Raw genomic sequence first — 57,289 nt, 5'->3', positions numbered from 1 at the left:
GCGAGAATCTCGTTCTCAGCCATAACCAGCAGGTCTTCGCCGTCGACTTTTACAGTGTTGCTGCCGGAGTAAGGGCCGAACACAACCTTGTCACCCACTTTCACAGCCAGCGCACGTACTTCACCGTTGTCCAGAACGCGACCAGTACCAACGGCAATGATTTCACCGCTGTTGGCTTTTTCGGCAGCTGAACCCGGCAGAACGATACCGCCAGCGGTTTTCTTTTCTTCTTCGCTGCGACGGATTACGACGCGGTCATGCAGAGGACGAAGCTTCATTGTCGATCTCTCCTAATTGTGGTGTTCATCGGCCGATGTTTATACCGACGGGGTTTGCAAGTCCGGAAATGCCGGGTGCGATTCGCTTAAAGGTACCTGCTGTTGCCAGCAAAACCCTGCGGTGTCCGTTACATAAGGGCGTATCAACTGATTACAAGGGCACGCCGCCGAATTTTTTAGCCCTGTGTAACGCCAGAAAACAAACACGGCACCCTGGGTGCCGTGTGGAAAACGTTAAAACCTTACTTGTCGCGATGTTCGAACTCGCCTTCAATCACGTTCGGCTCTCGACCCAAAGGCTGATGAGTACCCGGTCGGCTGGCCGCCGCAAAATCATCGGCAAATGCACGCTGACGAATGGCCTGCTCTTCTGCCCGCTTGCGCAGACGGTTGACCAGAAAACGACGCACGGGCGGGAACAGCAGCAACAGACCCGCGATATCACTGATAAAGCCCGGAAGCACCATCAGACCGCCACCCAGGGCCAGCATCAGGCCTTCAAGCATTTGCTGAGCCGGCAGCTCGCCGCGACTCAGGCTTTCACGCGCCCGCAGAGCCGTGGCCAGGCCGGCAACACGTACCACCAGAACTCCGAGCATGGAGCCGGCAATGATCAGCAGCAACGCAGGGAAAAACCCGATAGCGGTGCTGACCTTGAAAAAGACATACAGCTCTAGCACTGGAAACAACAGAAAGAGCAATAGAAAAGCGCGCATCGAATGATTCCTCTCCGGAAGAATATCTTCCAACCCAGCTTAGATGACGGCGCGCCTTCCTGAATTCAAGGCTATGCCGTCTGTTTTTTCGGCCATTGCTGCGCGCGAGCCAGAAAAACCAGGGCTTCGCGTACTTGTGTCGAAGTATTGCAGGTCTGCGCAAAACCCAGCCAGTAAAGGCCGTCGCCTATACGCAAGTGCATGCCTTCACTGTCGATACCGACCATCCGGGCAGGCTCCGTCACGGGTAAACCGGCCAGCTCGACGTAATGCGCAATGGCGCTGGCATGATCACTGTTCATGTGCTCAATCATTCGTTGCTCGGCGTCTCCGGCAAACGGGTTGGGCAACGTGACCTGATCGAGCCAGTGAATGGCGCCAAACCCACCGATATAACGATGGCGAACCGGTTTCAGCACCCAAAAATCGAAATCATGGGCGGTGTCATAGCTGCGCGATTCGGGGAAGTAGCGGTAATAGCGCTCGGCGGCGGCGTCAATGGCCGCAGTCTCGGTCAATTGCTCGGCTTCAGCCAGGTATGTCAGGCGGCCAACCGCCTGAACATCTTCGGCACCACGCTCGCCCACCATCAGCGAGCACTTGGGGTCCTTGCGCAAGTTGTGGGTGTGCTGGGCAATCCGGCTGATCAGAATCAGTGGCCGCCCCTGCTCATCCAGGCAATAAGGAACCACTGAACCGAAGGGAAAACCCGGCATGGCTTTGGAGTGCGTGGACAAAGCTCCACGGTATTCCTTGAGCAGTAATTCTCGGGCATGCTTGGCAGCTTCAACGCTCAACTTATGACTCCTTAATAAAAAATCCGTCGAAACGGACGAGTTCAGGGCGCATTTCAAAGGCCTGCAAGGACTCTCTCTGAATTGCTGCCGAGGGCTGTTATGCAACTGAAAGACAAAGTAATCATTATCACTGGCGGTTGCCAAGGACTAGGTCGGGCCATGGCCGAGTATCTGGCGGCCAGGGGCGCCAGACTGGCACTGGTTGACCTGAATCCGGAAAAACTCGAACTAGCCGTAGCCGCTTGCCAGGCTCATGGCGTTGAGGCCCGGGCGTATCTGTGCAATGTCGCGGATGAGGAGCAGGTTACCCAGACTGTGGCCCAGATTGCAGATGATTTTGGCGCCATTAATGGCCTGATCAATAACGCCGGCATTTTGCGCGACGGGCTGCTGCTGAAGGTCAAGGACGGCGTTATGACCAAGATGAGCCTTGCGCAATGGCAAGCCGTGATCGACGTCAATCTGACCGGTGTTTTCCTGTGCACCCGTGAGGTGGCGGCAAAGATGATCGAGCTGAACCAGCAGGGCGCGATCATCAATATTTCGTCCATATCGCGCGCAGGCAACGTCGGGCAAACCAATTACTCGGCGGCCAAGGCCGGGGTAGCGGCTGCGACCGTCACCTGGGCCAAGGAACTGGCGCGTTACGGAATTCGCGTTGCCGGGATTGCTCCCGGGTTCATCGAAACAGAAATGACCCTGGGCATGAAACCCGAAGCTCTTGAAAAGATGACTGCCGGCATTCCGCTCAAGCGCATGGGCAAAGTCGAAGAAATCGCCCATTCGGCGGCGTACATTTTAGAGAATGACTACTACAGCGGGCGGATTCTGGAGCTTGATGGCGGGCTACGGATCTAACCGGCCCGCTCTCTGTATGAAGGCGCTTGCTCGCGACGGGCATCAGACCCGCGGGTTATCCAGATCGCAGGCAAGCCAGCTCCCACAGTGAAACCCGGCGACTACAAAATCACCATGACACGCCAAAACCCGCGCTGTAGCGGGTTTTGTTAAGAGCATTGTCCGTACCACTGCCGGAGCCGATCAGGTCCTTTTCCGCCTTGAGGTTAAGCGAAGCCCATTCGGTGACTTTGTAGCGCAGGCCGATTTCAGCATCGAGACTGTAATCCGATGCGCCTTCCAGAGGCTTGCCGAGCTCTCCGCTGGTGAAAATCGAAACCGTCTTGCCCATCAAGTACCGGTTGTAGTCCCACTTCATGGCAAGGGAGTAGAAGTTGTCCTTCTTGCCGTCGGAGTATTCATAGTCCGTACGGTTCAACAGTGAACCCAGCGAAAAGGCGCCCAATTCGTCATCCCAGAACTGGTAGCCCGGGCCCGTACCCACTGTGCGCTGGCGGGAAATATCCTCCACCTCGTCGCGTTTGTAGGTCAGCCGGCCTTGCCAGTACCATTTTTCGTCAATGAAATGGTCAAGGGCGTATTCGGCGCTCCAGTTATCAGTGGTCACAACGTCGTTCTGGAACTCACGGTTGTACTCACCTTCGGCGTGGTGGCGCCAGGCCCCGTGACGAGCAGTGGTCTTGAAGTCAATGTCGTAGTCATCGGTCTTTTTCTCGGCACGCTTGTAGTCCAGCGCGACATCAACGTTACCCTTCCAGACCAGGTCTTCAATCACGGGCTTGGGCTTGATGATCTGCTGGATGCTGGCCAGCTCTACCGTTTTCGGCGCTTCCCCGTTGGCCAGAGTGACCTTGCCGTCTTCGGCCGCCGTTAACGACTTGGCCTTCTCTCCGACATAGGCATCCTGCTTGACCAGCAACTCCTGGTCGCTTTCCAGGGTTTTGACTTGCTTCCAGTCAATGGGAACGGCCCCGGCGTAATCAGTCTGAATAAGCAATTTGCCACCATCAAACACTTTGATCTTGCCGCTCAGGCGGTCGCCGTTTTTCAACCACACCGTATCGGCAAGCAAAGGCGTGGACACATTCAAGACGGCAAGGCATAACAGGGTTCTGGACAACATAAGCAGGTGCGAAACTCAGATTTGCGAAAAGATGCCGGCATTATCCGGATAGAAATGCCCATGGCATAGGAAGACCGGCCGATACCCGGGTAGTTCCTTGATCAGCCCTGCTTAAAGACAGCCCGGAATATTTTTCAAGTCATGACGCCGAGAATCTCACCCGTGGAAAACGCCAATGAAGTGCCGCTGTCGGCAGCTGAAATCCGCCGCACGGCACTCTATTCGACATTAATGCAGGTGCCCGCAGGCTACGTGGTGACTTATGGGCAACTCGCCGAGCTGGCAGGCCTGGGCCGGGCAGCGCGCTGGGTCGGGCGCACGCTCAGCCAGTTGCCTGAAGGCTCTCGCCTGCCCTGGCATCGGGTACTGGCCGCGGGCGGGCGTATCAGTCTGCCTGCAGGCAGTCCGTCCGGGGATGAACAACGGGCCCGTTTACGCAGCGAAGGCTTGAGCATTGTGAATAGTCGCGTGGATTTACAACGCCATGGCTGGCGCCCGATAGAGCACTGCGGTTAGAGTGCGCCCTTTGATTCCGCAATCAGAGGCAGACTCGAGTCCATGCCCCGTAAAACCTGGCGCGAAGCGCTAGCTGCCTATTCCAGCCCCTCAACCCTTGTACTGTTGCTGCTCGGTTTTGCCGCCGGTTTACCGTACATGCTGGTGTTCTCAACGCTTTCTGTGTGGTTGCGCGAAGCCGGTGTGGCTCGAGAAACCATTGGTTATGCAAGCCTGATCGGCCTGGCGTATGCCTTTAAATGGGTGTGGTCGCCGCTGCTCGATCAATGGCGCCTGCCGCTGCTCGGAAAACTGGGTCGACGCCGCTCGTGGCTAGTGCTGTCTCAGACCCTGGTGATCCTCGGCCTGATCGGCATGGGCTTTTGCGACCCGCAAAAACATCTTTCGTGGCTGATAGCCATTGCTGTTGTTGTGTCCTTCGCCTCTGCAACGCAAGACATTGCCGTGGACGCCTATCGCCTGGAAATTGCCGACGACAGCCGCCAGGCCGCACTGGCGGCCAGTTATATGTCCGGCTATCGGGTGGCCGCGTTGCTGGCCACTGCTGGCGCCCTGTTTTTTGCCGAAGGGTTCGGCTCAACGGGCTTCAACTATAAGCACTCTGCCTGGACCGGCACTTATGTGCTGTTCGGGCTGCTGATGGTGCCGGCGCTGCTGACCACCTTTTTCATGCGCGAGCCGCCGGTGCCATTGCGCACCCAGCTCCAGGCAGGTCGCTACAGTTTTGGCCACCAGCTGGCATCGGTTTTTGTCCTGATCGTGCTGCTGGTCTCAGTGCCGGCCATGTTCACCCAGCTCTATAACACCGACTTTGCCGGGGTGTTGTTTGAAGGTGTGAGCCCGATGAACCTGGTGCTGGAAGACCGGGCCTTCCTGCGTGCGATCCTCTACACCCTGCTCACCGTGCTTTGCCTGTCGTCCATCGGACGTCGCGGGCTGGCGCCGGTACTGACACCGGTCAACGACTTTATCCTGCGTTATCGCTGGCAGGCCTTTCTGCTGCTTGGCCTGATCGCCACCTATCGCATGTCGGACACCGTCATGGGTGTCATGGCCAACGTGTTCTACATCGACCAGGGCTTTACCAAAGATCAGATCGCAGGCGTGAGCAAGATTTTCGGCCTGATCATGACTCTGGTTGGCGCCGGCATGGGCGGCCTGTTGATCGTGCGCTTCGGCATTTTGCCGATACTGCTGATTGGCGGTGCCGCTTCGGCCGGCACTAACCTGCTGTTTATGCTGCTGGCCGATATGGGCCCCAACCTGAAAATGCTGATTGTCACCATCTCTCTCGACAACTTCAGCTCCGGCCTCGCGACTTCGGCGTTTGTGGCGTATCTGTCGAGCCTGACCAACCTCAAGTTCTCTGCCACCCAGTACGCCCTGCTCAGCTCAATCATGCTGCTGCTGCCGCGCCTGATGGGCGGCTACTCAGGGGTCATGGTCGAAAAGTTCGGTTACCACAACTTCTTCATCATCACTGCCGTCATGGGTATACCCACGCTGCTGCTGATCAGTTTGCACTGGTATCAGGAGAGCCGCCGGGCACGCCTGAACCCTGTGGTCAATCTCGAAAAAAACCCGTAATAACCGGGGAGCACCCCGCTCCCCCGCCTGCCCTGTACGGCAACACATCCCGGCCGTACAATGCCCAGTCATTTCAAGTCATCAGCACGGCAACGACTAACCATGCGCACCAGTCAATATTTGCTCGCCACACAGAAAGAAACGCCTTCCGACGCGGTCGTCATCAGCCATCAGCTGATGCTGCGCGCCGGCATGATTCGTAAACTTGCTTCCGGCCTGTACACCTGGCTGCCCATGGGCCTGCGGATCATGCGCAAGGTCGAAGCCATCGTTCGCGAAGAAATGGACGCAGCTGGCGCTCTCGAAGTGCTGATGCCGAGCATCCAACCGGCTGAGTTGTGGCAGGAATCCGGCCGCTGGGAAGAGTACGGCCCCGAGCTGCTGCGCCTTAAAGATCGCCACGGTCGCGAATTCTGCGTGGGCCCGACCCATGAAGAAGTCATCACCGACTTGTGCCGCAATGAGCTGAACAGCTACAAACAGTTGCCGATCAGCCTGTACCAGATCCAGACCAAATTCCGTGATGAAATCCGCCCGCGCTTCGGTTTGATGCGCGGCCGCGAGTTCATCATGAAGGACGCCTACTCGTTCCACGCAGACAGCGCTTCGCTGCAGGTCACTTATGACCGTATGCACCAGGCTTACTGCAATGTCTTCACGCGCCTGGGCCTGAACTTCCGCCCGGTTGAAGCGGACAACGGCTCCATCGGCGGTGCCGGCTCCCACGAATTCCACGTGCTGGCCGACTCTGGCGAAGATGACATCGTGTTCAGCAACGGTTCGGACTACGCGGCCAACATCGAAAAAGCCGAAGCCATCCCGAGCGAAACCTCGCGCGCAGCAGCCACTGAAGAACTGCGCCTGGTCGATACGCCTGACGCCAAGACCATTGCTCAATTGGTAGAAGGCTACAACCTGCCGATCGAGAAAACCGTCAAAACCCTGATCGTGCATGCTGCCGAAGAAGGCAAACTGATCGCGCTGGTCATTCGTGGCGATCACGAACTGAACGAAATCAAGGCCGGCAACCATCCGCTGGTAGCAAGCCCGCTGACCATGGCTTCGGACGCAGAACTGCGTGACGCCATTGGCGCCGGCGCTGGCTCCCTGGGCCCGTTGAACCTGCCACTGCCATGCATCATTGATCGCTCGGTCGAGCTGATGAGCGATTTCGGTGTCGGTGCCAACATCGACGACAAGCACTACTTCGGCGTGAACTGGGAACGCGATCTGCCTGTACCAACCGTTGCCGACCTGCGCAACGTGGTGGCCGGCGACCCGAGCCCGGACGGCAAAGGCACACTGGAAATCAAGCGCGGCATCGAAGTCGGTCACATCTTCCAGCTGGGCACCAAGTACAGCGAAGCGATGAAGTGCCAGGTACTGGGCGAAAACGGCAAGCCTGTGACTTTGACAATGGGTTGCTACGGCATCGGCGTTTCCCGCGTGGTGGCAGCTGCCATCGAGCAGAACAATGACGAGCGCGGCATTATCTGGAGCGATGCCCTGGCACCTTTCCAGGTGGCACTGGTGCCACTGCGTTACGAAACCGAAGCTGTTCGCCAGGCAACTGACGACCTTTACGCCCAACTGACGGCCGCCGGTTATGAAGTACTGCTGGACGATCGCGACAAAAAAACCAGCCCCGGCATCAAGTTCGCCGACATGGAACTGATCGGCATCCCGCACCGGATCGTCGTCAGCGACCGCGGCCTTGCCGAAGGTAACCTGGAATACAAGAGCCGCACCGAAGCAGAGGCGCAAGCCCTGCCCGTTGCCGATGTCCTTGCATTCCTTCAGGCGCGCATCAGTCGCTGAATCCGAATAGAGACGCCATGTTCACTCGAAGTACCTTAACCCTCGGGGGCGCCGCCATGTGCGGCGCCCTGCTGTTGAGCGGCTGTGCCAATCACATGTCGCAACGCAGCGAACACGAGGAGCGCATAGAGCGCAAACTTCTGGCCCACAGCCTCCAGATAGATGTCGGCTCACCTTCGGTGCTTGAGCTGCCGCAACGCCGTGTGCGCATCCATGAACAAAAGACCTTTGAAGTCACTGAGTTCGATGTCACCCGGCATTACGACCGCTATACGCCTTATCAGCCCTGGCGCGAAATCTATGAGGTTCCGCTGGGGGCGGTGGCAATTGTCGCCGGGGTGGGTGCCAATGTGCTTAACGTCTTCATGTTTGGCCAACTGCCTGACAGCGTGACCAAAGACTGGATCAACTACGGTTTCGCAGGTGTGAACCCGGCAATGAACGTGCAATCCCACGGCCGTGCCGAGCAGAACCTGGCTGGCATCGAGGACGTTCAACGCGACAAGCGTCTTGAATATTCAAGCCTGCCGTGGGCCGAGCGCCCGGTCGTGGTCAAAGCCGGCAAGCAGACCCACGAACTCACTACTGACCGTAATGGTGTGTTGCGCCTCAACCTGCTGGACAGCCCTTTTGCCGAGCAAGACCTGAATCGCATCAGCAAGTTGACCATCACGGTTGAAGACGCTCAGGACGAAACTCACTCTGACTCGACGCTGTCGATCAGCAGTAGCCTGCGCGGAAAGTTGCTCGAAGCGCACAACCTGATCTATGACGATCTGGAGGGTGACGACGTCAACCAGTGGGTGCACAGGGTCAAGCGCCTGTCAGAACTGGGACTGGAAGAAGAAGCCAGCGAACTGGAGCAAAGCCTGATTGAACTCACGCGCAACGATCCCGAGTTACAACGTGAATTCCTTCAGTCACTGACCCAAAATGCCGGCCGGCTGGTGGCAGATCCCGGTGTCAGCTAACGCTTGAACAACTCCAACTGTTCATAACCGCTGTTCAAATCCTGTAAACGCACACCAAGCCCGAGCAATCGAACGGGCTTGGAGCCGCGTGCGAATGCCTGGCTCAATAAATCCTGGTAACTCTCAAGATCAAGCCCGGCGCCGGACTGCTCCAGCGTGGTCTGGGTGAAATCATGAAACTTCACTTTGACGAATGGCTTGCCGGGACGATAGCTGCTGTCGATGCGTGCAATGCGCCGATTCAGGGTATCGAGCAGTTCAGGGAGTTTGCTCAGGCAACTGGCCAGATCAGGCAAGTCCGTATCGTAGGTATTTTCAACACTGACCGATTGACGGCGACTGTCGCTCTGCACGAGACGCTCATCTATCCCACGTGCCAACCCCCACAATCGCTCGCCGAAACTACCGAATTCACGCACTAGCGCCAGCTTGTTCCAGTCTCGCAATTGCAGACAGGTTTCAATCCCCAAACGCCCAAGCTTGTCGGCCGTGACCTTGCCCACCCCATGCAGCTTTTTGACTGCTAGCGCCGAGACGAAGTCATCGACCTGGTCCGGGGTGATCACAAACAGCCCGTTGGGTTTCTTCCAGTCACTGGCGATCTTGGCCAGGAACTTGTTGGGTGCAACACCGGCAGACACAGTGATGTGCAACTGATTGGAAACACGGCGCCGGATATCCTGGGCGATACGGGTAGCGCTTCCGGCAAAATGCGGACTGTCAGACACGTCCAGATAGGCCTCATCCAGCGACAACGGCTCAATCAGCTCTGTGTAATCACGCAAGATGCCATGTATCTCTTTGGAGGCTTCTTTATAAGCATCCATCCTGCCGTTAACGATGACCAGGTCCGGACACAGCTTCAGCGCATGCCTGGATGCCATCGCCGAGCGCACGCCATAAGCCCGCGCTTCATAGTTGCAGGTAGAGATGACCCCGCGATGATCAGCCGACCCTCCTACTGCCATGGGCTTGTTCGCCAGGCTCGGGTCATCACGCATTTCAATAGCGGCATAGAAACAGTCACAGTCGACGTGGATGATTTTGCGCTGAGTCATGTAAGACGGTGTTCTTTATAGTGGTAGGCAATGCAGATCAGCAGTATGTCACCGAGAACTGTATATAGCACCAGTAGTGTGATTTCTCCCCGACAGGCGTAGGAAATCCCGCGCGTGAATTTGTTTTTCTAATCGAATTACTGCCCCTGATAGAGCTACACCCTATACGCCACCTGCCCTGCAGCGGTTTTTATAACTCTCCTTTTTATCTAACCAATTGAACCAGAACACTTTTTTCTAAATTAAGGTTTGACAGCCCAGCGTATCGCTGTAGAATCCACCCCACAGACGCGGGATGGAGCAGTCTGGTAGCTCGTCGGGCTCATAACCCGAAGGTCGTCGGTTCAAATCCGGCTCCCGCAACCAAACATCGAAAAAGGCTACTCGAAAGAGTGGCCTTTTTTGTGCGCGTCAGTTTTGTAACTGACTCACGCAGAAGCGATCATCCTCGCGGGCACATCGTCCCTTGTGTAGCGGAGCAATCGTGAAGCCCACATCGCGTGCCATCTCACTCCCGCAGGATTGAGATGCCTTGAATGAGGCGGCCACCGAGAAACCACCTGCCTGATCTTATTTACTGCATTTATGCATTAAAGGTTGACACTCCACCGCATCACTGTAGAGTGCGCCCCACAGACGCGGGATGGAGCAGTCTGGTAGCTCGTCGGGCTCATAACCCGAAGGTCGTCGGTTCAAATCCGGCTCCCGCAACCAAACATTAAAAGGCTACTCGAAAGAGTGGCCTTTTTTGTGCCCGGATGTTTTCTCCCCCCCTGCCCGACTGCAGAAGCAGGATTAAATCCGGGTATTTCAATTGCTTACGAGATTTAGGGGTTGACACCTCAGCGATCCGCTGTAGAATCCACCCCACAGACGCGGGATGGAGCAGTCTGGTAGCTCGTCGGGCTCATAACCCGAAGGTCGTCGGTTCAAATCCGGCTCCCGCAACCAAACATCAAAAAAGGCTACTCGAAAGAGTGGCCTTTTTTGTGCGCGCTCGAAAAGTCTGCCGCAGACGACCATCAAAAAATAAACATCATATTTCTGAAAGTCCGTTCGACTATGCTATGCGCCAGCAATTACCTTTTTTTCACATGCCAAACCTGAACATCAGACAAACGACCGGCAACATTTTGAATAATTTTGACCAAAAGGATTGGTAACTTGAGTTTATGCCTCCATCCTGTCGCGCACGATCCACGAGGTGATTGATGCCCGATAACTCGCCAGAACTTAAAGAATCCGTTACAGCAGCCCACCCGATTGCCGCAACCCGTTTGCGCTGGCTGGATTTGTTGAGCAAATACCGTCAACCCATTGGCCTTGCACTCACTTTACTGTTGTTTGCGATTGCGCTGATCGCGTGCCGTCACCTGCTCAGCGAGCTGGATCTGTACGCCCTGCAAGACTCAATTCTGGAAGTCCCCAAACCCGCCCTCCTCGGCGCACTGGCTGCGACCGCCGTCGGGTTTGTGATTCTGCTCGGGTACGAGTGGTCTGCCAGCCGCTATGCGGGAGTCAAGCTGCCACCCAAAACCCTGGCCTTGGGTGGCTTTACGGCATTTGCCATAGGCAACGCCATCGGCTTGTCGCTGCTGTCCGGCGGCTCCGTACGTTATCGCCTGTATGCACGGCATGGCGTAGGTGCGTCTGAAGTCGCGCACATGACGTTATTTGCCAGCCTGTCGCTGGGCTGCGCGCTACCGCCCCTGGCGGCGCTCGCGACCCTGAGCAACCTGCCTGCGGCCTCTGCTGCCCTGCATATCCCTGCTTATATATTAGGGGCGATTGCTTTTGCGGTTCTGGCACTGTTTGGCTTGCTGGCGCTGGGTATTTATCGACGACGCCTGCCCGAGCAGCCGATTCCCGACAACCTGCTGGTAAAGGCAGGTCGCCGCACACTGCGCTTGCCAAGCCCGCGCCTGACCCTGCTGCAACTGGTGATTACTGCGCTGGACGTCGCCGCGGCGGCTACCGTCCTGTATTTACTGCTGCCTGAAGCACCACCTTTCGGCCCATTCCTGCTGGTATATCTGCTGGCACTGGCTGCCGGCGTACTCAGCCACGTGCCTGGCGGTGTCGGGGTTTTTGAAGCCATCTTGCTGGCCGCCTTTGCCAACCAGCTGGGTGCCGCGCCACTGGCTGCCGCCCTGCTGCTGTATCGCATGATCTATGTGATTCTGCCGTTGCTGGTCGCATGCCTGATGCTGCTGCTCAACGAAGCCCAGAGACTGATTCATACCCGCCAAAGCCTGCGGGTCGCCTCAGGCCTCGCTGCACCGATCCTGGCCGTTCTGGTGTTTATGTCCGGGGTCGTCTTGCTGTTCTCGGGTGCCACACCCGAAATCGACACTCGCCTTGAACATATTGGCTTCCTGATCCCGCATCGCCTGATTGACGCATCGCACTTTGGCGCCAGCCTGATCGGCGTACTCTGCCTGCTGCTGGCCCAAGGCCTGCGTCGACGCTTGTCGGCCGCCTGGATGCTGACCACCATTTTGCTGCTAGTGGGGGCCGTGCTTTCGCTGCTCAAAGGCTTTGACTGGGAAGAAGCCTCCATCCTGGTGCTGACCGCCAGCCTGCTGGGACTGTTTCGCCGTTCGTTCTACCGCCCAAGCCGCCTGACCGAACTGCCGTTTTCGCCGCTGTACCTGGTCGCCAGCATTTGCGTGCTGGGCGCCTCCATCTGGCTGCTGCTGTTCGCTTACCAGGACGTCCCCTACAGCCATCAACTGTGGTGGCAGTTCACTCTGGACTCTGACGCCCCGCGCGGCCTGCGCTCACTGATGGGCGCGGCTGTACTGCTGGTGATTGTGTCGCTGACCTGGTTGCTGCGCACTGCACGCCCGGTCATCCACTTGCCGGATGCGGGCGAACTGGAGAGAGCCGAAAAAATCCTCCTCGCCTCCGATCAACCCGATGGTGGTCTGGCCCTGACCGGCGACAAAGCCCTGCTGTTTCACCCGGACGACAGCGCCTTCCTGATGTACGCCCGCCGCGGCCGCAGCCTGGTGGCGCTGTATGACCCGATCGGACCGAACCAGCAACGCGCCGAGCTGATCTGGCAGTTCCGTGACCTGTGCGATATCTATCATGCCCGCCCGGTGTTTTATCAGGTGCGCGCCGAGAATCTGCCGTTCTATATGGACATCGGCCTGACCGCGATCAAACTCGGTGAAGAGGCCCGGGTCGACTTGCACCGCTTTGATCTCGAAGCCAAAGGCAAGGAGATGAAGGACCTGCGTTACACCTGGAACCGCGGCACCCGTGATGGCCTGTCCCTGGAGATCCACGAGCCGGGAGAGGCTCCGATGGATGAACTCAAGGTGATTTCAGATGCCTGGCTGACCGGCAAGAACGTACGCGAAAAAGGCTTTTCGCTGGGAAGGTTCAGCCCGGAATACATCAAGCACTTTCGCGTAGCCATTATTCGCTTTGAGGGCAACCCGGTAGCATTCGCCAACCTGCTTGAGACTCACAGTCATGAACTGTCGAGCCTCGACTTGATGCGTGCCCACCCGCAAGCCCCAAAACTGACCATGGAATTCATGATGGTCGGCCTGATTCAACATTATAAAAAGCATGGATACGCACGTTTCAGCCTGGGAATGGTACCCCTGTCCGGCCTGCAACCGCGTCGCGGAGCGCCCTTGACCCAGCGTCTGGGGTCAATGTTGTTCCAGCGCGGCGAGCACCTGTACAACTTCCAGGGTTTGCGTCGCTTTAAAGACAAATTCCAGCCTGACTGGGAACCTCGTTATATGGCCGTGCCCGCGGGACTTGATCCGCTGGTGGCACTGGCTGATACCGCCGCCCTGATTGCAGGCGGCTTGACTGGATTGGTGAAACGTTAATGAAACATCGTTCCTGGCGGTTTTTATTGCTTACCTTGATAGTTCTGGTCGCGCTTGCAGCAGGCGGCTACTGGTTCTGGAATCGCCCTGCCCCGGAGCCGACGATAGAGCACCTGAGCCAAACCGATGGCTCAACCCTGACCAAAGTGATACCCGGCCAGAAAGCCAAGGCCCGGGTCGTCATAGCCACTCCGGCCGAAGAAGCACTGAGCGACACGCAGCTGATGGCCTTGAGCCGTGGCGGCAAAGCGCAACTGGTGCAGGTGATCCTGCCCAATGAAGATTGCACCCTGCAGCAACAAGCACTGCAGACCGCGCTGCAACAGCTTGACGGCCCTGCCACGCTGGTCAGTGGCATAGGTCCTGGCGCAACCTTGGCCTGGCGCTGGCTGGCCGGGCAAACCGATGACAAGGCACAAGCCGTATCAGTCGGTTTCAAGCTCGAACAACCCGACTGCACCCTGCCCCTGCCTAAATCTGCGGCACACGGCAATTGGCTGGTGGCCTGGAACGACAACCCTGACGATCCGAGCGCCGCCTTCGTACGCGATCAAGCGAATGCACAGACCAGCATCAGCGACTACGACATTCACTACCCCCAAGTACTGAGCAATGAACTGCGCAAAATACTGGTGGGCAATGAAAACGGCGGGCTCAATATGCCTGTGGTTGAAGTGCCGGCCGGCCAGCAAAACAGCACCGTGACCCTGTTTCTGTCCGGTGACGGCGGCTGGCGCGATCTGGACCGCGACGTGGCCGGCGAGATGGCGAAGATCGGCTACCCGGTCGTCGGCATCGACATGTTGCGCTACTACTGGCAGCACAAGACCCCCGAGCAAAGCGCCACCGACCTGACCGAACTGATGCAGCACTACCGCCAGAAGTGGGGCACCCAGCGCTTTGTGCTGGTCGGCTATTCGTTTGGCGCAGACGTGTTGCCTGCCACGTTCAACCGCCTGCCTGAAGCCGAGCAAAAGCGTGTCGACGCCATCATCCTGCTGGCCTTCGCTCGCAGCGGCAGCTTTGAAATCCACGTCGACGGCTGGCTTGGCAAAGCCGGTGCAGAAGCGGATACAGGCGAAGAAATGTCCAGGCTACCTGCCGCCAAAGTGGTGTGCATCTATGGCGCCGAAGAAGTCGATGAAAGCGGCTGCACCGCCAAGACTGCCGTCGGTGAAAGCATGAAGCTGCCAGGGGGGCATCACTTTGACGAGAACTACCCGGCACTGGCCCAGCGCCTGGTAGACATCATCAAAAAGCATCAGGCAACCGCGCCGTAACCCCCGCAACCTGTAGGAGCGAGCTTGCTCGCGAGCTGTTTGCAATCGCACTGAAAGGCTCGCGAGCAAGCTCGCTCCTACAGCAGCCCAATAAAAAAAGCCCCGACTCTCACGAGCCGGGGCTTTTTTGTGTCACTCGAACAGGACTACATCTCGACCTGGGTGCCCAGTTCGATCACCCGGTTAACGGGCAACCTGAAGAACCGCAGGTTGCCGTTGGCGTTCTTCAGCATGAAAGCAAACAGCGCTTCACGCCAACGGGCCATGCCCACCAGCTTGGAGGCAATCACCGTCTCCCGGCTCAGGAAGTAGGTGGTGCGCATAGGGCTGAAGTCCAGCTCATCGAGATGGCACAGTTTCAATGCTTCAGGCACATCCGGCTCGTCCATAAAACCGAAGTGCAGGATCACCCGAAAGAAGCCGTCACCATAGGAGTCCACCTCGAAACGCCGCTGTGCAGGTACCCGCGGCGAATCTTCGTTGACCACGGTAAGTAAAACGACCTGCTCATGCAGCACCTGGTTATGCAGAAGGTTATGCAACAACGCATGGGGGACTGCATCCGGGCGCGCGGTCAGAAATACCGCCGTACCTTGCACCCTGTGCGGCGGCTGTACCCGGATACTGCTGATAAACAGCGGCAGCGGTAACGCGCTTTCATCGAGGCGATCAACCAACAACTGCTTACCCCGGCGCCAGGTCGTCATCAGGATGAACAGCGCGATCCCCGCCAGAACCGGGAACGCCCCGCCCTGAACGATCTTTGGCACGTTGGCGGCGAAAAACAGGCCGTCTACCAGCAGAAACCCAATCAATACCGGAACCGCCAAAACAGGCGGCCACTTCCACAGCAGCAACATCACCGCTGATACCAGAATACTGGTGATCAGCATGGTCCCGGTCACGGCTACACCGTAGGCCGAAGCCAGAGCACCGGAGGACTCAAAGCCCAGCACCAGCAAAATCACTCCGACCATCAAGGACCAGTTCACCGCACCGATATAAATCTGCCCCTGTTCGGCACTGGAGGTGTGCTGGATATGCATACGCGGGACATAACCCAGCTGAATGGCCTGATGGGTCAAGGAGAATGCGCCGGAAATGACGGCCTGAGATGCAATCACTGTCGCCAGCGTAGCCAGGCCCACCAAAGGCACCAGCGCCCAGCTTGGGGCCAGCAGGTAGAAAGGGTTACGTGCCGCCTCCGGGTTTTCCAGCAACAAGGCACCCTGGCCGAAGTAGTTCAGCACCAGCGCAGGCAAGACCAGAATGAACCAGGCCCGGGCAATCGGCTTGCGCCCAAAGTGCCCCATATCGGCATACAGCGCTTCAGCCCCTGTCAACGCCAGCACCACAGCGCCCAAAATGGCGACCCCCATGCCCGGGTGAGAGACAAAGAAACGCACACCCCAGACAGGGTTCAACGCATTCAGCACTTCAGGGTGTTGCGAGATCCCGCTTATGCCCAGCCCGCCCAGCACCAGAAACCACAGCACCATGATCGGACCAAACAGCTTGCCCAGCATCGCGGTACCACGGCGCTGGATCAAAAACAGCGCTATCAGGACAACCAGGGCCATTGGCACCACCCAGCGATCCAGGCCGCTGAACGCCAGCTCAAGCCCTTCTACCGCCGACAATACCGAGATTGCCGGAGTGATCATGCTGTCGCCGTAAAACAGCGAAGCCCCGATCAGCCCCAGGATGACCAGCACCGAGCGCAGCTTGGGATAAGGTGCCGCGGCACGTCGCGCCAACGCGGTAAGGGCCATGATCCCGCCCTCGCCCTCGTTGTCGGCCCGCAGAATAAAAAGCACGTACTTGATCGAGACGACCCAGATCAACGACCACAGGATCAACGCCAAAATGCCGAACACGCCATCGTGATTGACCTGCACCCCGTATCCACCCGAAAACACCTCTTTAAGGGTGTACAGCGGGCTGGTACCGATATCGCCGTACACCACACCAACCGCAGCAACCAGCATCCCGATGGGTTTTACCTTTGAATGACCGTCTTCTGCTGCCTGACTACTTACCTGCCCCATCAACCACTCCTACGATCCTGGACCGTGCTTCTTAATGGTTTGCATTATTTTGATCAGCAGCATGCGCTGATTTTCCGACTCACATTGACGAAATTACGCTGATTAAAAACCCTATTTTCGCAACGGCGCGCAGCATAGCGCAGCACTCGTCGTAAATCCCCGTATAACGCTGGTCAAGTGCGTTGACCATAGCTAAAATTGCGCACTTTTTTTGATCAGAGGCGCATTAAGCGCCCGTTCGTCGTGCAGCCTTTACGGGCATGTAACGTCACTACATACCGAGGTTCGCCATGTCCACCGTTACCACGCCAGCTGCCCCAAAGGTCGGCTTTGTCTCCCTGGGTTGCCCCAAAGCCCTGGTCGACTCCGAGCGCATCCTCACGCAGTTGCGTATGGAAGGCTACGATGTCGTCTCCACCTACCAGGACGCCGATGTCGTTGTGGTCAACACCTGCGGTTTCATCGACAGCGCCAAAGCTGAATCACTGGAAGTGATTGGTGAAGCCATCAAGGAAAACGGCAAGGTCATCGTGACCGGCTGCATGGGCGTGGAAGAAAGCGCCATCCGCAATGTTCACCCAAGCGTACTGGCCGTCACCGGCCCGCAGCAGTACGAGCAAGTGGTCAATGCTGTTCACGACGCCGTACCGCCTAACCTGAACCACAACCCGCTGATCGATCTGGTGCCGCCTCAAGGCGTCAAACTGACTCCGCGCCACTATGCCTACCTGAAAATTTCCGAAGGCTGCAACCACAGCTGCAGCTTCTGCATCATCCCTTCGATGCGCGGCAAGCTGGTAAGCCGCCCGGTGGGTGACGTACTCGACGAAGCCCAGCGCCTGGTCAAGGCCGGCGTCAAAGAGCTGCTGGTGATTTCTCAGGACACCAGCGCCTATGGCGTTGATGTGAAGTACCGCACCGGCTTCTGGAACGGCGCGCCGGTCAAGACCCGCATGACCGAACTCTGCGAAGCGCTGAGCTCGCTGGGTGTCTGGGTGCGTCTGCACTACGTTTACCCGTACCCGCACGTCGATGAGCTGATCCCGCTGATGGCCGCCGGCAAAATCCTGCCGTACCTGGACATCCCGTTCCAGCACGCCAGCCCGAAAGTGCTCAAGGCCATGAAGCGTCCGGCGTTTGAAGACAAGACCCTGGCCCGTATCAAGAACTGGCGCGTCATCTGCCCGGACCTGATCATCCGCTCGACCTTTATTGTTGGCTTCCCGGGCGAGACCGAAGAAGACTTCCAGTACCTGCTCGACTGGCTGACAGAAGCGCAACTGGATCGCGTAGGTTGCTTCCAGTACTCCCCTGTGGAAGGTGCTCCGGCCAACCTGCTGGACGCGGCCATCGTGCCGGATGACGTCAAGCAAGACCGCTGGGACCGCTTCATGGCCCACCAGCAGGCCATCAGCGCTGCCCGCCTGCAGATGAAAATCGGCAAGGAGATCGAGGTCCTGATCGACGAAGTGGACGAACAGGGCGCTGTTGGCCGCTGCTTTTTCGATGCCCCGGAAATCGACGGCAACGTATTCATCGCCACCGAGAAAGATATCAAGCCCGGTGACAAGATCATGTGCCGCGTAACCGATGCCGACGAGTATGACTTGTGGGCTGAAGTGATCTAAACAGCGATCACTGCTCAAAAAGCCCTGCCGCGCTCGCGTCAGGGCTTTTTTTACGACTATCGTTAACCTGTCGCTTCCATCATCAGTGTCAGGAGACACGTACGATGCAACAGAAATGGGCTATCCATACGCCACGCCTTACGGACTTCGATGAATTGACCGACGTGTGGGAAGCCTCGGTTCGCGCCACCCATGACTTCTTGCCCGACAGTTATATTCAACTACTGCGCCAACTGGTCAGAGACCAATATCTGGACGCGGTGATGCTGATTTGTTGCAAGGATCCTGTCACCAAACGCATCAGCGGTTTTGCCGGTGTGGCGGCAGGCAAGGTTGAAATGCTCTTCATCCACCCGCACTTCCGGGGACAAGGCATTGGCAAGTGCCTGCTCAAATTCGCCATGGATGAATTGAATGCACAGGCTCTGGACGTCAACCTGCAAAACCCGCAAGCCATCGGCTTTTATTTCAAACAAGGCTTTGAGATCGTCGGGCGCAGCGAAAAAGACGGCATGGGCCAGCCTTATCCGCTGCTGCACCTGCGGTATAAGCGCCCAACACGCGCATAAGGCAAATGTTGCCGGGCTTAACCGGCGCCAGGCGGGTACAATAGCCGCCCAATTCCTTTACGGCCCCTGTCATGTCTGAACCGATACGTCTCTCCAAACGCCTCATCGAACTCGTCGGCTGCTCCCGCCGTGAGGCCGAACTGTTCATTGAAGGTGGCTGGGTCACGGTAGATGGCGAAGTCATCGACGAGCCGCAATTCAAGGTCGACAACCAGACAGTCGAGCTGGACCCGCAAGCCAAGGCTACGGCACCCGAGCCTGTGACCATTTTGCTGAACGCCCCCGCAGGCCTGGATACTGACAGCGCCATGGCCCTGATCGGGCCCGAAACCCTGAGCGAAGAACACCGCTACGGCAAACGTCCGCTCAAGGGGCACTTTCTGCGCCTCACCGTTGGCAACGAACTGCAGGCCAACGCCAGCGGCTTGCTGGTGTTTACCCAGGACTGGAAAATCGTCCGCAAGCTGACCGCCGATGCCAACAAGATCGAGCAGGAGTACGTGGTCGAAGTCTCTGGCGAAATGGCTCCCCACGGCTTGAACCGCCTCAATCACGGCATGACCTACAAAGGTCGCGAGCTGCCTGCGGTTAAAGCCAGCTGGCAGAGTGAAAACCGCCTACGCTTTGCGATGAAAAACCCTCAGCCAGGCGTTATCGCACTGTTCTGCCAGGCCGTCGGCCTTACCGTCATTTCCATCCGCCGGATTCGCATCGGCGGCGTGTCGATGGGCAAGCTGCCCGTTGGCCAATGGCGCTACATGACGACCAAAGAAAAGTTCTAAACAGCGTACTGCCCCCGAACATTTCGACACCGCAGCAACGCCTGCGGTGCTCACTGCTGAATATCAGGATTGACCACATGATTCATAACGACGTACTGCGCAGCGTGCGCTACATGCTCGACATCAGCGACAACAAAGTCGTTGAAATCATCAAGCTGGGTGGCTTGGACGTCACTAAAGAAGACGTACTGACCTACCTGAAAAAAGACGAAGAAGAAGGTTTTGTGCGCTGCCCGGACGAAGTGATGGCGCATTTCCTTGATGGCCTGGTGATTTTCAAACGTGGCAAGGATGACAGCCGTCCTGCGGTCAAAATTGAAGTGCCGGTGACCAACAACGTCATCCTGAAAAAACTGCGCGTGGCCTTTGAACTCAAAGAAGACGACATGCACGCCATCCTCAAGGCTTCGGAGTTTCCAGTCTCCAAACCTGAGCTGAGCGCTCTGTTCCGCAAGTTCGGCCACACCAACTACCGCACCTGTGGCGACCAGTTGCTGCGCAACTTCCTGAAGGGTCTGACCCTGCGTATTCGCGGCTGATACTCAGCCTTCAGGCGCCATAAATCCTGTAGGAACTGGCTTGCCTGCGATGCAGACAACCCGATTGTTCTGGATAACCGCAGTGATGCGATCGCGAGCAAGCTCGCTCCTACAGAGGCATGACTTTTGACCTACAGCGTCTCCCCGATCGGTTTTGTGCGCTCTTGCTTCAAAGAGAAATTCGCCATTCCGCGCCAGCCTCAACTGGCCCCGGCCGCCCGTGGCGTGCTGGAACTGGTCGCCCCCTTCGATCAAGGCGATGCCGTGCAAGGCCTGGAGCACGTCAGCCATATCTGGCTGCTGTTTGTGTTCCATCAGGCACTTGAAGACAAACCCCGACTCAAAGTGCGTCCGCCACGACTGGGCGGCAACAAGTCGATGGGGGTGTTTGCCACCCGCGCGACCCATCGCCCAAATGGCATTGGCCAGTCCGTGGTGAAACTGGACAGGGTTGAAGCCGGTCGGCTGTTTATCTCGGGAATTGACCTGCTGGACGGGACGCCGATTCTCGACATCAAACCGTACGTGCCTTACGCCGACATCATTGACAGTGCCAGCAACAGCATGGCCAGCGCCGCACCTGTGCTGATTCCCGTGCATTGGGCCGATACAGCCTTGCAGCAGGCACGCGCGCAGGCCCTGCGCCTCCAGGAGCCGCTGGTGGAGCTGATCGAGCAGTGCCTGGCTCAAGACCCGCGCCCGGCCTACCAGACACCTACGGCAGAGCGCGAATATGGCGCACAGTTTTGGGACCTGGACGTACGCTGGCACTACCCCGAGCCCGGCGTCATCCGCGTACTTGAGGTGATTGCAAAGCATTAGCCACAAACAAAAAGTGGGAGCCTGGCAAAGCCAGCTCCCACTTTTTTTATCGGCCGGGCTTACTTCTCGACGAAGGCGCGCTCGATCAGATAGTCACCAGGCTCGCGCATACGAGGCGAAACTTTCAGGCCGAAGCTGTTAAGCACTTCGCTGGTTTCATCGAGCATGCTCGGGCTACCGCACAACATGGCGCGGTCGTCCTGCGGATTGATCGGTGGCAGACCAATGTCGCTGAACAGCTTGCCGCTGCGCATCAGGTCAGTCAGACGGCCTTCATTTTCGAAGGGCTCGCGGGTCACGGTCGGGTAGTAGATCAACTTTTCACGCAGCGCTTCGCCGAAGAACTCGTTCTGCGGCAGGTGCTCGGTGATGAATTCACGATAGGCAACTTCGTTGACGTAACGGACACCGTGGCACAGGATCACTTTTTCGAAACGCTCATAGGTTTCGGGATCCTGGATGACACTCATAAATGGTGCCAGGCCAGTACCAGTGCTCAGCAGATACAAATGCTTGCCCGGCTTCAAATCGTCAAGCACCAGGGTGCCTGTCGGTTTTTTGCTGATGATGATCTCGTCGCCTTCCTTCAAGTGCTGCAACTGGGAAGTCAGCGGGCCATCCGGCACCTTGATGCTGAAGAACTCCAGATGCTCTTCCCAGTTAGGGCTGGCAATCGAATAGGCGCGCATAAGCGGACGGCCATTGGGCTGTTGCAGGCCGATCATCACGAACTGACCGTTCTCAAAGCGCAGACCCGGGTCGCGGGTGCACTTGAAGCTGAACAGGGTGTCGTTCCAGTGATGAACACTGAGGACACGTTCGTGGTTCATGTTGCTCATGTACGGGGCTCCTAAATTCGCCTGCGCTGACTATGGGCGCGATTGCATAACATTCTAATGGCGACGACAATATCTGTTAACTGAATTATTAAGATAAGGGTTATCGGTTATATCGATATGCGATTTACTCTCAGACAACTCCAGGTATTCGTTGCCGTCGCCCAACAAGAGAGCGTGTCTCGCGCTGCCGGCTTGTTGTCCCTTTCACAGTCCGCCGCCAGCACCTCAATCACCGAACTCGAGCGCCAGACCAGCTGCCAGTTGTTCGATCGCGCAGGCAAACGTTTAAGCCTCAACGCGCTGGGCCGCCAACTCCTGCCACAAGCGGTTGCCCTGCTGGATCAAGCCAAGGAAATCGAGGACCTGCTCAACGGCAAGTCCGGGTTTGGCTCATTGACCGTGGGCGCGACCCTGACCATTGGCAATTATCTGGCCACCTTGCTGATCGGCAGCTTCATGCAGGCTCACCCGGAAAGCCAGGTGAAACTGATTGTGCAAAACACTGCGCATATCGTGCAGCAAGTTGCCCACTATGAAATTGATCTGGGTCTGATTGAAGGCGACTGCAGCCACCCCGACATCGAAGTCCAGAGTTGGGTTGAAGATGAACTGGTAGTATTTTGCGCTCCGCAACACCCACTCGCCGCACGCGGCCACGCCACTCTGCAGGAATTGACCCATGAAGCATGGATCTTGCGTGAACAAGGCTCCGGTACCCGCCTGACATTTGATCAGGCCATGCGCCATCACCAAAGCACGCTCAATATCCGTCTCGAACTGGAACATACCGAAGCGATCAAACGCGCCGTGGAGTCAGGCCTGGGGATTGGCTGCATTTCTCGCCTGGCATTGCGCGACGCCTTTCGACGCGGCAGCCTGGTGGCTGTAGAGACCCCCGACCTGGATCTGGCCCGACAGTTCTTCTTTATCTGGCACAAGAAAAAGTATCAGACCTCCGCCATGCGCGAATTTCTGGAACTGTGCCGCGCTTTCACCGCAGGGGTTCAGCGCAGCGACGAGATCGTATTGCCGACAATCGCTTAAAGCAGAATCACTGCCCACACCACAGCAATCATGGTCAGCACCACAAACTGGGCAGCGCTGCCCATATCCTTGGCATTTTTGGACAGTGGATGCAGATCAAGCGAGATGCGGTCGATGGCCGCTTCAATCGCCGAATTCAGCAATTCAACGATCAGTGCCAACAGGCATACCGCGATCAACAATGCGCGCTCAACCCGGCTGACATTCAGAAAGAAGCTCAGCGGGATCAGCACAACATTAAGCAGCACCAACTGCCGAAAAGCCGCTTCGCCGGTGAAGGCTGCGCGCAAACCGTCCAGCGAGTAACCGCCAGCATTCAAAATCCGTTTAAATCCGGTTTTACCTTTAAAAGGCGACATAAAGAGGCTACTGCGCAAAAAATGAGAGGGGCACGCTAGTTCACGCTTTGTAAAAAAAACGTGAAGACTGGCAGGTTAGTGGCTCGAAATTGATTCAAGTTGCTGCAAGAGTAACGCAGCCTGCGTCCGGGTACGAACACCCAGCTTGCGGAAAATAGCCGTTACATGAGCCTTGATGGTCGCTTCGGAAACACTCAACTCATAAGCGATCTGCTTGTTCAGCAGCCCCTCGCAGACCATGGTCAACACCCGGAACTGCTGGGGCGTGAGACTGGCCAGGCCCTCGCTGGCAGCTTTGGCTTCGTCTGATACCTGTACATCTTCAAACGCCTGCGGCGGCCAGCAAACATCGCCATCCAGCACAGCACGTACCGATTTCTGAATGTCTTCCAGCGAGCTGGATTTAGGGATAAAGCCACTGGCTCCGAATTCACGGGAGCGCACCATGATCGAGGCTTCTTCCTGGGCCGAAACCATCACTACAGGGATTTGCGGGTATTGGCCTCGCAGTAATACCAGGCCCGAGAAACCATATGCGCCGGGCATGTTCAGATCGAGCAGTACCAGATCCCAATCAGCCTTTGCTGCCAGCTGTGTTTCTAGCTCAGCAATACTGGCAACCTCAACCAGACGAACATCAGAACCCAGCCCCAGACTCACGGCTTGATGCAAGGCACTGCGAAACAGTGGATGGTCGTCGGCTATCAGGATTTCGTATGTGGCCATTTTTTAAATGATCCTGTTTTTCAGGCGAGCCCTGATGTATTCCAGCACTCGCTAAGGCAATTCGAGCAACAGTGAAAGACTGTGCATCAAAGGTCGCGATTTACGCTAAACGTCGGAAAATATAAGCGCTTTAGCAGCAACTGCAGCCGAATCGGCGCCAAGCATGCCCAGCACGACGAGGGTGGTCAAGTTGAAAACTTGACGCCGCGGTCCAAGTACAGGCCATTACAGCGCCATCACCCAAACCAGGGTGGATGCTCGCCTGTACTTGCGCGAAAATTGTAGCGCTACTTCTTTAGTCTATTGAGCCCGATTCCTGGGAAGGTCTTTTACAGAAAACACCCAGCTCCTGATGCGCCACACTCGATTCATTCATCGGCAGTTGATTTCTGGCATCCAGATAATGCTGGCTGAATACATCGAAGTACGCGTCCAGAGCAGTTGATGCCTGGCTATCGCCTGCAAGGTCAAGGCACAGACTGGCCACTTCGGCGGTACACAAATGTTCACTGCGAGTAGATCTGCGCAAACGGTAGCGTGAGAGTTTTTCCGGTAACAGGCTCAAAATAGGCAAGGCATCGAAGTACGGACTCTTGCGAAATATCTTGCGCGCTTCAGTCCAGGTCGCGTCGAGCAAGATAAACAGCGGGCGCTTGCTACTGTCGATATCTACCGTGTGGGTCACACGTCCTGGCTCGACATATTCTCCGGGGAATACCAGATAGGGCTGCCACTGCGGATCAGACAACAAAGCGAGCAACGCCTCATCGGTCTCGGTTCGCGACCAGATAAAGGCGAAGTTGTCACTCACTACATCAGCGATCAGCCAGCCTGTATTGCTGGGCTTGAACACTTCCTTTTTGGTCATGATCAGGCACACACCCGAGCGCGAGTTGACCCTGGGCCGCCAACTGCACAGGCAATGGCTTTCAATTACACGACAGGTATGGCAGCGCGGTGCTCGTGAGCCCCGCGACAAATAGGGCTTGGTGCTCTCCTCTTCACGCTCGTCTCGCAAACGGGCCACAGCATTAGGGGAGAAGGTCATCTGGGTCATGGTTTTTTACTTAGAGCGCCGACCGCTCATTCGCCATGAACTGGCGCAAAAGCGGATAAACAATAGAAAGGCGCGAAGTCTAACAGAGGCAGAGCGCCGCTACTCGAACCCATGACCTTGAGCATTTCCTGTCTGCTAATGCTGGCCTTATACTTCTGCGCCACTGAACGCACAGATCTATGACGGGTCAAAGCCTGCGTCATGTAAATCAGGAGAGATTCATGTTGCGCACTATCATTCCAGCCGTCGCTCTATTGCTTGCACTGCCACTGGGCGCACAAGCGGCCTCTCTTGCAGAATTTAATTTGAATAAAACCCTGCAGCAGGTTGCTGAAAAAAGTAATGAAGGAAAACCCCGCGCTATCAATGCAGACCTTTTGGACAAAGGCTTTACCGTCGATGGCACCGTACTGATCAACAATCTGGAAGCCAGCCCCACCCTGGCCGCGCAAATGCGCTCTGCCCCTGAAGCCGCAGTGCCGCAATTGGGCCGCAGCGTCTGTAGCAACCCGAACTTCCGGAAACTGATGGCCAAGGGCGCAATCATGCGCTTCGACATCAGAGAATATAAAACCAACAAACCGGTAATGGTCCAGGACATCGGCGCTGACAACTGCCAGCGGAAAAACTGATTCCCTCCTTCATTTGCGTCATCACGCCGTAATCCCATACGGCGTGTGAATCACTCCCTGCTCCTGCCTCTGCGGTTCTCTCCCTGCAACCAATCTTCATGCACATCAGGCAATTAGCTATTGCCAGCCTAGACGTGGCAAGACCATGATCAAGCCATCAAGACAGACACATGGTGTCTGCGTTTTCGGCGCCATTCTGGATGTTGTACACAAGGAGAAGTACATGCCTGATCAATCCAATGACCACCTAGCGCTTCTCGAAAGCCAGGGCCTGGAACTTGCGCGGCAGATCGATGAGCAACTGCAACAGGTTGCTCCCGATAGCTCGAACCGCCCCCTTTATCGCGAGATGATGCTGACCATTTTGCGCATGGCCCACGACGACTTCGATCGCTGGAATGCCAAGATCACGCTGCAAGCCATTCGCGAACTCGAAAAAACCTTCCGGGTTCTGCAGCAGTTCAAGGACCAGCGCAAAGTGACTGTCTTCGGCTCGGCGCGCACCCCGATAGAACATCCACTTTATGCACTGGCCCGGCAGGTGGGGGCAACACTGGCAAAATCTGACTTCATGGTAATTACCGGCGGCGGTGCGGGCATCATGGCTGCAGCCCATGAAGGTGCCGGGCTGGAGCACAGTCTGGGTTTTAATATCACCCTGCCCTTCGAGCAGCGGGCCAACCCGACCATCCACGATTCAAGCCACCTGCTGGCGTTTCACTTCTTCTTTACCCGCAAACTGTTTTTTATCAAAGAAGCCGAAGCGCTGGTCATGTGCCCTGGCGGCTTTGGCACTCTGGATGAAGTGCTGGAAGTACTGACACTGATGCAAACCGGCAAGACCCCTCTGGTACCCGTAGTGTTACTGGACATCCCCGGCGGAACATTCTGGCAAAGCGCACTGGACTTTATTCGCAATCAGCTTGAGGCCCACCAATACATTCTGCCCAATGACCTGAAATTGATGCGCCTGGTCCACACTGCCGAAGAGGCAGTAGCTGAAATCAATCAGTTCTACAGCAACTTCCATTCAAGCCGCTGGTTGACCAAGACTTTTGTGATTCGCATGAAGCGGCCTGTCAGCATCTCGGCACTGCAGCACATACAGCAAACATTTGCCGATATTTGCCTGACCGGCAGCTTCCACCAGCAGGGGTATGAGGGTTTTGAACACGATGACCCCAAGCTCAATCACCTCACGTGCTTGAGCTTTGCGTTTAGTGGTCGCAATCAAGGGCGGTTACGCGAGTTGGTAGACTTTATCAACCTGCCGCAGAACTGGGCTGAAGTCGATGGTACGCGCCGACCAGCACTGAGTGAGCCGGTGACGTAGTGATAGCCGTGAGCGTGTAAACACCACAACCGCGCTGCGGGATCCAAGCTTGCTGGCGATCAGGTCTGAGTATTGGAACTCAAGATCATCGCAAGCAAGCTCGCTCGCTCGCTCCTACTAGCCTGAGTGGGCTGTGATAGAGCAAAACTGATACTGATCAGTCATCAAACTCTCGACCACTAAGCAAGCGCCCGATCATTTCAAGCGGATACCCCCGATAACTCAAGAAACGCCCTTGACGGGCACGCTCTTTAGCATCGAATGGCATCTGGCCGGAAAACTTGCGGCGCCATGTATCTTCCAACTTTTCTTGCCAGTTGAAACCACATTCGCGCAACGCGTCCTCGACATCTCCACGCGGCAAACCGCGCTGGTTTAGCTCTTCGCGAATACGCAAAGGTCCATAACCAGAGCCGGCACGGTAGGAAATATAACTCTCAAGATAGCGCGACTCCGACAACAGCCCCTCTTCCGTTAAACGGTCAAGGGCGATATCGATCATATCGGGGCAAGCACCCCGCTGACGCAGTTTACGCGTCAGCTCGACTCGACCATGCTCACGTCGCGCGAGCAGGTCCATTGCAGTTCGTCGTACAGCGACGAGGTTATCCAGAACAGCCGTCATGGTGTCTATCAGTTATCGCCGTCAGTAGCGTTTTCCATTTCTTCAGCTTCAGCCAGTGCCGCAGCTTCTTTGGCGGCCTTGCTCAGCTTGGGCATGGTCTTCATTTCTGCCAGCTCACTGTCGGTCTTTGGACCCAGCAGTTTTTCACGCAACTGCTTCTCAAGGGCATCCTTGATATCAGGGTTGTCGTCCAGGAACTTGGCGGAGTTGGCCTTGCCCTGACCGATCTTGCTGCCGTTGTAGCTGTACCAGGCGCCAGCTTTTTCGACGAAACCGTGCAGCACGCCCAGGTCGATCATCTCACCATTGAGGTAGATGCCCTTACCGTAAAGAATCTGGAATTCTGCCTGACGGAATGGAGGTGCGACCTTGTTCTTGACCACTTTGACACGGGTTTCGCTACCAACAACCACGTCGCCTTCTTTCACCGCGCCGGTACGGCGGATATCCAGACGAACCGAAGCGTAGAATTTCAGCGCGTTACCACCAGTGGTGGTTTCCGGGCTACCGAACATCACGCCGATTTTCATGCGGATCTGGTTAATGAAGATCACCAGGCAGTTGGCGTTCTTGATGTTACCGGTGATTTTACGCAGCGCTTGGGACATCAGGCGGGCTTGCAGGCCGACGTGCATGTCGCCCATGTCGCCTTCAATTTCAGCTTTTGGTGTCAGTGCAGCAACGGAGTCGATGATGATCACGTCAACCGCATTGGAACGCACCAGCATGTCGGTGATTTCCAGGGCCTGTTCGCCAGTGTCCGGCTGGGATACCAGCAGATCATCGACGTTTACACCCAGTTTGGCGGCGTATTCAGGGTCAAGCGCGTGTTCGGCATCGACGAAGGCGCAAGTTGCACCGGCTTTTTGCGCCTGGGCAATCACGGACAGCGTGAGAGTGGTTTTACCCGAAGACTCCGGACCGTAGATTTCAACAATACGGCCTTTTGGCAAACCGCCAATGCCCAGCGCGATGTCCAGACCCAGCGAGCCGGTAGAGATCGCCGGAACTGCCTGGCGCTCTTGATCGCCCATCAGCATCACGGCGCCCTTGCCGAATTGACGTTCGATCTGACCCAGGGCCGCAGCCAAGGCTTTCTTCTTGTTGTCGTCCATTAAAGTCCTCTCGTAATCAATAAGGCCTGACGGCCGATAACTGTATAAGTAGCCAGTATTATTCCACAGCGATAAACGATCGCCTACCCCTGATTTTTTATTTCTCGTACCGTTCGGCGTATTAGGCCTTCCAGAGCCGCGATCACTGTTTGCCGACGGACTTCATCACGATCACCGGGAAAGTGCCTGCGCTCGGTCGATACCTCGCTGCCAACCCCCCAGGCCAGCCACACGGTGCCAACCGGCTTGTCGACAGAACCGCCCCCCGGCCCGGCCACACCACTTACCGCTACGGCAAACCGGGCAGAACTTTGCGCTTGCGCCCCACGCACCATAGCCTCGACTACCTCGCGGCTGACAGCACCTACCTGGGTAAACAAAGCTGGCGGAACATTTAGCTGTCTGGTTTTTTGCTGATTGGAATACGTGACAAAACCCGCCTCAAACCAGGCGGAACTGCCGGCGATTCGGGTGATGGCTTCGGCAATACCACCGCCGGTACAGGATTCAGCAGTCGTTACTTGAGCGTTCAGAGTCTGTAACTGGTGCCCAAGTTCAGCCGCGAGTTGAGATATTGGGTCCATGGTTCTCTCCCGTTGGAGTCTGTGAGCGCCATAACCTACACGAGCAGACAGGTGTTGCAAGACGACCGATCAGTCGCGACTAACATCCCGCACAAGAAAAGACTTTTCTTACGGCTCTATCCGAGAGTCAGCAGCAGAACCATCGACTCCAAGCCGCTTTGCAGCCCAGCGCTGGTACAGACTGATGGCCGCATCCGCTCCGGCCAAAGCCGTCAGGCAACCAAAAGCCCCCGCCGCCAGAATGGACATGCCTGCCGCGTACAGCAGCATAAAAGTCGAGACCCCGCACACCATGCACGCCCCCGAGCGCAGTGCCAGCCGCCGGACCAGCAACCACCCGCTGGCGCCGTCTTTGTCGGCTCGCCACATTTCACCAAAGACGCCGCCCACCAAGGCGAGAAGGATGACCAGAAAAACCGGCATCTCCAGCAACACTTGCGGTTCATTCATCATGTCATCACTCCTGAATCCTTATTGATAAGCGCCCATTTTTGGCCTGGGCTGTAAAGCGGGCGCTATCGGTAACGTCGCCTCCCTGCGCTTGAGGACCGCCATAAAGCAAAGACTATGCATGTATGGATATACAGTCAATGCATCAATGCATATATTTTTCAGTACTTCTTCACAAGCCTGCGTTCAGGACAAAAGCTGTAGGAACAGTCTGATAAAAAGCAAAAAAAAACCCACTGTTACGTGGGCTGTTTCTGATAATCAGCACTACCGGGCGTACATCCCCCACCAGAACACATGGCCGAGAATCACCAGTTGCTCGTCCTCCAGCTCACTGTAGCCGTAGTCCTCATCCGGGTACTCATCACGATTAAAGCTGCGCAAGCGAATTCCGCCCGCCAAACGATAGAGCTGCTTTACCCGCAGTTGCCCGTTGTGATTGATCGCATATAGGTCACCGTCGATGACCTCCTCGATCGTGCGCTTGCCCGCATTGACGCCAACGGTTGCACCATCGCGCAACACCGGCAGCATACTGTCCCCGCGCACTGTCACGCACTTCGCCTGGTCGAACTCCACACCGTTGTGGCGCAGGCTGCGCTTGCCAAAACGCAGCCTGGCACGCTCGCTCTCCTCAATGGAAAATCGCCCCGTGCCTGCCGCCAGTTCAACCTGACGCAAGAACGCAATGGATACCTCGTCCTCCGCCACAGGGGTGTCGTCATCCCACAGGCAGATATCGTGCAACTCGGGGTGCAGCTGCTCGGGTTCGGTCGGTGAAAGCAGATGGCTATCGTCCCGACCGCGCAACCGGTCTGTGCTGATGTGAAAGTATTCAGCAATTCTGGAGATGTGCCGATCAGAGGGATCGACAATCTTGCCGCTCAAAATTCGCGACAGCGTGGACTGCGGCACACCGGTGCTGCGGTGCAGCGCCATGGCGCTGATCCGGTGATGAACAAGCAGTTCTTTGAGGACAGTTGAAACAGTTCGTTTAGGCATGGCGGGAATAGTGCTGGTGCAGTTTAGAGATGGCAAACGCAATTTCTTCTATTAATAGCAGGCCGGAGCGCCCCTGTAGATACGGGCGGCTGACATGTTAACCTTGCGCCCATTATGAAACCTCAGGCTGCGCGCCTGCCTTTCCCAACTTTTAAAACGAATCCGCCAAAGCCCCTCATGAGTAAAAACACCTCGGACCTCTCCAGCCACACGCCGATGATGCAGCAGTACTGGCGCCTGAAAAACCAGCACCCTGATCAGTTGATGTTCTATCGCATGGGCGACTTCTACGAGATCTTCTATGAAGACGCGAAGAAAGCCGCCAAGTTGCTGGATATCACGCTCACGGCGCGAGGGCAGTCTGCCGGGCAGGCGATCCCGATGTGCGGGATTCCCTATCATGCGGCCGAAGGGTACCTGGCCAAGCTGGTTAAGCTCGGCGAGTCGGTGGTGATTTGCGAGCAGGTTGGCGACCCGGCAACCAGCAAAGGCCCGGTTGACCGTCAGGTAGTGCGCATCATCACACCAGGTACGGTCAGCGATGAGGCGCTGCTGGATGAGCGTCGTGACAATCTGATTGCAGCAGTGCTGGGCGACGAGCGCTTGTTTGGCCTGGCGGTGCTGGACATCACCAGCGGCAATTTCTCGGTGCTGGAAATCAAAGGCTGGGAAAACCTGCTGGCCGAGCTTGAGCGTATAAACCCGGTTGAATTGATGATCCCGGACGACTGGCCACAAGGCCTGCCGGCCGAAAAACGCCGTGGCGTTCGGCGCCGCGCTCCGTGGGACTTTGAACGCGACTCGGCCCTGAAAAGCCTGTGCCAACAGTTCTCGACCCAGGACCTTAAAGGCTTTGGTTGCGAGAACCTGACCCTGGCCATCGGTGCCGCCGGTTGCTTGCTCAGCTACGCCAAGGAAACCCAGCGTACCGCCCTGCCCCATTTACGCAGCCTGCGCCATGAACGCCTAGACGATACCGTGGTGCTTGACGGTGCCAGTCGACGCAACCTGGAGCTGGACACCAACCTGGCCGGTGGCCGCGACAATACGTTGCAGTCGGTAGTAGACCGCTGCCAGACATCAATGGGCAGCCGCTTGCTGACCCGCTGGCTGAACCGTCCGCTGCGCGACTTGCCTGTGCTGCTGGCCCGCCAGTCGTCGATTACCTGCGTACTGGATGGCTACCGGTTCGAAAAACTGCAGCCGCAGCTTAAAGAAATTGGCGATCTGGAACGCATCCTGGCCCGTATCGGCCTGCGCAATGCACGCCCGCGAGATCTGGCGCGATTGCGCGATGCCTTGAGCGCCCTGCCCGAACTGCAAGACGCAATGCTCGGGCTCGAAGCGCCGCATTTGCAGCAACTGGCCATCAGCACCGGTACTTATCCCGAGCTGGCCGCCTTGCTGGAAAAAGCGATTAACGACAACCCGCCTGCGGTGATCCGCGACGGTGGAGTGTTGAAAACCGGTTACGACGCAGAGCTGGACGAGCTGCAATCACTGAGCGAGAACGCCGGACAATTTCTGATTGATCTGGAAGCCCGTGAAAAAGCCCGGACCGGCCTGGCCAATTTGAAGGTCGGTTACAACCGGGTGCATGGCTACTTTATCGAGCTGCCAAGCAAGCAGGCCGAGCAAGCCCCGGCTGATTACATCCGCCGCCAGACATTAAAAGGTGCCGAGCGCTTTATTACCCCGGAACTTAAAGCCTTCGAAGATAAAGCCCTGTCTGCGAAAAGCCGTGCACTGGCCCGCGAGAAAATGCTCTACGAAGCACTGCTCGAAACCCTGATCGGCGAGCTGCCGCCGCTGCAAGACACCGCCGCGGCGCTGGCCGAACTGGATGTACTGAGCAACCTGGCCGAACGCGCGCTGAACCTCGACCTGAACTGCCCGCGCTTTGTCGATGAGCCGTGCATGCGCATCAGCCAGGGGCGTCATCCGGTGGTCGAGCAAGTGTTGACTACACCGTTTGTAGCCAACGACCTGGCACTGGATGACAACACCCGCATGCTGGTTATTACCGGTCCTAACATGGGCGGTAAATCTACTTACATGCGCCAGACCGCACTGATCGTCTTACTGGCACACATCGGCAGTTTCGTACCTGCTGCCAGTTGCGAGCTGTCGCTGGTGGACCGGATCTTCACCCGGATCGGCTCCAGCGATGACCTGGCGGGCGGGCGTTCGACCTTCATGGTTGAAATGAGTGAAACCGCCAACATCTTGCATAACGCCACCGAACGCAGCCTGGTGCTGATGGATGAAGTGGGACGCGGCACCAGTACTTTCGACGGTCTTTCTCTGGCCTGGGCTGCGGCAGAACGTCTCGCCCAGTTGCGCGCGTACACCTTGTTTGCCACTCACTATTTCGAGCTGACCGTATTGCCCGAAAATGAGCCGCTGGTGGCTAACGTGCACTTGAGCGCAACCGAGCACAATGAGCGAATCGTGTTCCTGCATCACGTCCTGCCAGGTCCGGCGAGCCAGAGCTATGGCCTGGCGGTAGCCCAGCTGGCCGGCGTGCCCCCTCAGGTAATCACACGTGCCCGCGAGCACTTGAGCCGTCTGGAGACAACCAGCCTGCCCCATGAAGCGCCCCGTCCGACGCCCGGTAAAAAATCGCCGCCACAGCAAAGCGACATGTTTGCCAGCCTGCCTCATCCGGTGCTGGACGACCTATCCAAACTCGATCTGGACAACATGACGCCGCGTAAAGCACTTGATTTGCTCTACACATTAAAAACACGCATCTAACGCTGATGCTTTCAAGCTGATAGAATCGCGCGCGGTTCGGGATGCTACTGGCCTTTTAGCCTGGTCTGTAGATATCACTCCCGAACCCGGCGAACCCGTCCTGGAAGGGCTTCGCTGCCGCCGCCTGAGGAGAAAATTAGAAATGACCTTCGTCGTCACCGACAACTGCATCAAGTGCAAGTACACCGACTGCGTAGAAGTCTGTCCGGTGGACTGCTTTTACGAAGGCCCGAACTTCCTGGTGATTCACCCGGATGAGTGCATCGACTGCGCGCTTTGTGAGCCTGAATGCCCGGCGCAAGCCATCTTCTCTGAAGATGAAGTGCCAGCGGACATGCAAGAGTTCATTCAGTTGAATGTTGAGCTGGCTGAAATCTGGCCAAACATCACTGAGAAGAAAGACGCTCTGCCGGACGCGGAAGAGTTTGATGGTGTGAAAGGCAAGATCAAAGATCTGGAACGCTGATTCACGCTGCAGCAAAAAGCCCCGTCTCCTGCGAGCCGGGGCTTTTTTGTGTTTTGGGCGACAGGCCTGATCCATCGCGTCGCCTGTATCGCTGGCAAGCCGGCCCCCACAGGGAATGAGTGAGGTATCAGTGCGTATGTGCAGGACAGCTACAGTGTGGGAGCAGGCTTGCTGGCGATACGGCCGCAACCCACCCTCAGATAGCTGGTTAGCCGTTAATTGCGCAGCCGGTCGCCTCTTTGAGTTGTTCCAGCGTGACGCCTGAAGCCAGTTCAACCAGCTTTAGCCCTTGATCGGTGACATCGAGCACGGCCAGATCGGTAATGATCCGGTCAACCACGCCCACGCCTGTGAGCGGCAGATCGCACTGTTTGAGCAACTTGTGAGTCCCGCCCTTGGCGGTGTGCTCCATCAGCACCACCACACGTTTGACTCCAGCGACCAGGTCCATGGCACCGCCCATGCCTTTCACCATCTTGCCCGGGATCATCCAGTTAGCCAGATCGCCCTTCTCGGAGACCTGCATCGCTCCCAGAATCGACAAGTTGATGTGCCCGCCGCGGATCATCGCGAACGAGTCGGCGCTATTGAAAAAACTGCTGCCGGGCAAGGTGGTAATGGTTTGTTTGCCAGCGTTGATCAGGTCCGCATCCACTTCGTCTTCGCCAGGAAAAGGGCCAATACCCAACAGGCCGTTTTCACTTTGCAGCCAGACGTCCATACCTTCGGGGATATAGTTGGCTACCAAAGTCGGCAAACCGATACCAAGATTGACGTAAAAACCGTCCTGCAATTCTTGGGCGGCGCGATGCGCCATTTCTTCACGAGTCCAGGCCATGTTCAGGCGCTCCGCACAGTGCGTTGTTCGATGCGTTTTTCCGGGGTGGCGTTAAGTACCAGACGCTGTACGTAAATCCCGGGCAAATGAACCTGATCAGGTTCGATCTCGCCTATTTCGACGATTTCTTCTACTTCAACCACGCAGACCTTGGCCGCCATTGCTGCCAGTGGGTTGAAATTGCGCGCGGTTTTATTGAATAACAGATTGCCGGACTTATCGGCCTTCCAGGCTTTAACCAGGGCTACGTCGGCGCGTAATGAACGCTCCATCACATACCATTCGCCATCGAACTCACGTGTTTCCTTGCCTTCTGCCACCAGGGTGCCGTAACCGGTCTTGGTGTAAAACGCTGGAATCCCCGCGCCGCCTGCACGCAGTTTTTCTGCCAGCGTCCCCTGGGGCGTAAACTCCAGCTCAAGCTCGCCGGCCAGGTACTGGCGTTCAAACTCTTTGTTCTCGCCAACATAAGAAGAAATCATTTTTCGGATCTGACGAGTCGTCAATAGTTGACCAAGCCCGAACCCGTCCACGCCTGCATTGTTGCTGATCACCGTCAGCTCGCGTTTGCCCGTGTCACGCAAGGCCGCGATCAGGGCCTCGGGGATACCGCACAACCCAAAACCACCCACGGCCAGGGTCATGCCGTCTTCGACCAGCCCCTGCAAAGCGGATTCAGCACTCGAGTAAATCTTGTTCACATTTTGCTCCTCGAATTTGCCACGACGTACACAGCCCGGTCGCAGCGGGTTTGCTTGAGTCAGAGCGCGCAAACATGCTGACAGACGCCCGCTCTGCGATGTTGGCTGCTCAAGCCTGAAGCCTGAGCGTTGCCCGAGTGTAGGGGATGCTGGAACGCGAACTCTAGGGATGAGTGATACATCCGCAGAAATAATTACAGGCAGCACCTGCCTTGAAATAAATGACAGGCAGCTTATTAGCCGACATAAAGCAGTATCGCCAGCGTGCTTAACAATTGGCCTACAAAATACTTAGCTCGCTACCTTTAAAGCCTCGCCCTAGACGTATATAAAGGCTTCTCGAAGGCCCACGCACAGCTGAGGTGAATCTTCCCTCGCCTTATCGTTCGATGCGACTAGACTCATCACGAATTTGCCCTTAGTTGCGTAAACCCGGGCTCAGACTCAGCATCTCGATACCGATGTCGACCCAGGACTCAGCCTCCTTGTGAAGCTCGAAACTGTCGGGAACCAGCAGCCATTGACCGAGAATACCGTCGATATAGGCATGCAGACAGATAGCTGCACGGCGGGCATCAAGGTTTTTCGGGAGTTGCTCGCGATGAATGGCATTACTCAGGGCGAGCTCGATTCGACTGTTACAATCGACGCTCGCCACCTGGCGTTGACGACGCAAATCACACATCTCGTCAGTGAACTCGCATTTATGAAACAAAATCTCATTGATACGCCGGGTTTTTGGATCGATGGCAACTTGGCGAAACAAATGAATCAACAGCTTGCGCGTGCACCCGAGCGGATCAAGTTCGTCCTGGCTTTCACTGGCTTTGGCCAGCTCCTCCAGAGGTTCATGCAAGCTGTCCAGCATGGCCTGTACCAGCTCGGCCTTGTTGCTGAAATGCCAGTAAATCGCGCCCCGGGTCACGCCCGCCAGCGCTGCAATATCAGCCAGCGTAGTGCGCGCAACGCCCCGTTCATAAAAGGCCTGCTCGGCAGCTTCAAGGATATTGCTCCGGGTTTCCTGAGCTTCTTCTTTGGTACGACGCACCATGGCAATACAAACCTCAATCAGGAGGGTCCGGACAATTGCGGTCACTCGTCCAAACCGATATCGGGTGGCGTTTGTTCTGCCTTATCCCGGACTACTTCATACGTAGAAAAGGGCTTTGCGACGCCTGTTGCGACACGCCCCTGCTATTTACAAACATACACGAATGTAAGTATATTCCTTAGCAAGCTACTTATCCACCCGGAACAGCTTTCTTTACCCTTCCACTATTCTTGTGCGCTTTCGCGTGCCTGACCCGAGGATTTTCATGCAATTCAAGCCAGCTGTTACCGCTCTGGTTGCTGCCATCGCCCTAGCTTCGCTGCTCAGCGGATGTAAAAAGGAAGAGGCGGCACCTGCCCCGCAAATCCCTCAGGTCGGCGTCGTGACGCTGAAAACCCAACCCTTTACCTTAACCACTGACCTGCCAGGCCGCACCACGTCCTATCGCTCGGCAGAAGTTCGCCCACAGGTGAACGGAATCATTCTCAAGCGCCTGTTCAAAGAAGGCAGCGACGTTAAAGTCGGCCAGCAGTTGTATCAGATCGACCCTTCGATCTACGAAAGCAACGTACTGAGCGCCAAGGCCACGTTGCAGTCAGCAAAATCACTGGCTGACCGCTACAAGCAACTGGTCGCAGAGCAAGCCGTAAGCCGTCAGGAATACGACAACGCCGAGTCCGCCCGCCTCGAAGCTGAAGCAACCTTGAATACCGCTCAGGTCAACCTGCGCTACACCAAGGTCCTGGCGCCTCTGACCGGCCGAATCGGTCGCTCGCTGTTTACTGAAGGAGCACTGGTAACCAGTGGCCAGGCTGACGCTTTGGCCGTAATCACCCAACTGGACCCGATCTATGTTGACGTGACTCAGTCCTCGGTCGAAATGCTCGAGCTGCGCCGTGATCTGGCCAGTGGCCGCTTGAAGAAGGCCGGTGAAAATGCCGCCAAGGTCAAGCTGACACTTCCGGACGGCAGTGAATACCAGCAAGAAGGTCGTCTTGAATTCACCGAAGTATCGGTCGATGAGACCACCGGTTCCGTGACCCTGCGCGCCGTGTTCCCGAACCCTGATGACACTCTGTTGCCGGGCATGTTTGTGCACGCGCAACTGGAAGCCGGTATCAACAGCGATGCAATTCTGGCCCCTCAAATCGGCGTGACCCACAACCTCAAGGGTCAACCGACGGCTTTGATCGTTGGACCGGACAACAAAGTGGAACTGCGAGTGCTGCAAGCTTCCCGCACCGTGGGCAGTGACTGGCTGGTAGAAAAAGGCCTGAACGCAGGTGATCGCCTGATCGTCGACGGGCTGCAATTCATCAAGCCTGGTGCTGAAGTGAAAATCATGGAAAAACCACAAGGCGAAACCCCGGCATCTGCCCCGGCAACAGAAAAAGCTGCAGGCAGTAAAGGGGAGTAAACCATGTCGAAATTTTTTATCGACCGTCCGATTTTCGCTTGGGTAATTGCCTTGGTGATCATGCTGGTCGGGGCTCTATCGATCCTCAAACTACCGATCAACCAATACCCGAGCATCGCGCCTCCGGCCATTTCGATCTCTGTGACCTACCCGGGCGCTTCGGCGCAAACCGTGCAGGACACCGTGGTTCAGGTGATCGAGCAGCAACTCAACGGGATTGACCACCTGCGTTATGTAGCTTCGGAAAGTAACTCCGACGGCAGCATGACCATCACGGCCACGTTCGAGCAAGGCACCGACCCTGACACCGCTCAGGTTCAGGTACAGAACAAGCTCAACCTGGCAACGCCACTGCTGCCTCAAGAAGTACAGCAGCAAGGCATCCGTGTAACCAAGGCAGTGAAAAACTTCCTGATGGTAATCGGCGTGGTGTCTGAAGACGGCAGCATGAACAAGGACGATTTGTCGAACTACATCGTCTCCAACATGCAGGACCCGATCTCCCGTACCGAAGGTGTGGGCGACTTCCAGGTGTTCGGTGCCCAGTACGCCATGCGTATCTGGCTGGACCCGGCCAAGCTGAACAAATACAACCTGACTCCGGTGGACGTTAAAGCGGCCATCAGCGCGCAGAACGTACAGGTGTCCTCCGGGCAACTGGGCGGCCTGCCTGCCGTCAAGGGTCAGGAGCTGAACGCTACCATCATCGGTAAAACCCGTCTGCAGAACGCCGAGCAGTTCAAAAAGATCTTGCTCAAGGTCAACACCGACGGCTCTCAGGTACGCCTGAGCGATGTAGCCGAAGTCGCCCTGGGTGGCGAGAACTACAGCATCAGCGCCCAGTACAACGGCAAACCGTCCTCGGGTCTGGCGATCAAGCTGGCACCGGGCTCAAACGCTCTGGATACAGCCAAGGCTCTGCACGCCACCATCAGCGACCTGGAGCCCTTCTTTCCGCCGGGCATGAAAGTCGTTTACCCGTATGACACCACTCCGGTGGTTTCCGCATCGATCGAAGGGGTTCTCGAAACTCTGGTCGAAGCTGTCGTACTGGTGTTCCTGGTGATGTTCCTGTTCCTGCAAAACTTCCGCGCCACCATCATCACCACGATGACCGTGCCGGTGGTATTGCTCGGTACTTTCGGGATTCTGGCCGCTGCAGGCTTCAGCATTAACACCCTGACCATGTTCGGCATGGTGCTGGCCATCGGGTTGCTGGTGGACGATGCGATTGTGGTGGTGGAAAACGTCGAGAGGGTCATGACCGAAGAAGGTCTGCCCCCCAAGGAAGCCACCAAAAAGTCCATGGAGCAGATCCAGGGTGCTCTGGTCGGTATCGCCCTGGTGCTGTCGGCGGTACTGCTGCCAATGGCTTTCTTCAGCGGTTCTACCGGCGTGATTTACAAACAGTTCTCGATCACCATTGTTTCGGCGATGGCCCTGTCGGTACTGGTTGCCTTGATCTTCACCCCGGCCTTGTGCGCCACCATGCTCAAGCCAGTGAAAAAGGGTGATCACGGCGAGAACAAGCGCGGGTTCTTCGGCTGGTTCAACCGCACGTTCGACAGTGGCGTCAAACGCTATGAAAAAGGTGTCGGCAGCATCCTGCGCCACAAAGCGCCGTACCTGCTGGCCTACGTACTGATCGTAGTCGGGATGGTGTTCCTGTTTACCCGTATTCCTACCTCCTTCCTCCCGGAAGAAGATCAGGGCGTACTGTTTGCACAGGTACAAACCCCGGCAGGCACCACCGCTGAACGCACTCAGCAAGTGATCGACAGGATGCGCGAGTACCTGTTGACCGATGAGTCGGCGGCCGTGTCTTCGGTGTTTACCGTAAACGGCTTTAACTTCGCCGGTCGTGGTCAGAGTTCCGGTCTGGCGTTCATCATGCTTAAGCCCTGGGGCGAGCGTGATGCCGACAACAGCGTATTTGCGCTGGCAGCACGGGCTCAAAAGCACTTCTCGACCTTCCGCGATGCCATGGTTTTTGCTTTCGCTCCGCCGGCAGTAATGGAGCTGGGTAACGCCACCGGTTTTGACGTTTACCTGCAAGACCGCTCCGGTATCGGTCACGACAAGCTGATGGAGGCCCGTAACCAGTTCCTGGGCATGGCTTCGCAAAGCAAGATACTGGCAGGCGTGCGTCCAAACGGCTTGAACGATGAGCCGCAGTATCAGCTGGAAATTGACGATGAAGCAGTTCGCACGCTCGGCGTAGACCTGTCGGACGTCAACAACACCCTGTCCATCGGACTGGGCGCAAGCTACGTCAACGACTTCATCGACCACGGTCGGGTGAAGAAGGTTTATCTGCAAGGTGAGGCTGACTCGCGGATGAACCCTGAAGACTTGAAGAAGTGGTACGTACGCAACGCCCAGGGAACCATGGTGCCGTTCTCGGCATTCGCCAAAGGCAAATGGATCTATGGTCCGCCCAAGCTGTCGCGTTACAACGGCGTAGAAGCGATGGAAATACTCGGTGCTCCGGCCCCTGGCTACAGTAGCGGTCAAGCCATGGCCGAAGTCGAAGCCCTGGCCAAGAAGCTGCCGCCCGGTGTAGGTATTTCCTGGACGGGTCTGTCTTACGAGGAACGTCTGTCGGGTTCGCAAGCACCTGCCTTGTACGCAATTTCCTTGCTGATGGTATTCCTGTGCCTTGCAGCCCTGTATGAAAGCTGGTCGATCCCGATTGCGGTCATGCTGGTTGTTCCGTTGGGGATTATCGGTGCGCTTATGGCTACCAGTCTGCGGGGGTTGTCCAACGACGTGTACTTCCAGGTAGGCTTGCTAACGACCATCGGTCTGGCATCGAAAAACGCCATTCTGATCGTCGAGTTTGCCAAGGAACTGCATGAACAGGGACGAACGCTGACCGAGGCCGCCATTGAGGCCTGCCGCATGCGTCTGCGTCCGATCATCATGACCTCGCTGGCGTTTGTCCTGGGTGTGATTCCGCTGGCCATCTCCACGGGCGCAGGCTCGGGCAGTCAGCACGCTATTGGTACAGGCGTAATCGGTGGCATGATCACCGCCACGGTACTGGCCGTGTTCTGGGTGCCGCTGTTCTTTGTCGCCGTATCGTCCTTTGGCAACAAGAAAGATTCCGAGAAGAAAGTGGACCTGACTAAAACTCCAAACAACGAGGCTGGCCAATGAGCAAGTCCCTTCTAGCCCTCGCTGTCGCTGCATTTACCCTGGGCGGGTGCTCGCTGATCCCGGACTACCAGCGCCCTGAGGCGCCGGTAGCAGCGCAATACCCGCAGGGCCCGGCCTACTCGCCAAACGAGGCGGCCAATCAGGCCGCTGCAGAACAAGGCTGGCGTCAGTTTTTCCATGACCCGGCCCTGCAGCAACTGATTCAAACGGCGTTGATCAACAACCGCGACCTTCGGGTCGCTGCGCTGAACATCGACGCGTATGCCGCGCAGTACCGTATCCAGCGTGCCGACCTGTTCCCGGCGGTGACCGCCAATGGCAGCGGCAGCCGTCAACGTACCCCGGCGCGCATGTCGCAAACCGGTGAATCGGGCATCACCAGCCAATACTCGGCGACCCTTGGGGTCAGCGCGTACGAACTGGACCTGTTTGGCCGGGTGCGCAGCCTGAGCGATCAGGCACTGCAGAACTACTTTGCAACCGAAGAAGCCCGACGCACTACCCAGATCAGTCTGGTGGCCAGTGTCGCCAATGCCTACTTGACCTGGCAGGCTGACAAAGAGCTGCTGAAGCTGACCGAAGACACCCTCAAAGCGTTCGATCAGAGCTACAAGCTCACCTTGCGCAGCAATGAAGTCGGGGTCGCCTCGGCACTGGATGTCAGTCAGTCGCGCACCTCGGTCGAGAATGCCCGGGTGCAACTGGCGCGCTACACCCGCCAGGTCGCTCAGGATCAGAACAGCCTCGCACTGCTGCTCGGCACTACCATCCCGGACAACTTGCCAGCCAGCCAGCCACTGGCAGCTGATCTGTTGACCGAAGTGCCGGCCGGCCTGCCATCCGACCTGCTGCAGCGTCGTCCGGACATCCTCGAAGCCGAACACAAGCTGTTGGCCGCCAACGCCAACATCGGCGCGGCGCGGGCAGCGTTCTTCCCGAGCATCAGCCTCACGGCCAATGCCGGGACCTTGAGCCCTGACCTGTCGGGTCTGTTCAAAGGCGGTTCGGGTACTTGGCTGTTCTCGCCGCAAATCAACCTGCCGATCTTTAACGCAGGGTCTTTGCGCGCCAGCCTGGACTACTCGAAAATCCAGAAAGAAATTACCGTTTCCCAGTACGAAAAAACTATCCAGACAGCATTCCAGGAAGTCTCTGACGGCCTGGCAGCGCGTCAGACCTACAACCAGCAGTTGCAGGCACAAACCGACTTCGTGAACGCCAACCAGGATTACTACCGGTTAGCAGAACGCCGTTATCGGATTGGCATCGACAGCAACCTGACCTTCCTCGATGCCCAGCGCTCATTGTTCAGCGCGCAGCAATCGTTGATCACCGACCGCCTGTCACAGCTGACCAGTGAAGTCACGCTGTACAAGGCGCTGGGTGGCGGCTGGTTTGAACAGACCGGGCAAAACCGGCCTGTTTCGGATCAGCCACCAAAGGCCTGATGCACCCTGGTTAAACAACAAACCCGCCTTTTGGCGGGTTTGTTGTTTCAGAGCAGCGCTGACCCTGTAGGAGCGAGCTTGCTCGCGAGCTGTTAAAAGCTCGCTCCTGCAGAAATGCAGGAAGGCGGCGTTATTGCCGCGACTCAACCCCCAACTCGTCCCATACCGACTCCGCCAGATGGAACGTGGCATTGGCTGCCGGGATGCCGCAATAAATCGCGCTCTGCATCAGCACTTCCTTGATCTCGGCACGGGTCACGCCGTTACTGGCGGCCGCACGCAAATGCAATTTGAGCTCTTCACTGCGGTTCATGCCGATCAACATCGCAATGGTGATCAGACTGCGGGTATGCCGCGACAGGCCGGGGCGGGTCCAGATATCACCCCAGGCGTGGCGGGTAATCATTTCCTGAAATTCGCTATTGAACTCGGTCAGGGCATTGAGGCTGCGATCGACATGGGCATCTCCCAGCACTTCACGGCGCACGCTCAAGCCTTCGGCATAACGTTGTTTCTCGTCCACAAAACAGCTCCTTAATCGTTTAACAGGAAGGCCAGCACCCTTTGGCTAAAGGCATCACCCGCCTGCACGCTGGACAGGTGCGCGGCATAGAACTCGGCGTACTGGGCGCCCGGTACGTGCTCCTGAATATAGTGGCTGCCGGAAGGCGGCGTTACGGCGTCCTCAGTTCCGGCAATGATCAGCAACGGCACCTTGATAGCACCCAACTGATCACGAAAATCAGCATCGCGTACCGCCGCGCAGTTGGCGGCGTAGCCCTGGGGTGAGGTCGCGGCCAGCATATCGGTGATGCGCTTGACCTGCTCGGGATGTGCCTGGGCGTAATCCTCGGTGAACCAGCGGGCAATCGAGGCATCGCGCAGCCCGGCCATCGCCGCGGGGCCGTCGCGCAGTACCATTTCGATGCGCGGGTTCCACATCGCCGCTTCGCCAATTTTGGCCGCGGTGTTGCACACCACCAGCTTGTTCAGCCGCCCGCCGGCATGGATGCCCAGCCACTGCCCGATCAACCCGCCCATCGACAACCCGCAAAAGTGAGCACGCTCGATATTCAGCGTATCCAGCAGCGCCAGTACGTCATGCCCCAGTTGCTCAATACTGTAAGGGGCCTCGCTCACCAGTGATTGGCCATGACCACGGGTGTCATAACGCAGCACCTGAAAATGCTCGGTAAACGCTGGTATTTGCGCGTCCCACATCCCCAGGTCGGTGCCCAGCGAGTTAGATAGAACCAGCACCGGCGCGCCTTGCGGGCCGTCAAGCCGGTAGTTCAGTTCACCTTCTTGTATACGTCCCACGAACTTCTCCTTTTATGGCGTCAATGCAAAATGTTCAGCCCGGGCACGCTCCACCCATGTCACCGCCTGGCCGAGGTAATTAGCCGGATCGAGCAAGCGATCCAGCTCTTGTGCGCTCAACTGCGCGCTTATTTGAGGCTCATCGTCCAGCACTGAGCGCAGATGACGCTGCTCGGCCACCGCACGCTTGCAGCATTGCTCCAGCAGATGGTGCGCGGTTTCACGCCCTACCCTCTGTGCCAGCACGATACTGACCGCTTCGGCCAGCACCAGCCCATGGGTCAGGTCAAGGTTGTGCAGCATGCGCTCGGCATCCACTTCCAGTCCCTGGGCAATATTCAACGCCTGCACCAGTGCCCCCGAGACCAAACAGCAAATCTCGGGCAGGGTTTCCCACTCGGCGTGCCACAAGCCCAGGCTGCGTTCGTGCTCCTGGGGCATGGCGCTGAACAGGGTGCTCAGCAAGCCCGGAACCCGTGTAGCAGCACTGATCAACACTGCAGCCCCCACCGGGTTGCGCTTGTGCGGCATGGTCGAAGAGCCACCCTTGCCCGGTGCCGCGGGCTCAAACACCTCCCCGGCTTCGGTCTGCATCAGCAAGCTGAGATCACGCCCCACCTTACCGAGGCTGCCTGCGATCAAACCCAGCACCGCAGCAAACTCCACCAGACGATCACGTTGGGTGTGCCACGGTTGATCGGGCAGGCTCAGCCCCAGCTCATGGGCCAAGGCTTGCGCCACCGGCATGGCCTGATCGCCCAGGGCCGCCAACGTTCCAGAAGCGCCGCCAAATTGCAGGCACAGCAAGCGTGGCTTTAATTCCTTAAGGCGCTGACGGCTGCGAGTAACCGCCCCCAGCCAGCCAGCGATTTTCATGCCGAGGGTGACCGGAGTCGCCTGCTGCAACCAGGTTCGTCCCGCCAGAGGCGTAGTCGCATACCGCAAAGCCTGTTGCGCGAGCACTGACCCCAATTGCGCCAGATCCTGCTCAATCAAGTCCAGGGCTGAGCGCAATTGCAGCACCAGGCCACTGTCCATCACATCCTGGCTGGTTGCCCCCAAATGCACATAGCGCTCAGCCTCGGGAGCCGCCTGTGCAATCTGTTTGCCCAGTGCCTTGACCAATGGAATCGCCGAGTTGCCGGCGCTGGCAATCGCCTGGCCCAACGCCTCAAAGTCATACAGCTCAGCGCGACACGCCCCGTCAATCGGCGCAACGGCTGCCTGAGGGATCAGGCCGACCCGCGCCTGCGCCCGGGCCAGCGCCGCTTCAAAGTCGAGCATGGCCTGCACCCGGCCATGATCAGAAAACACCTCACCCATGGACTTGGCCGTGAAGTAGGCATCGAACAGTTGATTGCTCCCTCGGTCACTCATAAGCCTTCCTTTGAAGGCGCGCGCCGGTTATGGGCGCGCGCGGCACATCACAGATCGTGGTGCAGGTACTTGGGCTGTTTGGGCAGGCGGAAACTGAACAGGAAGGCGATCGCCATCATGACCGTCACATACCAGTAAAAGGTGTTTTCCATACCCATGGACTTGAGCCCCAATGCCACGTACTCCGCCGATCCACCAAAAATTGCATTGGCCACGGCATACGCCAGCCCGACACCCAGCGCCCGAACCTGCGGCGGGAACATCTCGGCTTTAACCAGCCCGCTGATCGAGGTGTAAAAACTGACAATTGCCAGCGCCAGGGTAATCAGCACAAAGGCCAAAAACGGGCTGGTGACTGTTTTCAGGGTCAACAGAATCGGCACAGTGCACAGCGTACCCAAGGCACCGAACCAGAGCATTGACTGGCGGCGGCCAATCCTGTCAGCCAGCATGCCGAATACCGGCTGCATGCACATATAGAGGAAGAGTGCGCCGGTCATGATGTAACTGGCGGTTTTGGCATGCATACCTGCCGTGTTCACCAGGTACTTCTGCATATAAGTGGTAAAGGTATAGAAAATCAGCGAGCCACCGGCGGTGTAACCCAGCACGGTTATAAACGCCCCTGTGTGATTGCGGAACAACGCCGTGATGCTGCCTGCATCCTTGTCTTCACGGGTTTCGGCACTGGTGGTTTCTTTGAGGGTGCGACGCAACAACAACGAAATCACCGCAGCAATCGCACCGATAACAAAAGGCACGCGCCAGCCCCAGGCACGCAGTTCGTCTTCTGACAGGAACTGCTGAAGAATCACCACCACCAGTACTGCCAGCAGCTGCCCGCCGATCAAGGTCACGTACTGGAACGAAGCAAAGAAACCGCGCTGGCCCTTGAGTGCTACCTCACTCATATAGGTCGCGGTGGTGCCGTATTCACCCCCCACCGAAAGCCCCTGGAACAGTCGCGCGACCAATAGCAGCGCCGGAGCCCATGCACCAATCGAGGCGTAGGTCGGCAGGAAGGCGATGACCAATGAACCGGCGCACATCATCATCACCGATATCATCATCGAGTTCTTGCGCCCGTGCTTGTCGGCGACCCGGCCAAACAGCCAGCCACCGATAGGACGCATCAAAAAGCCTGCCGCAAACACACCGGCAGTGTTGAGCAACTGCACGGTCGGGTCATCGGAAGGGAAAAAAGCCGGGGCAAAGTAGATTGCACAAAAAGCGTACACGTAGAAGTCGAACCATTCGACCAGGTTGCCGGAAGAGGCACCGACAATCGCAAAAATCCTTTTTCTACGCTCTTCTCCCGTGTAGTGAGTTTCTGTTGTCATGTTTTATATACTCATCAGGTTTAGTTGCAGTTAGACATACCTTGCAACACCTAGCGCCGCAACCACAATAAGCCGAACGACTAAGGCAGTCGTGCGGCTCATGGCTTTATGCCTGATATCAAACCCGCTCGATGGCCAGTGCGAGGCCTTGTCCGACCCCTACACACATGGTGGCGAGGCCTTTTTTGCCACCGGTTTTTTCCAGCTGATGCAAAGCGGTCAGCACAATCCGCGCACCGCTCATGCCCAACGGATGGCCCAGGGCAATCGCTCCGCCATTGGGATTGACCTGGGGCGCATCGTCCGCCAGCCCTAGCTCACGCAGTACCGCCAGGCCTTGGCTGGCGAAGGCTTCATTGAGCTCAATCACGTCAAAATCGCTGACCGCCAGGCCCAGACGTTCCACCAGCTTGCGCACTGCAGGCACCGGACCGATACCCATCACCCGCGGTGCCACTGCGGCGCTGGCCATGCCCAACACCCGGGCACGGGCGGTCAGCCCGTGACGTTTGACGGCATCAGCCGAGGCCAGAATCAGTGCCGCGGCGCCATCGTTCACCCCTGAAGCATTACCGGCAGTCACGGTTTTGTCCGGACCATTGACCGGCTTGAGCTTGCTCAAGGTTTCAAGGGTGGTATCGGCGCGTGGATGCTCATCGTGCTCAACGATGGTTTCACCCTTTTTATGCGCAACACGCACCGGCACGATCTCTTCAGCAAAGTAGCCGGCAGCCTGGGCCGCAGCTGTGCGTTGCTGGCTACGCAGGGCGAAAGCGTCCTGATCGGCACGCGAGATCTGGTAGTCATCAGCGACGTTATCAGCGGTTTGCGGCATCGCGTCGACACCGTACTGAGCTTTCATCAGCGGGTTGATAAAGCGCCAGCCGATGGTGGTGTCTTCAAGTTTCATAGTGCGCGAGAAGGCAGCGTCGGCCTTGCCCATTACAAATGGCGCACGGGACATCGACTCAACACCGCCAGCGATCGCCAGCTCCATCTCGCCACTGGCAATTGCCCGAAAAGCCGTACCGATGGCATCCATGCCCGAGGCACATAGCCGGTTGAGGGTCACGCCCGGAATGGTTTCCGGCAGCCCGGCCAGCAGAGCGGCCATTCGTGCCACGTTGCGGTTGTCTTCGCCGGCCTGGTTGGCGCAACCGAAAAACACCTCGTCAACTTCATTCCAGTTCACCCCGGGGTTACGTTCGATCAGGGCCCGAATCGGGGCTGCCGCCAGGTCATCGGCACGAACGGTTGCCAGGCCTCCACCAAAACGGCCGATAGGGGTACGAATGGCATCGCAGATAAAAACTTCACGCATCAGGCTTCTCCCGGAACTTGGCCATGGGCCCGTGCTGTACGGGCTTCCAGATCACGCAACGCACCAAGTTCAACCTCGGTCGGTGCAGGTGTAAGTACTACGTTATCGGCAAAGCGAATGGCCCAGCCGGTGGCGGCAATCACTTGTTCACGGGTAATACCCGGGTGCAAGGCCGCAAGCCCCAGCCACATCGGCATTGGCCAGGTCTTTCTTGCCCTGGCCAATACTGTCTGCCATGAGGAGTCGCTCCCGTTTTTTGTTGGCCACTTGAATAAAGAACAGGCGCACTGGAACAACACCGAATACCCGCAGATTAAGCTGCCGGGTCTGGCCAAACAATCCGATAATCGACTATGTGTTCGCTAATCGAACACATAGTTAGCTTGCTGGCTAATCCGTTGGAGATCAGGTCGCGTCGGCATGACTGACCATGCCTTTGATCAGCACGGCGGTGGTTGCCAGTGCTGCCGGAATCACCAGCGCCGTCAGTACTTGTTCAAAGTTCCAGCCCAGCCCCAGCAGGGTTGCGCCCATCCAGGCCCCCAGAATGGCGCCAAACCGACCGATGCCCAGCATCCACGAAACCCCCGTAGCCCGGCCTTGAGTCGGGTAGAAGCGGGCCGCCAGCGATGGCATCGCCGATTGCGCACCGTTTACGCACATGCCGGCTACCAGTACCAGGGTGGCCAGAATCGTGATGTTGCCCAGGCTCTGCCCTACGGCGTAGGCAAACACCCCGGCCAGCAGGTAAAAAGTACCGATCACCTTGTGCGGATTGAATCGGTCCATCGTCCAGCCCACACCTACAGCACTCAACACCCCGCCGAACTGGAACAGTGCGCCAATAAAAGCGGCTTGCTCCATGCTGGCCCCGCTGTCACGCATCAGGGTCGGCAACCAACTGGTCAGCAGATAAACGATCACCAGGCCCATAAAATAGGTGAGCCACAGCAACAGGGTGCCGGTGCTGTAAGTCCCGGAAAAGATGACGGCGAACACGTTGCGCGCCTTGACGGTCTTCTGCTCGGGGACGCTGAAGCTGGAGGCCCGGGCGACCAGCCCCGGCGCAATGGGTGCCAGGGTTTTACGGATCAGCTCGACACTTCGATTGCGGACCACCAGAAAGCGCGCAGATTCCGGTAGCCACACCACCAGGATCAGTGTCAGCAGCAAGGGCAAGACCCCGCCGATCAACAGCAGGCTGTGCCAGCCATACATAGGGATCAATTTGGCGGAGATAAAGCCGCCACCGGCCATGCCCAGGTTGAAACCGCAGAACATACTGGTCACCAGCAACGACTTGTGGCGTTCCGGCGTGTACTCGGACAGCAAGGTCGTGGCGTTCGGCATCCCGGCGCCCAAACCCAGACCGGTTAAAAAGCGCAAGACCAACAGTTGATCGACGCTCGTGCTCCAGGCCGAGGCCAGGCTGAACCCGCCAAAAACCAGCACCGCGGACACCAGCACCACTTTGCGCCCGAAACGGTCAGCCAACGGCCCTGAACCCAGGGCTCCAAACACCATACCTATCAGCGCGGCACTCATGACCGGGCCCAGACTGGCGCGGTCGATTCCCCAGTCCTGTGACAAGGCCGGGGCAATAAAGCCCATGGCTGCAGTGTCCAGCCCATCGAGGAAGACGATCAGAAAACACAGGATGACTACCCGCCATTGGTAGCGGGAGAGCGGCTGGGCATTGATAAAGGACTGCACATCAAGGCAGTTTCCTACAGCAGACTGCGGCGAATTCATTATTTTTATTCCGGGTAAAACGCAGGCGAACGAAAGCCGGCCAAGGACCGGTGGCTCACAAAAAAAACGTAAAAAGGAATCTCAAACAGGTCTTGTGCAGACTGGGGCTGGCCGCTTCCAGGGCACACAGGCAGGGATATGCATGGCGTTGAGTCTCTTCATTATTATATTGGGCGGGGTCCTGCATGCGCTTGCGAGCAGACGCCAGGACGCTCACGGGACAGTAATCAGGCCACCGCTGACACGCAATTCGATAAACGCTTAACTGGGCGTTTATCGAACACTTAGTGCTACCGCGCTCGCATCAGCTGAATAATTGAGCACTCAATTCGCGGCTGGAGCTGAGCATAATCGGCAGAAAACGCTGCTCCAGCTCGGTGCGTGTCACTCTTGCGGCATGGGTACTGACGTTTAAGGCTGCCAGTACCTGCCCGGAAGCGTCATAGACCGGCACGGCTATTGAACGCAGGCCTTGCTCCAGCTCTTGATCAACCACGCACCAGCCTTGTTCGCGCACCTTCTGCAAACACTCAAGCAACGCTTCGGGCGTGTGCACGGTGCGGCTGGTCTTGGCCTGAAACTCACCATGGGCCAGGTATTCGTGCAGCGTCACATCATCCAGTGCCGCCAGCAGGATGCGGCCCATGGAAGTGCAGTACGCCGGCAAACGTCCGCCCACGGAAAGATCAACCGAGATCAAACGCTGAGTGGTTGCCGAACGGGCGATGTACAGGATGTCGTCGCCCTCCAGGGTCGCCATGTTGCACGCCTCATGCAACTGCTCGCTCATACGGTCCAGATATGGCTGGGCCGATACCGCCAGCGGGGTCGATGAGAGGTAGGCATGACCGAGTGTCAGTACTTTGGGCAACAACGAATAAGTGCGGCCGTCAGTGGTGGCATAGCCAAGCTTGATAAGCGTGTATAAGCAACGGCGAACTGCGGCTCGCGGAATCTCGGTGCGATGGCTGATCTGTGCAATGGTCAGGTGCCGCTTGCGCTCCTGAAACGCCTGGACCACCGCCAGCCCCCGGGCCAATGACGCCATAAAGTCGGGATCACCGGTAAACGCCTGAATGCGCTTGGCGGGCGACGCCACGATCGGCGGCGCGATACAGGTAGCGGCATTGCGCAATAGATCATTCATCCTCTATCCCCTGCTTCAACTATTTATTGTTATTAAACGGCCGGCCCGGGCTGTTGAACACGCCTGGCGCACGTACAAGGGGCGATTATCGAACTGCCGGCCGATAATCGCAATCGCTCCGCCACGCCTCTGACATGACCGCGTCGCAAGCAACTGCTCATTTACATACAAATGATAATCCCCAATCAGCGTAGTTAATCCACACGAACCGCCCGCCGCCCATTCAAAGACCGCCCCTTCCAGGATCTGCGGGCTAACCGCTCGACACTGATAGAAATTGTCTGTTTTAAAAGCCTGCTGATTTAACCCGCCCCCGCAATTGAATAACTTGATGTGACAACTGCGCGGTTCTCCACACTAATAGACAGGGCCAGCAACTCGTCTAATTAATCCTTTAGTCTCTGTAACACGCCGGTCATCTGGAAGTTGACGTGCCAGAAGTTATTGGGCGATAGTAGTGACCTTACTTGGACCAATGTGATCCGTAAGTAATTGAGTGCACAGGATCAAGCGTCTTTGAGTATTGGATCCAACCTTCAGGTTGAATTTAATAAGTACCTGCGGGCTAACATTTAAGTGCACCGCGTGTTGTCCTCATCAGGGGGTGAACACTTAACCGTGCGACGTACATTTTTAGTTGATGACGTGGCGGCGTGCAAAGAGCGGCTTGTTTAGCCTGAGCCTTGCTTACAAGGCATTACCGCAGGCGAACTCATACGTTAAATTAATCGCCCTCTCATGCACGATGGTTCACCAGACTTAATCTCTACTAATTAGGTAATACTGTGACGAAAGATGAACTGCGCGCAGAACTTGAGCGTCAGGAGCAACGTTACAAGGAAGTTTACGGCGGCGAAGTGACTACTTACGCGGCTCAGCCAGAGCCTGAACGTAAACCCTGGCGCAAACGTGCCAGCTTGCTTGATCAGGCGTTCACTCAAGAAATCCAGAAAATTGAACAAGAACTCAAGCCTGAGGAGCCGTGAACCTGTGCGCTGAAATCGGCTAACAGCGCTCCACTGCCCCCCTCTGCTGATTCGCCATTTGCGCGAACGGAAGCGGTCGTTTGTGACGCTAAAGCTGGAACTGCCCTCGTTGGCGAGCTTGATTCAAGAAATTTCATCCTTCGGGCGGGAACCTTTCTGAGGCCGGGCATGAGCTTGCAAGAAGACCCATAGCCTTTGATATCAGCGGCTTGGGAAGGCATACAGACTCTGCACAATGAATACGGCCTGCAGGTTTTTTCGTTTTTAGATGTTACCAGCGGACAGCTAGTGCATCGATTACCGGGGTTTTCTGGCATAATCCGGCCCCCTTTATGACCGTGTCAGAAAACCTTCATGATCGATCTATTAAGCGGATTGGACGCCTGGGTTCTTATCAGCCTCTTCTTCGCCCTAGCCTTTGTTCTCGCGTTTGAGTTCATAAACGGCTTTCATGACACCGCGAATGCGGTAGCAACAGTCATCTACACCAAAGCCATGCCGCCTCATCTGGCGGTGTTCTTTTCCGGTGTGTTCAATTTTCTCGGCGTTCTGCTGGGCGGGGTCGGTGTGGCATATGCCATCGTCCACCTGCTACCGGTAGAGCTTCTGGTCAATGTAAACACCGGACATGGCCTGGCCATGGTGTTCTCGCTGCTTGCTGCTGCCATCACCTGGAACCTGGGTACTTGGTATTTCGGGATTCCCGCGTCGAGCTCCCACACCCTGATCGGCTCTATCCTCGGTGTCGGACTGGCCAATGCCCTGATCAACGGAATTCCGGTGAGCGACGGCGTTAACTGGCAGAAGGCCATTGATATTGGCGCCTCGCTGATATTCTCGCCTATTGCCGGCTTCGTGATTGCGGGGCTGTTGCTGGTTGGCCTGAAGTGGTGGCGTCCTGACTCCAAGATGCACAAGACGCCGGAGCAACGCCGCAAACTGGACGACAAAAAACACCCGCCGTTCTGGAACCGTCTGGTTCTGGTGATCTCGGCCATGACCGTGAGTTTCGTTCACGGCTCCAACGATGGCCAGAAAGGCATCGGCCTGATCATGCTGGTTCTGATCGGCATCGTGCCAAGTGCGTTCGTTCTGGACCTCAACAGCACCACTTACCAGATCGAACGGACTCGTGATGCAACCCTGCACCTGAGCCAGTTCTATCAGCGTAACAACGCCTCCCTGAGCGAGTTCCTGGCGCTGGGCAAAAGCGTAAAAGATGACTTGCCGGATCAGTTCAGCTGCAACCCGCAGCAAACCGAGCCGACCATCGCGGCACTGCTCAGCTCGCTTAAAGGTGTAGCGGACTACCACTCGATCCCGGCTGAAAAGCGCATCGAGATCCGTCGCTACCTGCTTTGCCTGGACGACACGGCGAAGAAAGTCAGCAAATTGCCAGCACTTGATGCCCGAGAAAAAGCGGACCTCGAAAAACTGCGCAAAGACCTGACCGCCACCACTGAATACGCGCCGTTCTGGGTGATTCTGGCGGTTGCCCTGGCTCTGGGGCTGGGCACCATGGTTGGCTGGAAACGCGTGGTAAAAACCATCGGCGAGAAGATCGGCAAGCAAGGCATGACCTATGCACAAGGCATGGCAGCCCAGATCACAACGACCTTTGCCATTGGTCTGGCCAACATCTTCGCCCTGCCCGTATCGACGACACACATCCTGTCGTCGGGTGTTGCAGGCACCATGGTCGCCAACAAGAGCGGCCTGCAAAGCAGTACGATCAAAACGATCCTGATGGCGTGGGTGCTGACCTTACCGGCCACCATCGCACTGTCTGCGGGGCTGTTCTGGCTGGCTTCCAAAGCTCTCGCCTGATTTAGCCTCGATTAAAAAAGGTACGCCCCTCACGGGTCGTACCTTTTTTTGTGCCTGTGGCATGCGCAAAAAACACGGACAAAAAAATAGGCGACCGAAGTCGCCCAAAATGCCTTGCGTGCTCGTACCCCGGAAAGACCCGCGCTATTTGCGCTTTTGGGAGTCTTTCCAGATAAAAATGCCCAGACCCGCGAAAAACAGCACCATGAGACCGACGGTAAATACTCCGGCGATAACCACATTATCGAGAAACATGACGGCCTCCTGCGTGTCTGTGTGTGTTGAAGCTAGGTTAACCAGACGCGCAGGCGCATAACTTGACCGGGATCAATAGTGATCCACGGGCGTAGCGACTTGGAGGGGATATTTGACTCAGATCATCTAAAACGCCGCTGTTCAGCGCTTTTTAGGTTTGTTCTTCGGCTTTTTTTTACTTTTTGCCAATGGCATTGCTTGCTCGAAGGCCTGTCGTACTTCGTTCAGCTTCTTTTCTTTGAGGTCGTGTGCCCGCTTGGCGCGCTCGGCACCCAGGTCCACCAGTTTGTTGTCTTGGCTCATAGCGCAATCAGGTCACTGTCTGTGTTTAATTCGGTGCGCTGCAGACCGCAGAGGTCTCAGGCAATAGGCCAATAGTGCGACGCGATGCCTCCCTTTTACCAGAGAAAATCGACTTAAACCTTTATATCAATCCACACACCCTGACGCTGGGTTCCATCGACCGGGGGCAAGTCCGGTTCCGGGCTTTGAGGGTCCTGTTCATTGACACCCGCCCGCTCCAAAGCCTCTCTACGACGCTTGTCGTGCTGTCGCTGTTGCTCTTCGCGCAACAACAGCGTGGCCTGCTCGCTGTCTTGATGACCAGGATTGATCGTACTGTCACCAGCGCTTGGCTGCGCAGGGGCTACCGGCGGAATGTCCGGGCGTGGCCTCGGCGGATCTTGTTGAGAGGTCACGGGCACAACACTCAAAGGCAGGATGGGCGGCAACATGGCGATTGTTCTCCTGTTCCTGATGTTTGATCGACGCGAGCCACTCATCGAAAACAACTGCCGGTCCAAGTAAAGCCGGACAGCTTTTTATGAGAGTCCTTTGGACTGAGGCCAGTGTTCCGTTAATATACTCGGCTTTTTCGAAGCGGGAGTCAGGCAGCATGGCGCAGCAGTATCAACCGGGGCAACGCTGGATTAGTGACAGCGAAGCAGAGCTAGGTTTAGGCACCGTTCTGGCACAGGACGGTCGCTTGTTAACCGTGCTCTATCCGGCCACTGGCGAAACCCGCCAATATTCGCTGCGCAACGCACCGCTCACGCGCGTACGGTTCTCGCCGGGTGACACCATCATCCACTTCGAAGGCTGGAAGATGACGGTTCGCGAAGTCGACGATGCCGACGGCCTGATGGTTTACCACGGGCTTAACGAGCAAAACGAGCCTGTAACCCTGCCAGAAACCCAGCTGTCGAACTTCATCCAGTTCCGCCTGGCCAGTGACCGTCTGTTCGCAGGTCAGATCGACCCGCTGTCCTGGTTCTCGTTGCGTTATCACACCCTCGAACACACCAGCCGCCAGCTGCAATCGCCACTATGGGGTTTGGGCGGCGTTCGGGCGCAACCCATTGCCCACCAATTGCACATTGCCCGCGAAGTGGCCGACCGTATCGCGCCACGGGTCTTGCTGGCTGACGAAGTAGGTTTGGGTAAAACCATCGAAGCCGGCCTGGTGATTCACCGCCAATTGCTCAGCGGCCGCGCCAGTCGCGTACTGATCGTGGTGCCGGAGAACCTGCAGCACCAATGGCTGGTAGAGATGCGCCGGCGTTTCAACCTTGAAGTCGCACTATTTGACGAAGAGCGCTTCATCGAAAGCGATGCCAGCAACCCGTTTGAAGATACCCAACTGGCGCTGGTTGCGCTGGAATGGCTGGTAGACGACACCAAGGCTCAAGACGCGCTGTTTGCAGCAGATTGGGACTTGCTGGTGGTCGACGAAGCGCATCACCTGGTGTGGCACGAAGATCAGGTCAGCCCTGAGTACGCCTTGATTGAGCAGCTTGCAGAAGTGATCCCGGGCGTACTGCTGCTGACTGCAACTCCGGAGCAACTAGGCCAGGACAGCCACTTCGCCCGTTTGCGCCTGCTCGACCCCAACCGCTTCCACGATCTGGCCGCTTTCCGTGCCGAGAGCGAGAACTATCGTCCGGTTGCTCAGGCTGTACAGGAACTGCTGGATAAAGGCCGCCTGTCACCTGAAGCACACAAAACCATTCACGGCTTCCTCGGCGCCGAGGGTGATACCTTGCTGGCCGCCGTTAACGACGGTGATGCTCAAGCCAGCGCACGTCTGGTACGCGAACTGCTCGACCGCCATGGCACCGGCCGCGTCCTGTTCCGTAACACCCGCGCAGCCATTCAGGGCTTCCCGGAGCGCAAGCTGCATGCCTACCCGCTGCCGTGCCCGGACGAATACCTTGAGTTGCCACTGGGCGAACATGCCGAGCTCTACCCCGAAGTCAGCTTCCAGGCCCAGCCGGACGCCAGCGAAGAAGAACGCTGGTGGCGCTTTGACCCCCGGGTCGAGTGGCTTACCGACACACTGAAGATGCTCAAACGCACGAAAGTGCTGGTGATCTGTGCCCACGCTGAGACCGCTATGGATCTGGAAGACGCCCTGCGCGTACGTTCCGGCATTCCTGCAACGGTCTTCCACGAAGGCATGAATATTCTCGAGCGCGATCGTGCAGCAGCCTACTTCGCTGATGAAGAGTTCGGTGCCCAGGTGCTGATCTGCTCGGAAATCGGCAGTGAAGGTCGCAACTTCCAGTTTGCTCATCATTTGGTACTGTTCGATCTGCCGTCCCACCCGGACTTGCTCGAACAGCGGATCGGCCGTCTGGACCGGATCGGCCAGAAGCACGTTATCGAAGTCCATGTGCCGTACCTTGAGACCAGCCCGCAACAGCGCCTGTTCCAGTGGTACCACGAAGCGCTGAACGCCTTCCTCAATACCTGCCCGACCGGCAACGCACTGCAACACAAGTTTGGTCCACGCCTGCTGCCGTTGCTTGAAGCAGCGGACGATGAAGAGTGGCAAGCATTGATCGACGAGGCCCGTGCCGAGCGTGAACGTCTCGAGCAGGAACTGCACACTGGCCGCGACCGTTTGCTGGAGCTGAACTCCGGTGGTTCGGGCGAAGGCGAAGCACTGGTCGAAGCGATCCTTGAACAAGATGATCAATTCACCTTGCCGATCTACATGGAAACCCTGTTCAACGCCTTTGGCATCGACAGCGAAGACCATTCGGAAAACGCCCTGATCCTCAAACCGAGCGAGAAAATGCTCGACGCCAGCTTCCCGCTTGGCGACGACGAAGGCGT

The 57,289-nt window shown here is 57.1% G+C and carries 51 protein-coding genes, 3 tRNA genes and 1 pseudogene (2 of these 55 cut by a window edge); 26 read left to right on the top strand and 29 right to left on the bottom strand.

Features of this window, described 5'->3' with window-relative positions:
* The 3 genes from ACP7BO_RS03275 to ACP7BO_RS03265 form a co-directional block, all read right to left on the bottom strand.
* On the bottom strand, positions 1–278 hold the 5' portion of the coding sequence (locus tag ACP7BO_RS03275) for a co-chaperone GroES (protein WP_003442977.1). Its footprint begins 16 nt before the window's first position; the window shows 278 of its 294 coding nt (coding positions 1–278); the start codon lies at positions 276–278; its stop codon lies beyond the left edge, outside the window.
* A gap of 242 nt (positions 279–520) precedes the next feature.
* Positions 521–994: an FxsA family protein gene (locus ACP7BO_RS03270; RefSeq protein ID WP_060690975.1), complete on the bottom strand. Its 474-nt coding sequence runs from the start codon at positions 992–994 to the stop codon at positions 521–523.
* Between the two features lie 71 nt (positions 995–1,065).
* Positions 1,066–1,791 carry a HugZ family protein gene (locus ACP7BO_RS03265; RefSeq protein WP_426208580.1) on the bottom strand — a complete coding sequence of 242 codons (726 nt, stop codon included), beginning with the start codon at positions 1,789–1,791 and terminating at the stop codon, positions 1,066–1,068.
* 99 nt (positions 1,792–1,890) lie between these two features.
* Between ACP7BO_RS03265 and ACP7BO_RS03260 the strand changes: the two genes are divergently transcribed.
* Complete coding sequence (locus tag ACP7BO_RS03260) at positions 1,891–2,649, top strand: SDR family oxidoreductase (RefSeq protein WP_397455916.1); 759 nt, start codon at positions 1,891–1,893, stop codon at positions 2,647–2,649.
* A 109-nt stretch (positions 2,650–2,758) separates the two neighbouring features.
* Here the strand turns inward: ACP7BO_RS03260 and ACP7BO_RS03255 are convergent, their stop codons facing one another.
* Complete coding sequence (locus tag ACP7BO_RS03255; RefSeq protein WP_060690972.1) at positions 2,759–3,772, bottom strand: DUF481 domain-containing protein; 1,014 nt, start codon at positions 3,770–3,772, stop codon at positions 2,759–2,761.
* Positions 3,773–3,913: 141 nt separating this feature from the next.
* Between ACP7BO_RS03255 and ACP7BO_RS03250 the strand changes: the two genes are divergently transcribed.
* The 4 genes from ACP7BO_RS03250 to ACP7BO_RS03235 all read left to right on the top strand — a co-directional run bounded on the left by ACP7BO_RS03250 (position 3,914) and on the right by ACP7BO_RS03235 (position 8,664).
* On the top strand, positions 3,914–4,288 hold the full coding sequence (locus tag ACP7BO_RS03250) for an MGMT family protein (protein WP_397455914.1): 375 nt from the start codon (positions 3,914–3,916) through the stop codon (positions 4,286–4,288).
* Between the two features lie 42 nt (positions 4,289–4,330).
* A complete protein-coding gene (locus ACP7BO_RS03245) occupies positions 4,331–5,875 on the top strand; it encodes an AmpG family muropeptide MFS transporter (RefSeq protein ID WP_060690970.1) in 1,545 nt (514 codons plus the stop codon).
* 102 nt (positions 5,876–5,977) lie between these two features.
* Positions 5,978–7,693: a proline--tRNA ligase gene (locus ACP7BO_RS03240; RefSeq protein WP_426208577.1), complete on the top strand. Its 1,716-nt coding sequence runs from the start codon at positions 5,978–5,980 to the stop codon at positions 7,691–7,693.
* Positions 7,694–7,710: 17 nt separating this feature from the next.
* Positions 7,711–8,664 (top strand): hypothetical protein, encoded by a 954-nt coding sequence (locus ACP7BO_RS03235; RefSeq protein WP_060690968.1) that lies wholly within the window; start codon positions 7,711–7,713, stop codon positions 8,662–8,664.
* Here the strand turns inward: ACP7BO_RS03235 and dinB are convergent.
* Positions 8,661–9,722 (bottom strand): DNA polymerase IV, encoded by a 1,062-nt coding sequence (gene dinB, locus ACP7BO_RS03230; protein ID WP_397455912.1) that lies wholly within the window; start codon positions 9,720–9,722, stop codon positions 8,661–8,663. The genes ACP7BO_RS03235 and dinB overlap by 4 nt on opposite strands.
* A gap of 289 nt (positions 9,723–10,011) precedes the next feature.
* Here dinB and ACP7BO_RS03225 point away from each other — a divergent pair.
* The 5 genes from ACP7BO_RS03225 to ACP7BO_RS03205 all read left to right on the top strand — a co-directional run bounded on the left by ACP7BO_RS03225 (position 10,012) and on the right by ACP7BO_RS03205 (position 14,856).
* Positions 10,012–10,088, top strand: a tRNA-Met gene (locus ACP7BO_RS03225).
* A gap of 271 nt (positions 10,089–10,359) precedes the next feature.
* Positions 10,360–10,436: transfer RNA gene (locus ACP7BO_RS03220), tRNA-Met, on the top strand.
* A gap of 160 nt (positions 10,437–10,596) precedes the next feature.
* A tRNA-Met gene (locus tag ACP7BO_RS03215) sits at positions 10,597–10,673 on the top strand.
* Between the two features lie 260 nt (positions 10,674–10,933).
* Entirely contained in the window at positions 10,934–13,576 is a 2,643-nt protein-coding gene (gene mprF, locus ACP7BO_RS03210; RefSeq protein WP_397455911.1) for a bifunctional lysylphosphatidylglycerol flippase/synthetase MprF, read from the top strand.
* Positions 13,576–14,856, top strand: coding sequence for a virulence factor family protein (locus ACP7BO_RS03205; protein WP_426208574.1), 1,281 nt, complete (start codon positions 13,576–13,578; stop codon positions 14,854–14,856). Before mprF ends, ACP7BO_RS03205 begins: the two co-directional genes overlap by 1 nt.
* Positions 14,857–15,002: 146 nt before the next feature.
* Here the strand turns inward: ACP7BO_RS03205 and ACP7BO_RS03200 are convergent, their stop codons facing one another.
* Positions 15,003–16,904, bottom strand: coding sequence for a potassium transporter Kup (locus ACP7BO_RS03200; RefSeq protein ID WP_073508876.1), 1,902 nt, complete (start codon positions 16,902–16,904; stop codon positions 15,003–15,005).
* Between the two features lie 290 nt (positions 16,905–17,194).
* On the opposite strand from ACP7BO_RS03200, the gene rimO reads away from it, so the two are divergent.
* From rimO to tsaA, 5 genes are all read left to right on the top strand, one after another.
* The gene (rimO, locus tag ACP7BO_RS03195; protein WP_060690963.1) at positions 17,195–18,532 is read left to right on the top strand and encodes a 30S ribosomal protein S12 methylthiotransferase RimO; all 1,338 of its coding nucleotides are present in this window, start codon (positions 17,195–17,197) and stop codon (positions 18,530–18,532) included.
* A 104-nt stretch (positions 18,533–18,636) separates the two neighbouring features.
* The gene (locus ACP7BO_RS03190) at positions 18,637–19,101 is read left to right on the top strand and encodes a GNAT family N-acetyltransferase (protein ID WP_060690962.1); all 465 of its coding nucleotides are present in this window, start codon (positions 18,637–18,639) and stop codon (positions 19,099–19,101) included.
* A gap of 71 nt (positions 19,102–19,172) precedes the next feature.
* Positions 19,173–19,883, top strand: coding sequence for an rRNA pseudouridine synthase (locus tag ACP7BO_RS03185; RefSeq protein WP_397455909.1), 711 nt, complete (start codon positions 19,173–19,175; stop codon positions 19,881–19,883).
* A gap of 77 nt (positions 19,884–19,960) precedes the next feature.
* Positions 19,961–20,422 (top strand): DUF1456 family protein, encoded by a 462-nt coding sequence (locus ACP7BO_RS03180; protein ID WP_003443012.1) that lies wholly within the window; start codon positions 19,961–19,963, stop codon positions 20,420–20,422.
* Between the two features lie 126 nt (positions 20,423–20,548).
* Positions 20,549–21,244 (top strand): tRNA (N6-threonylcarbamoyladenosine(37)-N6)-methyltransferase TrmO, encoded by a 696-nt coding sequence (tsaA, locus tag ACP7BO_RS03175; RefSeq protein WP_073508878.1) that lies wholly within the window; start codon positions 20,549–20,551, stop codon positions 21,242–21,244.
* Between the two features lie 59 nt (positions 21,245–21,303).
* Here the strand turns inward: tsaA and fpr are convergent, their stop codons facing one another.
* Complete coding sequence (gene fpr / locus ACP7BO_RS03170; RefSeq protein ID WP_019827846.1) at positions 21,304–22,083, bottom strand: ferredoxin-NADP reductase; 780 nt, start codon at positions 22,081–22,083, stop codon at positions 21,304–21,306.
* A 117-nt stretch (positions 22,084–22,200) separates the two neighbouring features.
* On the opposite strand from fpr, the gene ACP7BO_RS03165 reads away from it, so the two are divergent.
* Positions 22,201–23,127, top strand: a complete 927-nt coding sequence (locus ACP7BO_RS03165) for a LysR family transcriptional regulator (protein WP_060690959.1) — start codon at positions 22,201–22,203, stop codon at positions 23,125–23,127.
* On the opposite strand, the gene ACP7BO_RS03160 is transcribed toward ACP7BO_RS03165, so the two are convergent.
* From ACP7BO_RS03160 to ACP7BO_RS03150, 3 genes are all read right to left on the bottom strand, one after another.
* Positions 23,124–23,486: a diacylglycerol kinase gene (locus ACP7BO_RS03160; RefSeq protein ID WP_003443016.1), complete on the bottom strand. Its 363-nt coding sequence runs from the start codon at positions 23,484–23,486 to the stop codon at positions 23,124–23,126. The two genes, ACP7BO_RS03165 and ACP7BO_RS03160, sit on opposite strands and share 4 nt — an antisense overlap.
* A gap of 75 nt (positions 23,487–23,561) precedes the next feature.
* The gene (erdR, locus tag ACP7BO_RS03155; protein ID WP_060690958.1) at positions 23,562–24,212 is read right to left on the bottom strand and encodes a response regulator transcription factor ErdR; all 651 of its coding nucleotides are present in this window, start codon (positions 24,210–24,212) and stop codon (positions 23,562–23,564) included.
* 295 nt (positions 24,213–24,507) lie between these two features.
* On the bottom strand, positions 24,508–25,260 hold the full coding sequence (locus ACP7BO_RS03150; RefSeq protein WP_426208915.1) for a tRNA-uridine aminocarboxypropyltransferase: 753 nt from the start codon (positions 25,258–25,260) through the stop codon (positions 24,508–24,510).
* Between the two features lie 230 nt (positions 25,261–25,490).
* On the opposite strand from ACP7BO_RS03150, the gene ACP7BO_RS03145 reads away from it, so the two are divergent.
* A complete protein-coding gene (locus ACP7BO_RS03145) occupies positions 25,491–25,901 on the top strand; it encodes a PA3611 family quorum-sensing-regulated virulence factor (protein ID WP_060690956.1) in 411 nt (136 codons plus the stop codon).
* Positions 25,902–26,124: 223 nt separating this feature from the next.
* Complete coding sequence (locus tag ACP7BO_RS03140; protein WP_426208569.1) at positions 26,125–27,234, top strand: TIGR00730 family Rossman fold protein; 1,110 nt, start codon at positions 26,125–26,127, stop codon at positions 27,232–27,234.
* A 157-nt stretch (positions 27,235–27,391) separates the two neighbouring features.
* Here ACP7BO_RS03140 and recX read toward each other — a convergent pair whose 3' ends face one another.
* From recX to ACP7BO_RS03115, 5 genes are all read right to left on the bottom strand, one after another.
* Positions 27,392–27,859 (bottom strand): recombination regulator RecX, encoded by a 468-nt coding sequence (gene recX / locus ACP7BO_RS03135; RefSeq protein WP_397455907.1) that lies wholly within the window; start codon positions 27,857–27,859, stop codon positions 27,392–27,394.
* An 8-nt stretch (positions 27,860–27,867) separates the two neighbouring features.
* Complete coding sequence (gene recA / locus ACP7BO_RS03130; protein ID WP_060690953.1) at positions 27,868–28,974, bottom strand: recombinase RecA; 1,107 nt, start codon at positions 28,972–28,974, stop codon at positions 27,868–27,870.
* Positions 28,975–29,057: 83 nt separating this feature from the next.
* Positions 29,058–29,558 carry a CinA family protein gene (locus ACP7BO_RS03125; protein WP_397455906.1) on the bottom strand — a complete coding sequence of 167 codons (501 nt, stop codon included), beginning with the start codon at positions 29,556–29,558 and terminating at the stop codon, positions 29,058–29,060.
* Positions 29,559–29,666: 108 nt separating this feature from the next.
* Positions 29,667–30,011 (bottom strand): phage holin family protein, encoded by a 345-nt coding sequence (locus ACP7BO_RS03120; protein ID WP_397455905.1) that lies wholly within the window; start codon positions 30,009–30,011, stop codon positions 29,667–29,669.
* Between the two features lie 264 nt (positions 30,012–30,275).
* Positions 30,276–31,010 carry a LexA family transcriptional regulator gene (locus ACP7BO_RS03115; protein ID WP_426208566.1) on the bottom strand — a complete coding sequence of 245 codons (735 nt, stop codon included), beginning with the start codon at positions 31,008–31,010 and terminating at the stop codon, positions 30,276–30,278.
* Between the two features lie 177 nt (positions 31,011–31,187).
* Here ACP7BO_RS03115 and mutS point away from each other — a divergent pair, with 177 nt between their 5' ends.
* The gene (gene mutS, locus ACP7BO_RS03110) at positions 31,188–33,767 is read left to right on the top strand and encodes a DNA mismatch repair protein MutS (protein WP_426208564.1); all 2,580 of its coding nucleotides are present in this window, start codon (positions 31,188–31,190) and stop codon (positions 33,765–33,767) included.
* A gap of 142 nt (positions 33,768–33,909) precedes the next feature.
* Positions 33,910–34,233 carry a ferredoxin FdxA gene (gene fdxA, locus ACP7BO_RS03105; RefSeq protein WP_003443045.1) on the top strand — a complete coding sequence of 108 codons (324 nt, stop codon included), beginning with the start codon at positions 33,910–33,912 and terminating at the stop codon, positions 34,231–34,233.
* Positions 34,234–34,441: 208 nt separating this feature from the next.
* On the opposite strand, the gene ACP7BO_RS03100 is transcribed toward fdxA, so the two are convergent.
* The 3 genes from ACP7BO_RS03100 to ACP7BO_RS03090 form a co-directional block, all read right to left on the bottom strand.
* A complete protein-coding gene (locus ACP7BO_RS03100; protein WP_003443048.1) occupies positions 34,442–35,071 on the bottom strand; it encodes a CoA transferase subunit B in 630 nt (209 codons plus the stop codon).
* Positions 35,072–35,073: 2 nt separating this feature from the next.
* On the bottom strand, positions 35,074–35,772 hold the full coding sequence (locus ACP7BO_RS03095; protein WP_060696848.1) for a CoA transferase subunit A: 699 nt from the start codon (positions 35,770–35,772) through the stop codon (positions 35,074–35,076).
* A 418-nt stretch (positions 35,773–36,190) separates the two neighbouring features.
* The gene (locus ACP7BO_RS03090; RefSeq protein WP_060690947.1) at positions 36,191–36,823 is read right to left on the bottom strand and encodes a TetR family transcriptional regulator; all 633 of its coding nucleotides are present in this window, start codon (positions 36,821–36,823) and stop codon (positions 36,191–36,193) included.
* A gap of 265 nt (positions 36,824–37,088) precedes the next feature.
* Between ACP7BO_RS03090 and ACP7BO_RS03085 the strand changes: the two genes are divergently transcribed.
* The 3 genes from ACP7BO_RS03085 to ACP7BO_RS03075 are packed head-to-tail and all read left to right on the top strand — an operon-like array spanning position 37,089 to position 42,847.
* On the top strand, positions 37,089–38,240 hold the full coding sequence (locus tag ACP7BO_RS03085) for an efflux RND transporter periplasmic adaptor subunit (RefSeq protein ID WP_060690946.1): 1,152 nt from the start codon (positions 37,089–37,091) through the stop codon (positions 38,238–38,240).
* A 3-nt stretch (positions 38,241–38,243) separates the two neighbouring features.
* A complete protein-coding gene (locus ACP7BO_RS03080) occupies positions 38,244–41,399 on the top strand; it encodes an efflux RND transporter permease subunit (RefSeq protein WP_060690945.1) in 3,156 nt (1,051 codons plus the stop codon).
* Complete coding sequence (locus ACP7BO_RS03075) at positions 41,396–42,847, top strand: AdeC/AdeK/OprM family multidrug efflux complex outer membrane factor (RefSeq protein ID WP_426208560.1); 1,452 nt, start codon at positions 41,396–41,398, stop codon at positions 42,845–42,847. Before ACP7BO_RS03080 ends, ACP7BO_RS03075 begins: the two co-directional genes overlap by 4 nt.
* A 130-nt stretch (positions 42,848–42,977) precedes the next feature.
* On the opposite strand, the gene pcaC is transcribed toward ACP7BO_RS03075, so the two are convergent.
* From pcaC to pcaR, 8 genes and pseudogenes are all read right to left on the bottom strand, one after another.
* A complete protein-coding gene (gene pcaC, locus ACP7BO_RS03070) occupies positions 42,978–43,370 on the bottom strand; it encodes a 4-carboxymuconolactone decarboxylase (RefSeq protein WP_397455899.1) in 393 nt (130 codons plus the stop codon).
* Between the two features lie 11 nt (positions 43,371–43,381).
* Complete coding sequence (pcaD, locus tag ACP7BO_RS03065) at positions 43,382–44,167, bottom strand: 3-oxoadipate enol-lactonase (protein WP_426208557.1); 786 nt, start codon at positions 44,165–44,167, stop codon at positions 43,382–43,384.
* Between the two features lie 12 nt (positions 44,168–44,179).
* Positions 44,180–45,544, bottom strand: a complete 1,365-nt coding sequence (locus tag ACP7BO_RS03060) for a 3-carboxy-cis,cis-muconate cycloisomerase (protein WP_426208555.1) — start codon at positions 45,542–45,544, stop codon at positions 44,180–44,182.
* A gap of 47 nt (positions 45,545–45,591) precedes the next feature.
* Positions 45,592–46,884 carry an MFS family transporter gene (locus tag ACP7BO_RS03055; protein ID WP_426208554.1) on the bottom strand — a complete coding sequence of 431 codons (1,293 nt, stop codon included), beginning with the start codon at positions 46,882–46,884 and terminating at the stop codon, positions 45,592–45,594.
* Positions 46,885–47,002: 118 nt separating this feature from the next.
* Complete coding sequence (gene pcaF / locus ACP7BO_RS03050; protein WP_426208913.1) at positions 47,003–48,208, bottom strand: 3-oxoadipyl-CoA thiolase; 1,206 nt, start codon at positions 48,206–48,208, stop codon at positions 47,003–47,005.
* A pseudogene (locus ACP7BO_RS03045) lies at positions 48,205–48,384 on the bottom strand (CoA-transferase subunit beta); the annotation flags it as partial. The gene pcaF and the pseudogene ACP7BO_RS03045, both read right to left, overlap by 4 nt.
* Positions 48,385–48,610: 226 nt before the next feature.
* Positions 48,611–49,957 (bottom strand): MFS transporter, encoded by a 1,347-nt coding sequence (locus ACP7BO_RS03040; RefSeq protein ID WP_426208552.1) that lies wholly within the window; start codon positions 49,955–49,957, stop codon positions 48,611–48,613.
* 304 nt (positions 49,958–50,261) lie between these two features.
* Entirely contained in the window at positions 50,262–51,104 is an 843-nt protein-coding gene (pcaR, locus tag ACP7BO_RS03035) for a pca regulon transcriptional regulator PcaR (RefSeq protein ID WP_073508884.1), read from the bottom strand.
* A 785-nt stretch (positions 51,105–51,889) separates the two neighbouring features.
* Between pcaR and ACP7BO_RS03030 the strand changes: the two genes are divergently transcribed.
* Both ACP7BO_RS03030 and ACP7BO_RS03025 read left to right on the top strand, forming a co-directional pair.
* Positions 51,890–52,090, top strand: coding sequence for a hypothetical protein (locus ACP7BO_RS03030; RefSeq protein WP_426208550.1), 201 nt, complete (start codon positions 51,890–51,892; stop codon positions 52,088–52,090).
* Between the two features lie 354 nt (positions 52,091–52,444).
* On the top strand, positions 52,445–53,917 hold the full coding sequence (locus ACP7BO_RS03025) for an inorganic phosphate transporter (RefSeq protein WP_060690934.1): 1,473 nt from the start codon (positions 52,445–52,447) through the stop codon (positions 53,915–53,917).
* Positions 53,918–54,061: 144 nt separating this feature from the next.
* Here the strand turns inward: ACP7BO_RS03025 and ccoM are convergent, their stop codons facing one another.
* From ccoM to ACP7BO_RS03010, 3 genes are all read right to left on the bottom strand, one after another.
* Positions 54,062–54,172 carry a cytochrome c oxidase subunit CcoM gene (ccoM, locus tag ACP7BO_RS03020; protein ID WP_060690933.1) on the bottom strand — a complete coding sequence of 37 codons (111 nt, stop codon included), beginning with the start codon at positions 54,170–54,172 and terminating at the stop codon, positions 54,062–54,064.
* Between the two features lie 141 nt (positions 54,173–54,313).
* The gene (locus ACP7BO_RS03015; protein ID WP_397455890.1) at positions 54,314–54,475 is read right to left on the bottom strand and encodes a hypothetical protein; all 162 of its coding nucleotides are present in this window, start codon (positions 54,473–54,475) and stop codon (positions 54,314–54,316) included.
* Between the two features lie 113 nt (positions 54,476–54,588).
* Positions 54,589–54,906 carry an aspartate-semialdehyde dehydrogenase gene (locus ACP7BO_RS03010; protein WP_426208547.1) on the bottom strand — a complete coding sequence of 106 codons (318 nt, stop codon included), beginning with the start codon at positions 54,904–54,906 and terminating at the stop codon, positions 54,589–54,591.
* 161 nt (positions 54,907–55,067) lie between these two features.
* Between ACP7BO_RS03010 and rapA the strand changes: the two genes are divergently transcribed.
* Positions 55,068–57,289: the 5' portion of an RNA polymerase-associated protein RapA gene (rapA, locus tag ACP7BO_RS03005; RefSeq protein ID WP_397455888.1), read on the top strand. The gene runs 625 nt beyond the window's last position; 2,222 of the gene's 2,847 nt are visible here — the first part of the coding sequence; its start codon is at positions 55,068–55,070; its stop codon lies off the right edge, out of view.

Source organism: Pseudomonas sp. TWR2-1-1 (assembly GCF_049897045.1).
Classification (GTDB): domain Bacteria; phylum Pseudomonadota; class Gammaproteobacteria; order Pseudomonadales; family Pseudomonadaceae; genus Aquipseudomonas; species Aquipseudomonas versuta.
This window is presented reverse-complemented; position numbering and strand designations above follow the sequence as displayed.

Excerpts from the sequence above, each read along its gene's own strand:
- ACP7BO_RS03120 (WP_397455905.1), bottom strand. The coding sequence starts at position 30,011 with ATGATGAATGAACCGCAAGTGTTGCTGGAGATGCCGGTTTTTCTGGTC.
- rimO (WP_060690963.1), top strand. The coding sequence starts at position 17,195 with ATGTCCACCGTTACCACGCCAGCTGCCCCAAAGGTCGGCTTTGTCTCC.
- erdR (WP_060690958.1), bottom strand. The coding sequence starts at position 24,212 with ATGGCCACATACGAAATCCTGATAGCCGACGACCATCCACTGTTTCGC.
- ACP7BO_RS03125 (WP_397455906.1), bottom strand. The coding sequence starts at position 29,558 with ATGGACCCAATATCTCAACTCGCGGCTGAACTTGGGCACCAGTTACAG.
- ACP7BO_RS03200 (WP_073508876.1), bottom strand. The coding sequence starts at position 16,904 with ATGGGGCAGGTAAGTAGTCAGGCAGCAGAAGACGGTCATTCAAAGGTA.
- ACP7BO_RS03270 (WP_060690975.1), bottom strand. The coding sequence starts at position 994 with ATGCGCGCTTTTCTATTGCTCTTTCTGTTGTTTCCAGTGCTAGAGCTG.
- ACP7BO_RS03180 (WP_003443012.1), top strand. The coding sequence starts at position 19,961 with ATGATTCATAACGACGTACTGCGCAGCGTGCGCTACATGCTCGACATC.
- ACP7BO_RS03205 (WP_426208574.1), top strand. The coding sequence starts at position 13,576 with ATGAAACATCGTTCCTGGCGGTTTTTATTGCTTACCTTGATAGTTCTG.
- ACP7BO_RS03250 (WP_397455914.1), top strand. The coding sequence starts at position 3,914 with ATGACGCCGAGAATCTCACCCGTGGAAAACGCCAATGAAGTGCCGCTG.
- ACP7BO_RS03090 (WP_060690947.1), bottom strand. The coding sequence starts at position 36,823 with ATGGTGCGTCGTACCAAAGAAGAAGCTCAGGAAACCCGGAGCAATATC.
- ACP7BO_RS03240 (WP_426208577.1), top strand. The coding sequence starts at position 5,978 with ATGCGCACCAGTCAATATTTGCTCGCCACACAGAAAGAAACGCCTTCC.
- ACP7BO_RS03185 (WP_397455909.1), top strand. The coding sequence starts at position 19,173 with ATGTCTGAACCGATACGTCTCTCCAAACGCCTCATCGAACTCGTCGGC.
- ACP7BO_RS03080 (WP_060690945.1), top strand. The coding sequence starts at position 38,244 with ATGTCGAAATTTTTTATCGACCGTCCGATTTTCGCTTGGGTAATTGCC.
- fdxA (WP_003443045.1), top strand. The coding sequence starts at position 33,910 with ATGACCTTCGTCGTCACCGACAACTGCATCAAGTGCAAGTACACCGAC.
- ACP7BO_RS03015 (WP_397455890.1), bottom strand. The coding sequence starts at position 54,475 with ATGAGCCAAGACAACAAACTGGTGGACCTGGGTGCCGAGCGCGCCAAG.
- ACP7BO_RS03055 (WP_426208554.1), bottom strand. The coding sequence starts at position 46,884 with ATGACAACAGAAACTCACTACACGGGAGAAGAGCGTAGAAAAAGGATT.
- ACP7BO_RS03140 (WP_426208569.1), top strand. The coding sequence starts at position 26,125 with ATGCCTGATCAATCCAATGACCACCTAGCGCTTCTCGAAAGCCAGGGC.
- ACP7BO_RS03260 (WP_397455916.1), top strand. The coding sequence starts at position 1,891 with ATGCAACTGAAAGACAAAGTAATCATTATCACTGGCGGTTGCCAAGGA.
- ACP7BO_RS03075 (WP_426208560.1), top strand. The coding sequence starts at position 41,396 with ATGAGCAAGTCCCTTCTAGCCCTCGCTGTCGCTGCATTTACCCTGGGC.
- dinB (WP_397455912.1), bottom strand. The coding sequence starts at position 9,722 with ATGACTCAGCGCAAAATCATCCACGTCGACTGTGACTGTTTCTATGCC.
- ACP7BO_RS03235 (WP_060690968.1), top strand. The coding sequence starts at position 7,711 with ATGTTCACTCGAAGTACCTTAACCCTCGGGGGCGCCGCCATGTGCGGC.
- pcaR (WP_073508884.1), bottom strand. The coding sequence starts at position 51,104 with ATGAATGATCTATTGCGCAATGCCGCTACCTGTATCGCGCCGCCGATC.
- ACP7BO_RS03060 (WP_426208555.1), bottom strand. The coding sequence starts at position 45,544 with ATGAGTGACCGAGGGAGCAATCAACTGTTCGATGCCTACTTCACGGCC.
- ACP7BO_RS03040 (WP_426208552.1), bottom strand. The coding sequence starts at position 49,957 with ATGAATTCGCCGCAGTCTGCTGTAGGAAACTGCCTTGATGTGCAGTCC.
- ACP7BO_RS03115 (WP_426208566.1), bottom strand. The coding sequence starts at position 31,010 with ATGCCTAAACGAACTGTTTCAACTGTCCTCAAAGAACTGCTTGTTCAT.
- ACP7BO_RS03160 (WP_003443016.1), bottom strand. The coding sequence starts at position 23,486 with ATGTCGCCTTTTAAAGGTAAAACCGGATTTAAACGGATTTTGAATGCT.
- ACP7BO_RS03025 (WP_060690934.1), top strand. The coding sequence starts at position 52,445 with ATGATCGATCTATTAAGCGGATTGGACGCCTGGGTTCTTATCAGCCTC.
- ACP7BO_RS03010 (WP_426208547.1), bottom strand. The coding sequence starts at position 54,906 with ATGTTGCCGCCCATCCTGCCTTTGAGTGTTGTGCCCGTGACCTCTCAA.
- ACP7BO_RS03100 (WP_003443048.1), bottom strand. The coding sequence starts at position 35,071 with ATGGCCTGGACTCGTGAAGAAATGGCGCATCGCGCCGCCCAAGAATTG.
- ACP7BO_RS03150 (WP_426208915.1), bottom strand. The coding sequence starts at position 25,260 with ATGACCTTCTCCCCTAATGCTGTGGCCCGTTTGCGAGACGAGCGTGAA.
- mutS (WP_426208564.1), top strand. The coding sequence starts at position 31,188 with ATGAGTAAAAACACCTCGGACCTCTCCAGCCACACGCCGATGATGCAG.
- mprF (WP_397455911.1), top strand. The coding sequence starts at position 10,934 with ATGCCCGATAACTCGCCAGAACTTAAAGAATCCGTTACAGCAGCCCAC.
- fpr (WP_019827846.1), bottom strand. The coding sequence starts at position 22,083 with ATGAGCAACATGAACCACGAACGTGTCCTCAGTGTTCATCACTGGAAC.
- ACP7BO_RS03190 (WP_060690962.1), top strand. The coding sequence starts at position 18,637 with ATGCAACAGAAATGGGCTATCCATACGCCACGCCTTACGGACTTCGAT.
- ACP7BO_RS03245 (WP_060690970.1), top strand. The coding sequence starts at position 4,331 with ATGCCCCGTAAAACCTGGCGCGAAGCGCTAGCTGCCTATTCCAGCCCC.
- ACP7BO_RS03145 (WP_060690956.1), top strand. The coding sequence starts at position 25,491 with ATGTTGCGCACTATCATTCCAGCCGTCGCTCTATTGCTTGCACTGCCA.
- recX (WP_397455907.1), bottom strand. The coding sequence starts at position 27,859 with ATGACGGCTGTTCTGGATAACCTCGTCGCTGTACGACGAACTGCAATG.
- ACP7BO_RS03255 (WP_060690972.1), bottom strand. The coding sequence starts at position 3,772 with ATGTTGTCCAGAACCCTGTTATGCCTTGCCGTCTTGAATGTGTCCACG.
- recA (WP_060690953.1), bottom strand. The coding sequence starts at position 28,974 with ATGGACGACAACAAGAAGAAAGCCTTGGCTGCGGCCCTGGGTCAGATC.
- ccoM (WP_060690933.1), bottom strand. The coding sequence starts at position 54,172 with ATGTTTCTCGATAATGTGGTTATCGCCGGAGTATTTACCGTCGGTCTC.
- ACP7BO_RS03165 (WP_060690959.1), top strand. The coding sequence starts at position 22,201 with ATGCGATTTACTCTCAGACAACTCCAGGTATTCGTTGCCGTCGCCCAA.
- ACP7BO_RS03085 (WP_060690946.1), top strand. The coding sequence starts at position 37,089 with ATGCAATTCAAGCCAGCTGTTACCGCTCTGGTTGCTGCCATCGCCCTA.